49 protein-coding genes and 4 pseudogenes (2 of these 53 cut by a window edge) are annotated in these 57535 nt (G+C 71.8%); 22 read left to right on the top strand and 31 right to left on the bottom strand.

All coding sequences use genetic code 11. The annotated features are described in order from the left end of the window. Nucleotides 1-556: the 3' portion of a hypothetical protein gene (locus AB0I54_RS05560; protein ID WP_363294590.1), read on the top strand. Its footprint begins 254 nt before the window's first position; the window shows 556 of its 810 coding nt (coding positions 255-810); its start codon lies off the left edge, out of view; the stop codon is at nt 554-556. A 58-nt stretch (nt 557-614) separates the two neighbouring features. Here the strand turns inward: AB0I54_RS05560 and AB0I54_RS05555 are convergent, their stop codons facing one another. Then, nucleotides 615-1241, bottom strand: a complete 627-nt coding sequence (locus AB0I54_RS05555; RefSeq protein WP_363294589.1) for a winged helix-turn-helix transcriptional regulator — start codon at nt 1239-1241, stop codon at nt 615-617. 81 nt (nt 1242-1322) lie between these two features. Between AB0I54_RS05555 and AB0I54_RS05550 the strand changes: the two genes are divergently transcribed. The 5 genes and pseudogenes from AB0I54_RS05550 (at nt 1323) to AB0I54_RS05530 (ending at nt 4856) form a co-directional block, all read left to right on the top strand. After that, nucleotides 1323-2531, top strand: a complete 1209-nt coding sequence (locus tag AB0I54_RS05550) for a pyridoxal phosphate-dependent aminotransferase (RefSeq protein WP_363294588.1) — start codon at nt 1323-1325, stop codon at nt 2529-2531. A 103-nt stretch (nt 2532-2634) separates the two neighbouring features. Then, nucleotides 2635-3234 carry a histidine phosphatase family protein gene (locus AB0I54_RS05545; protein ID WP_363294587.1) on the top strand — a complete coding sequence of 200 codons (600 nt, stop codon included), beginning with the start codon at nt 2635-2637 and terminating at the stop codon, nt 3232-3234. A 107-nt stretch (nt 3235-3341) separates the two neighbouring features. Continuing rightward, complete coding sequence (locus AB0I54_RS05540; RefSeq protein WP_363294586.1) at nt 3342-3974, top strand: hypothetical protein; 633 nt, start codon at nt 3342-3344, stop codon at nt 3972-3974. A gap of 55 nt (nt 3975-4029) precedes the next feature. Continuing rightward, a pseudogene (locus AB0I54_RS05535) lies at nt 4030-4113 on the top strand (thioesterase); the annotation flags it as partial. A 131-nt stretch (nt 4114-4244) separates the two neighbouring features. Then, nucleotides 4245-4856, top strand: a complete 612-nt coding sequence (locus tag AB0I54_RS05530; RefSeq protein WP_363294585.1) for an exonuclease — start codon at nt 4245-4247, stop codon at nt 4854-4856. Here the strand turns inward: AB0I54_RS05530 and AB0I54_RS05525 are convergent. The 8 genes from AB0I54_RS05525 to AB0I54_RS05490 form a co-directional block, all read right to left on the bottom strand. Further along, nucleotides 4813-5433 (bottom strand): TMEM175 family protein, encoded by a 621-nt coding sequence (locus tag AB0I54_RS05525; protein ID WP_363294583.1) that lies wholly within the window; start codon nt 5431-5433, stop codon nt 4813-4815. The genes AB0I54_RS05530 and AB0I54_RS05525 overlap by 44 nt on opposite strands. Beyond that, on the bottom strand, nt 5430-6830 hold the full coding sequence (locus AB0I54_RS05520) for a nucleobase:cation symporter-2 family protein (RefSeq protein ID WP_363294582.1): 1401 nt from the start codon (nt 6828-6830) through the stop codon (nt 5430-5432). Before AB0I54_RS05520 ends, AB0I54_RS05525 begins: the two co-directional genes overlap by 4 nt. Before the next feature lie 258 nt (nt 6831-7088). Then, complete coding sequence (locus AB0I54_RS05515; RefSeq protein WP_363294581.1) at nt 7089-8468, bottom strand: 8-oxoguanine deaminase; 1380 nt, start codon at nt 8466-8468, stop codon at nt 7089-7091. Nucleotides 8469-8583: 115 nt separating this feature from the next. Further along, on the bottom strand, nt 8584-9531 hold the full coding sequence (gene pucL, locus AB0I54_RS05510; RefSeq protein WP_363294580.1) for a factor-independent urate hydroxylase: 948 nt from the start codon (nt 9529-9531) through the stop codon (nt 8584-8586). Nucleotides 9532-9538: 7 nt separating this feature from the next. Next, entirely contained in the window at nt 9539-9940 is a 402-nt protein-coding gene (uraH, locus tag AB0I54_RS05505) for a hydroxyisourate hydrolase (protein WP_363294579.1), read from the bottom strand. A 7-nt stretch (nt 9941-9947) separates the two neighbouring features. Next, complete coding sequence (gene uraD, locus AB0I54_RS05500) at nt 9948-10457, bottom strand: 2-oxo-4-hydroxy-4-carboxy-5-ureidoimidazoline decarboxylase (RefSeq protein ID WP_363294578.1); 510 nt, start codon at nt 10455-10457, stop codon at nt 9948-9950. A 120-nt stretch (nt 10458-10577) separates the two neighbouring features. After that, nucleotides 10578-10940 (bottom strand): helix-turn-helix domain-containing protein, encoded by a 363-nt coding sequence (locus AB0I54_RS05495; RefSeq protein WP_363294577.1) that lies wholly within the window; start codon nt 10938-10940, stop codon nt 10578-10580. Further along, nucleotides 10937-11185 (bottom strand): hypothetical protein, encoded by a 249-nt coding sequence (locus tag AB0I54_RS05490; RefSeq protein ID WP_363294576.1) that lies wholly within the window; start codon nt 11183-11185, stop codon nt 10937-10939. The genes AB0I54_RS05495 and AB0I54_RS05490 overlap by 4 nt, the downstream gene beginning before the upstream one ends. Nucleotides 11186-11478: 293 nt before the next feature. On the opposite strand from AB0I54_RS05490, the gene AB0I54_RS05485 reads away from it, so the two are divergent. From AB0I54_RS05485 to AB0I54_RS05470, 4 genes are all read left to right on the top strand, one after another. After that, nucleotides 11479-12318 (top strand): TIM barrel protein, encoded by an 840-nt coding sequence (locus tag AB0I54_RS05485; RefSeq protein ID WP_363294575.1) that lies wholly within the window; start codon nt 11479-11481, stop codon nt 12316-12318. A 32-nt stretch (nt 12319-12350) separates the two neighbouring features. Beyond that, nucleotides 12351-13256, top strand: coding sequence for a 2-hydroxy-3-oxopropionate reductase (locus AB0I54_RS05480; RefSeq protein WP_363294574.1), 906 nt, complete (start codon nt 12351-12353; stop codon nt 13254-13256). Nucleotides 13257-13631: 375 nt separating this feature from the next. Continuing rightward, on the top strand, nt 13632-13868 hold the full coding sequence (locus tag AB0I54_RS05475; RefSeq protein ID WP_363294573.1) for a hypothetical protein: 237 nt from the start codon (nt 13632-13634) through the stop codon (nt 13866-13868). A gap of 4 nt (nt 13869-13872) precedes the next feature. After that, on the top strand, nt 13873-14592 hold the full coding sequence (locus tag AB0I54_RS05470) for a TIGR04222 domain-containing membrane protein (RefSeq protein WP_363294572.1): 720 nt from the start codon (nt 13873-13875) through the stop codon (nt 14590-14592). Nucleotides 14593-14736: 144 nt separating this feature from the next. On the opposite strand, the gene gcl is transcribed toward AB0I54_RS05470, so the two are convergent. Next, nucleotides 14737-16521 carry a glyoxylate carboligase gene (gene gcl / locus AB0I54_RS05465; RefSeq protein WP_363294571.1) on the bottom strand — a complete coding sequence of 595 codons (1785 nt, stop codon included), beginning with the start codon at nt 16519-16521 and terminating at the stop codon, nt 14737-14739. A 199-nt stretch (nt 16522-16720) separates the two neighbouring features. Here gcl and AB0I54_RS05460 point away from each other — a divergent pair. Together AB0I54_RS05460 and AB0I54_RS05455 are read left to right on the top strand one after the other, a co-directional pair. Beyond that, a pseudogene (locus AB0I54_RS05460) lies at nt 16721-16972 on the top strand (hypothetical protein); the annotation flags it as partial. 561 nt (nt 16973-17533) lie between these two features. Then, nucleotides 17534-17911, top strand: a pseudogene (locus tag AB0I54_RS05455) (hypothetical protein); the annotation flags it as partial. 1 nt (nt 17912) lies between these two features. Here the strand turns inward: AB0I54_RS05455 and AB0I54_RS05450 are convergent. Then, on the bottom strand, nt 17913-19529 hold the full coding sequence (locus tag AB0I54_RS05450) for an AMP-binding protein (RefSeq protein WP_363294570.1): 1617 nt from the start codon (nt 19527-19529) through the stop codon (nt 17913-17915). Continuing rightward, nucleotides 19526-21196: an AMP-binding protein gene (locus tag AB0I54_RS05445; protein WP_363294569.1), complete on the bottom strand. Its 1671-nt coding sequence runs from the start codon at nt 21194-21196 to the stop codon at nt 19526-19528. The genes AB0I54_RS05450 and AB0I54_RS05445 overlap by 4 nt, the downstream gene beginning before the upstream one ends. A gap of 126 nt (nt 21197-21322) precedes the next feature. On the opposite strand from AB0I54_RS05445, the gene AB0I54_RS05440 reads away from it, so the two are divergent. From AB0I54_RS05440 to AB0I54_RS05430, 3 genes are all read left to right on the top strand, one after another. Then, nucleotides 21323-22156: a LuxR C-terminal-related transcriptional regulator gene (locus AB0I54_RS05440; protein ID WP_363294568.1), complete on the top strand. Its 834-nt coding sequence runs from the start codon at nt 21323-21325 to the stop codon at nt 22154-22156. A 144-nt stretch (nt 22157-22300) separates the two neighbouring features. Next, nucleotides 22301-25147: an AAA family ATPase gene (locus AB0I54_RS05435; protein ID WP_363294566.1), complete on the top strand. Its 2847-nt coding sequence runs from the start codon at nt 22301-22303 to the stop codon at nt 25145-25147. Nucleotides 25148-25352: 205 nt separating this feature from the next. Then, on the top strand, nt 25353-26144 hold the full coding sequence (locus AB0I54_RS05430) for a serine protease (RefSeq protein ID WP_363294565.1): 792 nt from the start codon (nt 25353-25355) through the stop codon (nt 26142-26144). A gap of 121 nt (nt 26145-26265) precedes the next feature. Here AB0I54_RS05430 and AB0I54_RS05425 read toward each other — a convergent pair whose 3' ends face one another. Beyond that, entirely contained in the window at nt 26266-27399 is a 1134-nt protein-coding gene (locus tag AB0I54_RS05425; RefSeq protein WP_363294563.1) for a winged helix DNA-binding domain-containing protein, read from the bottom strand. A 209-nt stretch (nt 27400-27608) separates the two neighbouring features. Here AB0I54_RS05425 and AB0I54_RS05420 point away from each other — a divergent pair, with 209 nt between their 5' ends. Continuing rightward, nucleotides 27609-28763 carry a magnesium and cobalt transport protein CorA gene (locus tag AB0I54_RS05420; RefSeq protein WP_363294562.1) on the top strand — a complete coding sequence of 385 codons (1155 nt, stop codon included), beginning with the start codon at nt 27609-27611 and terminating at the stop codon, nt 28761-28763. A gap of 33 nt (nt 28764-28796) precedes the next feature. Here AB0I54_RS05420 and AB0I54_RS05415 read toward each other — a convergent pair whose 3' ends face one another. The 8 genes from AB0I54_RS05415 to AB0I54_RS05380 all read right to left on the bottom strand — a co-directional run bounded on the left by AB0I54_RS05415 (nt 28797) and on the right by AB0I54_RS05380 (nt 38168). Further along, nucleotides 28797-30077 carry an ABC transporter substrate-binding protein gene (locus AB0I54_RS05415; protein WP_363294561.1) on the bottom strand — a complete coding sequence of 427 codons (1281 nt, stop codon included), beginning with the start codon at nt 30075-30077 and terminating at the stop codon, nt 28797-28799. Beyond that, the gene (locus AB0I54_RS05410; protein ID WP_363294560.1) at nt 30074-31090 is read right to left on the bottom strand and encodes a hypothetical protein; all 1017 of its coding nucleotides are present in this window, start codon (nt 31088-31090) and stop codon (nt 30074-30076) included. The genes AB0I54_RS05415 and AB0I54_RS05410 overlap by 4 nt, the downstream gene beginning before the upstream one ends. Next, nucleotides 31087-32613, bottom strand: coding sequence for a VWA domain-containing protein (locus AB0I54_RS05405; RefSeq protein ID WP_363294559.1), 1527 nt, complete (start codon nt 32611-32613; stop codon nt 31087-31089). The genes AB0I54_RS05410 and AB0I54_RS05405 overlap by 4 nt, the downstream gene beginning before the upstream one ends. Before the next feature lie 38 nt (nt 32614-32651). Continuing rightward, complete coding sequence (locus tag AB0I54_RS05400; protein WP_363294557.1) at nt 32652-34973, bottom strand: tetratricopeptide repeat protein; 2322 nt, start codon at nt 34971-34973, stop codon at nt 32652-32654. Beyond that, nucleotides 34970-35203, bottom strand: a complete 234-nt coding sequence (locus AB0I54_RS05395; RefSeq protein WP_363294556.1) for a hypothetical protein — start codon at nt 35201-35203, stop codon at nt 34970-34972. Before AB0I54_RS05395 ends, AB0I54_RS05400 begins: the two co-directional genes overlap by 4 nt. Continuing rightward, complete coding sequence (locus AB0I54_RS05390; RefSeq protein ID WP_363294555.1) at nt 35200-36906, bottom strand: serine protease; 1707 nt, start codon at nt 36904-36906, stop codon at nt 35200-35202. The genes AB0I54_RS05395 and AB0I54_RS05390 overlap by 4 nt, the downstream gene beginning before the upstream one ends. Nucleotides 36907-37006: 100 nt before the next feature. Beyond that, entirely contained in the window at nt 37007-37498 is a 492-nt protein-coding gene (locus AB0I54_RS05385; protein ID WP_363294554.1) for a TIGR03668 family PPOX class F420-dependent oxidoreductase, read from the bottom strand. 28 nt (nt 37499-37526) lie between these two features. After that, a complete protein-coding gene (locus tag AB0I54_RS05380; protein ID WP_363294553.1) occupies nt 37527-38168 on the bottom strand; it encodes a phosphoribosyltransferase family protein in 642 nt (213 codons plus the stop codon). Nucleotides 38169-38280: 112 nt separating this feature from the next. Between AB0I54_RS05380 and AB0I54_RS05375 the strand changes: the two are divergent. Beyond that, nucleotides 38281-38525, top strand: a pseudogene (locus tag AB0I54_RS05375) (polysaccharide deacetylase family protein); the annotation flags it as partial. 10 nt (nt 38526-38535) lie between these two features. Here the strand turns inward: AB0I54_RS05375 and AB0I54_RS05370 are convergent. After that, nucleotides 38536-39756 (bottom strand): cytochrome P450, encoded by a 1221-nt coding sequence (locus AB0I54_RS05370; protein WP_363294552.1) that lies wholly within the window; start codon nt 39754-39756, stop codon nt 38536-38538. A 219-nt stretch (nt 39757-39975) separates the two neighbouring features. Between AB0I54_RS05370 and AB0I54_RS05365 the strand changes: the two genes are divergently transcribed. Continuing rightward, entirely contained in the window at nt 39976-40416 is a 441-nt protein-coding gene (locus AB0I54_RS05365) for an SRPBCC family protein (protein ID WP_363294551.1), read from the top strand. Between the two features lie 82 nt (nt 40417-40498). On the opposite strand, the gene AB0I54_RS05360 is transcribed toward AB0I54_RS05365, so the two are convergent. The 5 genes from AB0I54_RS05360 to AB0I54_RS05340 all read right to left on the bottom strand — a co-directional run bounded on the left by AB0I54_RS05360 (nt 40499) and on the right by AB0I54_RS05340 (nt 47215). Further along, nucleotides 40499-41650 (bottom strand): XdhC/CoxI family protein, encoded by a 1152-nt coding sequence (locus AB0I54_RS05360; RefSeq protein WP_363294550.1) that lies wholly within the window; start codon nt 41648-41650, stop codon nt 40499-40501. A gap of 47 nt (nt 41651-41697) precedes the next feature. Beyond that, a complete protein-coding gene (locus AB0I54_RS05355) occupies nt 41698-43155 on the bottom strand; it encodes an NCS2 family permease (RefSeq protein WP_363294549.1) in 1458 nt (485 codons plus the stop codon). A 171-nt stretch (nt 43156-43326) separates the two neighbouring features. Beyond that, nucleotides 43327-45750 (bottom strand): molybdopterin cofactor-binding domain-containing protein, encoded by a 2424-nt coding sequence (locus AB0I54_RS05350; protein ID WP_363294548.1) that lies wholly within the window; start codon nt 45748-45750, stop codon nt 43327-43329. Between the two features lie 2 nt (nt 45751-45752). Then, on the bottom strand, nt 45753-46325 hold the full coding sequence (locus tag AB0I54_RS05345; protein WP_363294546.1) for a (2Fe-2S)-binding protein: 573 nt from the start codon (nt 46323-46325) through the stop codon (nt 45753-45755). Next, nucleotides 46325-47215 carry a xanthine dehydrogenase family protein subunit M gene (locus AB0I54_RS05340; protein ID WP_363294545.1) on the bottom strand — a complete coding sequence of 297 codons (891 nt, stop codon included), beginning with the start codon at nt 47213-47215 and terminating at the stop codon, nt 46325-46327. Before AB0I54_RS05340 ends, AB0I54_RS05345 begins: the two co-directional genes overlap by 1 nt. Before the next feature lie 300 nt (nt 47216-47515). On the opposite strand from AB0I54_RS05340, the gene AB0I54_RS05335 reads away from it, so the two are divergent. The 3 genes from AB0I54_RS05335 (at nt 47516) to AB0I54_RS05325 (ending at nt 50747) form a co-directional block, all read left to right on the top strand. Then, a complete protein-coding gene (locus AB0I54_RS05335; RefSeq protein ID WP_363294544.1) occupies nt 47516-49204 on the top strand; it encodes a PucR family transcriptional regulator ligand-binding domain-containing protein in 1689 nt (562 codons plus the stop codon). A 153-nt stretch (nt 49205-49357) separates the two neighbouring features. Next, on the top strand, nt 49358-50140 hold the full coding sequence (locus AB0I54_RS05330; RefSeq protein WP_363294543.1) for a hypothetical protein: 783 nt from the start codon (nt 49358-49360) through the stop codon (nt 50138-50140). 73 nt (nt 50141-50213) lie between these two features. After that, entirely contained in the window at nt 50214-50747 is a 534-nt protein-coding gene (locus tag AB0I54_RS05325; protein WP_363294542.1) for a DUF2231 domain-containing protein, read from the top strand. 695 nt (nt 50748-51442) lie between these two features. Here the strand turns inward: AB0I54_RS05325 and AB0I54_RS05320 are convergent. Beyond that, nucleotides 51443-52243, bottom strand: coding sequence for a GntR family transcriptional regulator (locus tag AB0I54_RS05320; RefSeq protein ID WP_363294541.1), 801 nt, complete (start codon nt 52241-52243; stop codon nt 51443-51445). A gap of 453 nt (nt 52244-52696) precedes the next feature. Between AB0I54_RS05320 and AB0I54_RS05315 the strand changes: the two genes are divergently transcribed. After that, complete coding sequence (locus AB0I54_RS05315; RefSeq protein WP_363294540.1) at nt 52697-53734, top strand: DUF2637 domain-containing protein; 1038 nt, start codon at nt 52697-52699, stop codon at nt 53732-53734. 289 nt (nt 53735-54023) lie between these two features. Here the strand turns inward: AB0I54_RS05315 and AB0I54_RS05310 are convergent, their stop codons facing one another. The 3 genes from AB0I54_RS05310 to AB0I54_RS05300 all read right to left on the bottom strand — a co-directional run. After that, nucleotides 54024-54512, bottom strand: a complete 489-nt coding sequence (locus AB0I54_RS05310; RefSeq protein ID WP_363294539.1) for an ATP-binding protein — start codon at nt 54510-54512, stop codon at nt 54024-54026. Nucleotides 54513-54858: 346 nt separating this feature from the next. Beyond that, a complete protein-coding gene (locus tag AB0I54_RS05305; RefSeq protein WP_363294538.1) occupies nt 54859-56601 on the bottom strand; it encodes a pyruvate dehydrogenase in 1743 nt (580 codons plus the stop codon). A 115-nt stretch (nt 56602-56716) separates the two neighbouring features. Continuing rightward, nucleotides 56717-57535: the 3' portion of a protein phosphatase 2C domain-containing protein gene (locus AB0I54_RS05300; protein ID WP_363294537.1), read on the bottom strand. It continues 576 nt past the right edge of the window; only the last 819 of its 1395 coding nucleotides appear in the window; its start codon lies beyond the right edge, outside the window; it ends in the stop codon at nt 56717-56719.

The following is a 57535-nucleotide window of genomic DNA, read 5'->3' as shown; positions in this document are numbered from 1 at the left end:
GAAGCTGCCCGAGTCGCACTCCGGGCAGACCTGGCAGCTGGACGTGTACGACGGTCTGCGCCGCCGCCAGTCCTGCCAGTACGGCGCCCAGAGCCGCACCGCCGCCCAGGGCACCGCCTCGGTCGAGCTGGCCTGCGTCCTGCGTACGGTGCGCGCGTGGTCGGAGCCGTGGGCCAACGACCCGCTGCCCGGCACGTACTACATCCGGCTGACGGTGGTGAACCTCGGCTCGGCCGACCTCGGCCAGCCGGTGAGCGCCGAGGTCCGCGTCGACTCCGAGGACATCGGCGGCTCGGCCGCGGTGGACGGCTCGCTGGCCAAGCCGCTGGTCCCCGGGATCGCGGTCAAGTCGGCGGCGGACGACAGCGGTTCGGACTCGTCGAAGTCGGCCGTGCTGTCCGCCATCGAGCCCGACGACGGCTGGTCCTCCGGCTGGTGGACCGACCGCTGGGTGTGGACCGCGATCGGCGGTGTGCTGGCCGCCCTCGCGGGCATCGGCGGGTACGCGCTGACGCGCGGTACGGGACGGCCCTCACGGGTGCCACCGGGCGCCTGAGCAGCCCCGGGGCCCGCCGCGTCCGCGTGGCGGGCCCTGTCCCTTTCAGGTGTCCCCTTCAGGCCTCCCGCAGCGCCTTGGCCAGGGTGCCGTCACCGGTCACGGCGATCCGGCCGTCCCGCACCGCGCGCAGCACGCTCAACTCGCCGCGGGTGACGGCCGTGCAGGTGGCGGAGTCGAGGACGAGCCGGGCGTCGGGCTCGGCGGGGGCCGGCCCGTCGCCGTACACGGCGCCTTCCTCCGCTCCCAGGTACAGATGGAAGTCCCCTTCCTCCACATGGACTTCCACGATCCCCTCGCCCTCCAGCCCGCGGGTCAGCGGCAGCGCGAACCAGTGCGCCCGTACGGCGTCGGTGGGCCGCCGCTCCCCCAGCTCGGCCTCGCCCCATGTGCCCAGCGCCTGCAGCACGGGCAGCAGTTCGCGCCCGCGCCCGGTGAGTTCGTAGACGTAGGCCGCGCCGGGCGGGGGCAGCCGGCGCCGGGTCGCGAGGCCGTCGCGTTCCATGTCCTTCAGCCGTGAGGCGAGTACGTCCGTGCTGACCCCCGGCAGGTCCGCGTGCAGGTCCGTGTAGCGGCGGGGACCGGCGAGCAGCTCCCGGACGATCAGCAGGGTCCAGCGGTCGCCGACCAGGTCGAGCGCGCGGGCTGCGGAGCAGTACTGGTCGTAGCTTCGGCGAGGTGACATGCGGCGCAGTCTAGACGTGTTGTTGGACTTTCCAAGCTCGAACTTGGTAAAACCAAGCATCACGAGTTCCTGGAGGGGCGCATGGAGTTCCGGCAGTCGAACAAGCTCAGCGAGGTCTGTTACGAGATCCGCGGCCCGGTGATCGAGCACGCCAACGCGCTGGAGGAGGCGGGCCACAGCGTGCTGCGCCTGAACACCGGCAACCCGGCGCTCTTCGGCTTCGAGGCGCCGGAGGAGATCCTCCAGGACATGATCCGGATGCTCCCGCAGGCGCACGGCTACACGGACTCGCGCGGCATCCTCTCCGCCCGCCGCGCGGTCGCCCAGCGCTACCAGAGCCTGGGCCTGGAGGTCGGCGTCGACGACGTGTTCCTCGGCAACGGCGTCTCCGAGCTGGTGTCGATGGCCGTCCAGGCGCTGCTGGAGGACGGCGACGAAGTCCTCATCCCCGCACCGGACTTCCCGCTGTGGACGGCCGTGACGACCCTCGCGGGCGGCAAGGCGGTCCACTACGTGTGCGACGAACAGGCCGACTGGAACCCGGACCTGGACGACATCGCCTCGAAGATCACCGATCGCACCAAGGCCGTCGTCATCATCAACCCGAACAACCCCACCGGGGCGGTCTACCCGAAGGAGATCGTCGAGGGCATCCTCGACCTCGCCCGCCGCCACGGCCTGATGGTCTTCGCCGACGAGATCTACGACCAGATCCTGTACGACGACGCCGTCCACCACTCGGCCGCCGCGCTCGCTCCCGACCTGGTCGTCCTCACCTTCTGCGGGCTGTCGAAGACGTACCGGGTGGCGGGCTTCCGCTCCGGGTGGCTGGTCGTCACCGGTCCCAAGCAGCACGCGAAGGACTATCTGGAGGGCCTGACCATGCTGGCCTCCATGCGCCTGTGCGCCAACGCGCCCGCGCAGTACGCCATCCAGGCCGCGCTCGGCGGGCGCCAGTCCATCCGCGAACTCGCCGCTCCGGGCGGCCGGTTGTACGAGCAGCGGAACGTGGCCTGGGAGAAGCTGAACGAGATCCCGGGCGTGTCGTGCGTCAAACCCAAGGGCGCGCTGTACGCCTTCCCGCGTCTCGACCCCAAGGTGCACAAGATCCACGACGACGAGAAGTTCGTCCTCGACCTGCTGCTCCGTGAGAAGATCCAGGTCGTCCAGGGCACCGGCTTCAACTGGCCCGCTCCGGACCACTTCCGCATCCTCACCCTTCCGCACGCGGAGGACCTGGAGGCCGCGATCGGCCGGATCGGACGGTTCCTGAGCGGGTACCGGCAGTAGGAATCGTGCGCCCTGCGGCACGCGGCCGTCTGGCCCAGTCCCGCCTGCGGGCGGCGGGCACGGTGTGAAACGGTGTTGTCAGGCGAGCGGGAAGGGCGCGGACGTGGGTGACCTCTTTCTCGTCCGGCACGGTGAGACCGAGTGGTCGCGGTCCGGACGGCACACCGGCTGGACGGACGTACCCCTCACCGAACACGGGAGGGAGGAGGCGCGCCGGCTGGTGCCGCTGATCCGCTCGCACCACATCGGCGCCGCCTTCGTCAGCCCCCTGCAGCGGGCCCGGGAGACCGCCGAACTCATCGGGATCCCCGACGCCCTGGTCGACACCGACCTGCGCGAATGGGACTACGGCGGCTACGAGGGCGTCACCACGGTCGAGATCCAGCGCACCCGGCCCGACTGGTTCCTGTTCACGGACGGGGTCGCGCCGGGCCCGCCCGAGCACCCCGGGGAGACTCCGGAGCAGGTCGGGGAGCGTGCCGACCGGATGCTCGGCAAGGTGGACGCCGCCCTCGCCAGCACCGAAGGTGTCGTCCTCCTGGTCGCCCACGGCCACTTCCTGCGCGTCCTCACCGCCCGCCGCCTCGGCCTGCGCCCACAGCACGGGGCCCTGTTCCAACTGGCGACGGGCACGCTGTGCCGCCTCGGCACGGAGCACGGGCGGCCGGTGGTGGCGGAGTGGAACGTCCGGCCGCGCACCTGACCCGGACGGCTGCGGCAGCCCGCGACCCCAGCCGGTTGTCAGACCCCGGTCGTACTCTTCGAATGAGCCGTCCACCGGATGGGCCGTCCGCCGGAGAGGAGCACGCCGTGACACGACCGCCGAGCGCCGCGCAGCGGCGTGTCATCGATGCCGCCGATCCGGTCACCGGTCTGCTGCGGGGTACGGAGGCGCAGCTCGCGGCGCTGGTGCGGCACGGGCTCGCCTTCCGGCACCCGCGTCCGCCGCACGACCACTTCCTGACACCGGCGGGACATCGCATACGGGAGGCGGTGCCGGCGGCCGCCGCCGAGCCGGTGGAGCCGTCACCCGCCGACGGGGTCTTCGCGGCTCGCGTCGGCGATCCGCGGGAGTCGGCGTCCGGCTCCGGCCCGGAGCGGGTGCGTCAGGTGCACAGCGCCTGGCAGGGCCTGCTGGAGCTGCGGCGGATGACCAATCCGGACGGCGCCACGGACCGGCCGTGCGGGTGGGAGCGCACGCATCTGGTGCGGGCCGCCGCACTCGCCCTGGAGGCGGCCGGGCACCGCCCCGCGGGGCAGGACGCCGACGGATACCGGGTCCGCGAGACCCCACAGCCCGAGGCGGTCGCCGTCTACGCGCCGGACCACGAGACCCTGAGTGCGTGCGCGGCCACACTGGAAGGCGTCGGCTGGCAGGCGGGCGAGTACACGGAGCCGCGAACGAGGGTGCGTTATCTACTGGCGTCCCCACGCCGGGTGTGAACGGCGTGCCAGGACGGCTGAGGGACGCCGGGGTGTCCCAGGCCCGGATCGCCGGCGGGGCGTGTGCCCGGTGGCGCTTGAGACGACGATTCGCCATCGGCGCGAGCTGCTCGCGGGCGACGAGGTCGACGTGACCTGCGACCTCAGGGCGACCGCCGGGTCCGCGGCGCTGGTGCCGGCAGCGGCGCGCGCGGCCACCGCCTGCCGGGCAGGCTTCTGCCCCTGAATTCGGATGCGGTGGACCGCTCCCGGCTGGGATGCTCCGGTTCCATGTCCGTACGACGTATCAAGCCGAGTCTGTACATCTCCGTCGACATCGAGGCGGACGGGCCGATCCCCGGCCCCTACTCCATGCTGAGCCTGGGCGCCGCCGTCGCCGGTGCGCAGGACGCCGACGGATTCACCGCCGCCGATCCCGAGCAGCGGACCTTCTATCGCGAACTGCGGCCGATCAGTGACGAGTTCGTGCCCGAGGCGCTCGCGGTGAGCGGACTCGACCGGGAGCGGCTGAGGTCCGAGGGGGTGGAACCCGCCCTCGCGCTGGCCGAGTTCTCCGCCTGGGTCCGGGAGGTGAGCACGGGTGCCCAGCCGGTGATGTGCGGCTACCCGGCCTCGTACGACTGGACGTTCCTGTACTGGTATCTGATCCGCTTCACCGGGGCGAGCCCCTTCGGACACTCGGGCTGCCTGGACATGAAGACCCTGTACGCGACGAAGGCCCGCCTTCCGCTGCGGGCCGTCGCCAAGGGGACGATGCCCCGGCATCTGCTGTCACGGCGGCGCCATACGCACCACGCGCTGGACGACGCCGTCGAGCAGGCCGAGTTGCTCGCCAACCTCATGCTGTGGCCGGGTCCCGGGTCGGGACCGGTACCTGATTGAAGCCGTAGTACAGGGCGAGCAGCCCGTGTGCGGCGAGGGTGAGGGGGGCCGAGACGAAGGCCAGGCCGACCGTGACCGGGTAGGCCAGGGAGCCGAGAGCGAAGCGGGCGCGGGTCGAGCGGGCCGCATCGGCGTCGACCCGGGCGTCGAAGAGGTGGCCCGTGCGGGTCAGATGCCACCACAGCGCCTGGAAGGCGGCGGCCATCAGCACCATCACCAGGCTGTAGACCGCCGCCGCCACATGCGAGGCCTTGTCCTCGCGCAGGTACTCCGCGAGCATCGCCGTCGGCCAGGGCACGGCGGCCACCACCATCAGCACCAGCAGGTTCAGGAACATCAGCGTCCGGTCGACACGGGCCACGTAGCTGAACACCTGGTGGTGGTTGACCCACATGATGCCGATGACCAGGAAGCTCACCACATAGGCGGCGTACGACGGCCACTGCGCGCCCAACGCATGCCACAGGCCGCCGTGTTCGCCGACCGCGGGCACCTTGATGTCAAGGATGAGCAGGGTGATGGCGATGGCGAAGACACCGTCGCTGAAGGCCTCGACCCGGCCGGACTCACTCGTCATGGCACACAGGGTGCCCCATCGGCCACCAGTTCCTCACCCGCTTCCATCGGATGCGTCACGTCCCGTGCCTCCTGGTCCTTGCCCAGGTGGTTGAAGACGAGGTTGAGGAGGACGGCGGCCACGCAGCCCGTGGAGATGCCCGAGTCGAGGACGATCTTCGCGGTCTGCGGGAACGCGTGGTAGAAGTCCGGCTCGGTGATGGGGATGAGGCCCACGGCGAGCGAGACCGCGACGATCAGGACGTTGTTGTCCTTCTCCAGGCCGGCCCGGACCAGGGTCTGGATACCGCTCGCGGCGACCGAGCCGAACAGCACCACGCCCGCACCGCCCAGCACGGGCCGCGGTACGACGGCGATGAGCGAGGCGGCCATGGGGCACAGGCCCATCAGGACCAGGAAGCCGCCGCCGGTGGCGACGACGAAGCGGCTGCGGATGCGGGTCATCGCGACCAGGCCGATGTTCTGCGCGAAGGCACTGCACATGAAGCCGTTGAAGAGCGGGCTGAGGGCCGAGCCGAGCGTGTCGGCGCGCAGGCCCGCGGCGATGGTCCGCTCGTCCGCCGGGCGTTCGACGATCTCGCCCAGCGCCAGCATGTCGGCGGTCGATTCGGTCATCGAGACGACCATCACCACACACATGGAGAGGATCGCGGCGAGCTGGAACTGCGGCGCCCCGAAGTGGAACGGGGTCGGGAAGCCGACGACGTCCGCGTGCGTGACCGGGCCGAAGTCCGTGACGCCGAAGGGGATCGCGACGAGCGTCCCGACGACGAGGCCGAGCAGGACGGCGATCTGCTTGACGAAGCCGCGGGTGAAGCGGCGCAGCGCGAGGACGATCAGCAAGGTGATGCCCGCGAGGGTGAGATAGGTCGTCGAACCGTAGTCGTCCGCGGCCGGGTCGGGACCCTGCGCCCAGCCGAAGGCCACCGGGAGCAGCGAGACCCCGATCAGGGTGATGACCGTGCCGGTGACCACCGGCGGGAAGAAGCGGACCGCCTTGCTGAAGAAGGGGGCCACCAGGAAGCCCAGGAGTCCGGCGACGATCACCGCACCGAAGATGACCGGCAGGGCGTCGGACTTGTCCTTGGTCGAGGCGACGATCGCGGTCATGGGGGCGACACCGGCGAAGGTGACCCCGTTGACGAAGGGCAGCCGGGCGCCGATCTTCCAGATGCCGAGGGTCTGCAGAAAGGTGGCGAGGCCGGCGGTGAACAGACACGCGCCGGTGAGGAAGGTGAGTTCGGTGCCGCTCAGGCCTACGACGGCGCCGACGATCAGGGGCGGGGCGACGACGCCCGCGTACATGGCGGCCACGTGCTGCAGCCCGGTGGTCGCCATCTTGAGGGCGGGGAGTTTCTCGTCGACTGGGTGGCGCTGGACATCGGGGTGAGCGGACACGGCGGCTCCTCCGGTCGGTTGACACGTCGACTCTGACGTGGGTTTCAGGGAGGTGGTGCGCGGGCATGGGGGCACCTCCCTGCTCGAGCGCAGCCGAGAGCTTGGGGGAGGGACCGGGACCCGGGTTCTGGGTCGGGACGGGGACCGTCCCGGGGCGCGCGCGTTCACGCACGCCCCGGACGCGGCCGCCATGGACCCCGCTCGGGTCCACGGCTTCCGGCCGGGAGCCGTCCCTCCTGGCCGGAGTCCTTCGGTTGTTCAGCCCTGGGCGGCGATCCGTGCCAGGCGCTGGGCCTCGTCCCGCGTGGAGCGGGCGATGGCGTCCTCGTCGACGTGCAGCAGGCGGCCGTGCTCGACGATCTGCCGGCCGTTCACGAACGAGGCGGTGACCGGTGCCGCCGCGCCGAAGACCAGCGCGGTCACCGGGTCGGCGATGGAGGCGTGGGCGAGGGTGTCCAGCTTCCAGAGCACCAGGTCGGCGAGCTTGCCCGGCTCCAGGGAGCCGGTCTCGGCGGCCCGGCCGAGCACCTGGGCGCCGCCGTAGGTGCCGAGGCGCAGCGCCTGGCGGGCGTTCAGGGCGGCCTCGCGGTGGGCGCCGAGGCGGTTGATGAGCAGCGCGTTGCGCAGCTCGGTGTGGAGTTCGCCGGACTCGTTGGAGGCGGTGCCGTCGACGCCGAGGCCGACCGGGACGCCGGCCGCCAGCATGTCCGGGACTCGGGCGATGCCCGCCGCCAGGCGCGCGTTGGAGGAGGGGCAGTGGGCGACACCCGTCTTCGTACGGGCGAAGGCGGCGATGTCGGAGTCGTTCATATGGACGCAGTGGGCCATCCACACGTCCTCGCCGAGCCAGCCGGTGGACTCGAAGTAGTCGGTGGGGCCCATGCCGAACAGCTCGTGGCAGAACTTCTCCTCCTCGACCGTCTCCGAGCCGTGGGTGTGCAGGCGCACGCCGAGGCGGCGGGCCAGCTCGGCACCTTCACGAAGGAGTTCGGTGGAGACGGAGAACGGCGAGCAGGGGGCGACGGCGACCTGGGTCATCGCCTCGAAGGAGGCGTCGTGGTGTTCCTTGACGGTCTGCTCGGTCGCGGCGAGGGCTCCCTCCAGCGTCTCGACGGCGAAGTCCGGGGGCAGGCCGCCGTCCTTCTCGCTGCGGTCCATGGAGCCGCGGGCGAGGGTGAAGCGGACGCCCGTCTCGCGGGCGGCGCGGATGATGGCGCCGGACAGGTCGCCGGAGCCCTTCGGGAAGACGTAGTGGTGGTCCATGGCGGTGGTCACCCCGCCGCGGGCCATCATCGCCAGCGACCCTTGGGCGGCCGCGTGGACCATCGGCTCGTCGATGCGCGCCCAGGTCGGGTAGAGCGCGACCAGCCAGTTGAAGAGGTTGTGGTCGGTGGCCAGGCCCCGGGTGATCCACTGGTAGAAGTGGTGGTGGGTGTTGATCAGACCGGGGGTCACGAGGTGGCCGGAGGCGTCGATGCGCCGTACGACGTCCTCCAGGCCCTCGGGGGCCTTGCCCGCGCCGAGCGACTCGATGCGATGGCCGGCGATGACGACATGACCGGTGGCGTACTCGGTGTCGTGCGCGTCGACCGTGGCGATCGAACAGTTCTCGATGACGATGCGCTGGGCTGCTGCCATGGTTCGTCCTTTGCGCTGTTTCGAAGGGGGCACGGCAGGACCCTGGGAGTTTGAGTGCCGCGGCCGGGAGCGGGTGGAGCGGGGCTCTCCGGCCGCGGGTGCCGAAAGTGGGTGCTTACAGGTTGGTGAGGTCGACCGGGATCTTCGGCTCGCAGCCGTCCCGCACGACGGTGCCCTCGATGAGGCCGTAGGGGCGGTCGGCGGCGAGGTAGACCTCATTGTCGTTCTTCAGCCCGAAGGGCGTCAGGTCGACGAGGAAGTGGTGCTTGTTCGGCAGCGAGAAGCGGACCTCGTCGATCTCGCCGCGGTTGTCGATGATGCGCGCGCCCATCTGGTACAGCGTCTGCTGCAGCGACAGCGAGTACGTCTCGGCGAAGGCCTGGAGCATGTGCTTCTTCGTCTGCTCGTAGGACTTCTCCCAGTGGGGCATCTCCTGCTCGTCGTCGGTCCAGTTGAACCGCCAGCGGCCGGAGACCTGGGTGGCCAGGATGCGGTCGTGCGCCTCCTGGAGCGTCGTGTACTTGTCCTTGACGTAGCCCCAGAACTCGGAGTCGGTCGAGTTCATCACGACCAGGTCCTTGAGGCCGGAGATGACCTCCCACCGCTCACCGTCGTAGGTGATCTGGGTCAGCCGGGTCTCCTGGCCCTGGCGCACGAAGGAGTGCTTGGCCTCGTCCGCCCCGTTGGACCCGGAGTGGGCGTCGGAGGCCTCGATGCGCTCCCAGGCGTACTCCTCGATGCGGATACGGGCCCGGTGGATCGGCTCCTGGCTGGTCACGAAGTGGCGGGCGAGATGGATGCCGAACTGCTCGGCGGACTCGATGCCGTGCTCCTTGGCGAACGCGTACACCGTGTTCTTGGTGGTGTCCGTCGGCAGGACGTTGGCGTTGGAGCCGGAGTAGTGGACCTCGTCCATGTCGCCGGAGAGCGACACGGAGACGTTGAGGTCCTTGATGTGGTGGGTGGCGCCGTCCCGCGTGATCTTTACGACTCGGTTCTCGGCCTTGCCGTACTGGTTCTGTCCCAGGATCACAGGGCGGGCGGGCCGGGAATTGTCAGTCATGTTTCTGCTAGCTCCCTCGGTAAACGGAGTAGCCGAACGGGTTGAGCAGCAGCGGTACGTGGTAGTGCTCCCCGGGGTTCACTGCGAAGGTGATGGCCACCTCGGGGAAGAACACGGCACCGCTGTCCCGATTCGCGGGGGCGTCCTGCTGCGCATCGGCTTGCTTCTTCACGGATTTTCCGAAGTACGGTTCGACCGCGAAGTCGAGCCGTACGTGGGTCGTCCCCTCCGGCAGGTCCGGAAGGTCCTTGCACCGCCCGTCCGCGTCGGTCGCGGAGCCGCCGAGCGCCTGCCAGGCGGCGTCCCGGCCGCTGCGGGCCGCGAGCCGTACGGCGACGCCCCCGGCGGGGCGGCCGACGCTGGTGTCCAGGATGTGCGTGGACACGGAAGCGGTGGTGCTGGTGCTCATGCTGCTCTCAGTCCTCTTCGACGATGCGGGCGAGCCGGATACGGTTGATCCTGCCCAGCTCGGTGCGGACGATCTCCCGCTCCTGCTCCGGCGAGTTGCCGATCCGCTCCTTGAGCGCGTCGCGCATCTGCTCGCCGGTCCTGCCGGTGGCGCAGATGAGGAAGACATGGCCGAACCTGTCCTGGTAGGCGAGGTTCAGTTCGAGCAGCTCCGCCTTGAGCTCCTCGGAGGCGCCGGCCATGCCGCGCTGCTCCCGGGCGGAGGTCGGGTCGCCGGGCTTGGGGCGGCCGATGGGCGGGTGCCCGGCCATCGCCTCCGCGAGGTCGTCGCGGGTCAGCTCGGCCATGGCGGCGTCGCCGGCTTCGTAGAGGTCGTCGGCGGTGGCGTACGGGCGGGCGGCGAGCAGCCGCCGGACCCATGCCGTGGAGGCGCACGCCTCGTGGAGGACGGCGAAGGCCGCGGGCTCCTCCAGGACGTTGAACCGGGCCAGGCCCGTGGGCGTTGAAGTGGAAGTCACGGGAGCCTCCGTGGCCGCGAACGGCCTTCGTGCTGAACGGGCTGCGAACAGCTAACGCCCTCAGAAACACGGCGTCAACACTTTGTTGAAAATTCCGCGTTACAAGCCCGGCGGGAGCGTTCAGCCCTTTTCGCGGTTCAGGTAGTTGTAGACGGTGAAGCGGCTCACCCCGAGCGCGCTCGCCACGGTCTCCACGCCGTGCCGTACCGAGAAGGCGCCGCGCGCCTCCAGTATCCGTACGACCTCCTGCTTGGCCTTGCGGTCCAGATCGGCCAGGGGCTTGCCCTTCTTGCGCTCCATGGCCGCCAGGATGTGGTCGAGGGAGTCGGCGAGCTGGGGCAGGCGTACGGCGACCGCGTCGACGCCCTCCCAGGCGAGCACGACGTCGTCGGGGCCGGCCTCGTCCGGCGGGAGCAGCTCCCCGCCCATGGCGTCAACGAGCGGCTTCACGGCCGTGATGAAGGGCTCGTCCTTGCCGGTCACTCGCCCTCCCCGATGACATTGACCTGCAGCGAGATCCGGGTGGCGCCGGCCTCCAGGGACTTGCGCAGCAGCGCGTCCACGGCGGTCAGCACCTCGTCGGCGCCGCCCTCCGCGGTGTTGCCGAACGGGCCGACGTCGACCGCGTCCAGCTGCGCCGCCCCGATCACCTCGCGGGCCGCCAGCGCGTGCGCGGGCGCCTCGTCCAGGTCGAAGGGCTCGGTGGTGAACTCAACTTTCAGTCGCACTGTGCCCCCATGGCATCCGCTCCGACCTGCGCGTTCCGCCAGGCCCACGACCGGGGTGGGAACACCCCGCCCGCTGGGTGAGACCTTAACCGACCCACCCACACACCTCGCCCCCGAAAGCACGCCCGAATTCCACCCCCCGCCAGACCCCCTCAAGCATCCTCAACCCCTGCCCACACAGGCGCTGTCTCGTGGGGCCCCTTGACAGGGCTCCCCGGTCGCAGGCAATCTTCCATTAAGCAGAAATGAACTTCCGCAATACGGAATCGCTAACGGAAGGGAGCGCGGCCCCGATGGGATTCGCAGACCAGCGCTTCAACGTCAACCTGTCGATCCTCTTCACGGAACTCCCGCTCCTGGAGCGCCCCGCGGCCGCCGCAGCGGCCGGCTTCTCCGCGGTCGAGCTGTGGTGGCCCTGGGTCGACTCCCCCACCCCCGAGCGGTCCGAGCTCGACGCCCTGAAGCAGGCGATCGAGGACGCGGGCGTACAGCTCACCGGGCTGAACTTCTACGCCGGACAGCTCCCGGGCCCGGACCGCGGCGCCCTGTCGCTCCCGGGCGAGGAGTCGGCGAGGTTCCGCGCCAACATCGACGTGGCCGCCGACTTCGCCGCCTCCCTGGGCTGCAGGGCGCTCAACGCCCTGTACGGCAACCGCGTCGACGGCGTCGACCCGGCCGCGCAGGACGCCCTGGCCCTGGAGAACCTGGCACTGGCGGCCGGGGCCGCCGACCGCATCGGCGCGATCCTGCTCGTCGAGGCGCTCAACCGGCCGGAGTCCCCGCTGTACCCGCTGGTGTCGGCCCCCGCGGCGGTCGGGGTCGTCGACGAGGTCAACGAAGCGACGGGCCTCGGCAACGCGCGCTTCCTGATGGACCTCTACCACCTGTCCATGAACGGCGAGGACCTGCCGTCGGTGATCGAGCGGTACGCCGCGAAGACCGGCCACGTCCAGATCGCCGACAACCCGGGCCGCGGCGCCCCCGGCACGGGGACGCTCCCGCTGGACGAGCTCCTCGACCAGCTGCACAAGGCCGGTTACGAGGGCTGGGTCGGCCTGGAGTACAAGCCGGGCGAGCGCCCGAGCGCCGACGCCTTCGACTGGCTGCCCCACGAGGCACGCGCCGCCCGCTGAATCACCCCCCCGTACCGAGAGGCACCCCCAAGATGAGCAACCCCGCAGATTCCTCCCGCCCGTCGATCGCCTGGATAGGCCTCGGCATCATGGGCTCCCCCATGTCGGAGAACCTGATCAAGGCGGGTTACGACGTCACCGGCTTCACCCTGGAGCAGGACAAGCTGGACCGCCTGGCCGCCGCGGGCGGCACCGCCGCCGGTTCCATCGCCGAGGCCGTCCGGGACGCCGACGTGATCATCACGATGGTGCCCGCGTCCCCGCAGGTCGAGGCGATCTCGTACGGCCCCGACGGCATCCTGGAGAACGCGCGGTCCGGCGCCCTGCTGATCGACATGTCCTCGATCACCCCGCAGACCTCGGTCGACCTGGCCGCGGCCGCCGCACAGAAGGGCATCCGCGTCCTCGACGCCCCCGTCTCCGGTGGTGAGGCCGGCGCCGTCGAGGCCGTGCTGTCGATCATGGTCGGTGGCAGGCAGGCCGACTTCGACGAGGCGAAGCCGGTCTTCGAGGCGCTCGGCAGGACCATCGTGCTGTGCGGCCCGCACGGCTCCGGCCAGACCGTGAAGGCCGCGAACCAGCTGATCGTCGCCGTGAACATCCAGGCGTGCGCCGAAGCCGTGGTCTTCCTGGAGAAGTCGGGCGTGGACCTGACGGCCGCGCTGGACGTCCTCAATGGCGGCCTGGCCGGCTCGACCGTGCTGTCGCGGAAGAAGGACAACTTCCTGAACCGCGACTTCAGGCCGGGCTTCCGTATCGACCTGCACCACAAGGACATGGGCATCGTCACGGACGCCGCCCGCAACGTCGGCGCCGCCCTGCCGGTCGGTGCCGTGGTCGCCCAGCTGGTCGCGAGCCTGCGCGCCCAGGGCGACGGGGGCCTTGACCACTCGGCCCTGCTGCGGGCCGTGGAGCGCCTCTCCGGCGCCCAGGTCTGAGCCCGCTCCCCCAGCTTCCGGGCGGTGCCGCCGCCGACATCTGTCCTGTCGCGCCCAGGCGCCGGCGCCGCCCGGAATCCAACCCCAGGCTCCTCCCACGCCCTTGAGGCAGCAGGGGAGCGTGGTGCACGCCCGCGGCTGCGGGCAGGTGAGGACCGCGGCGGCGAGCGAGCCAGTGCGGTGGTGAAGGATCCGGTACCCCTTCTCGACCTGAGGGAAGGGCGTTGCCGGTCCGTCGCTGCCGCCGCGGTCCCAACCACACCTCACAGACACCGTCCGGCGGCGCGAACGTCCTGTCGCGCCCAGCCTCGCGCCGTCGGACGGCCAAGGCTCCTCGGGGGTGCGGATCCGTCCGCCCCGCAGGAGCCTTTACCCATGACGTATCCACCGACCGAGTTTCCGCACATCGTGGTGCACCCCCCGGCCCTGGACGGCTCCCGGCGGGTGACCGAGGGCGACGTGACCCTCGGCATCGCCTCCCATCTGGACGACGTGGTCGAGATCCTGCGCATGGCCGACCTGGACCGGATCGAGGTCGAGGAGAGCGACCTGATCGAGTGGCAGGGCGGCGGCCCGGACGACTGGCCGGGACTGATGGAGCCTGAGCCATGACGACATGCGTACGGCACCGGGCGTACCCCTGCCTACGGCACCCTCAAATCAACCTCTGAAACACCGCCACGAGGCTTCGACCACCCCCGCCGGCGGGCACATTCCCTCCATGCGGGGCCTGCCGGCACGGTGGCGGCCGGTGCCCGCACGGGGGTGTGTCATGAGCGGTACGCCGACGGGCCGGCTGGAGCCGTACGAGATCGCGTTGATTCGGGGCGGTCCTCGCGCCGCCGTCACGGTCGCGGTGCTGGATCTGCATCTGCGCGGCGCCGTCGGTGCGGGCCGGGCGGGGACGATGCGGACCTCGGGGCCCGTCGGCGGGCCGGGGCTGCCGCCCCTGACCAGGGCCGTGCACGCGGCCCTGTACCGGAGCGCGGGCATGCGGCAGTTGCTGGACCGCCAGGGCGTGCGCTCGGCCCTCGCCGAAGCGCGCGGAAACCTCACGGCCGCCGGGTTGCTGCGCACCTTCCCGCCCGGCCGCCCCCGCGCCGCCCGCCGCGTACTGAAGGACCTGCGCGCACAGCATCCGCTGCCCGCCGTTCGGACCGGCCTGTCGGCACAGGACACCCTGCTCGCGGTCGCCCTGTACGGCAACCAGGCGCTGACCGCACTCGCCCCGCGCTTCGCCCAGGAGGCGGGGCTGACCGGCCGCGGCGGCACCACGGACCACGAGGTACCGCGCTCCTCGTCCGGCGGGGGCGGGTTCACCTGCGGCTCGGCTTGACGGCTCGTTCTGTGCGTTGCCGGGTGCGGGTTGTTCGTGGCTGGTCGCGCAGTTCCCCGCGCCCCTTTTGGTGGTGCTTCGCACCTACAAAAAACAGGCGGCCCGTCCCCCCCGGACGAGCCGCCCCCCTTTTGCTTCCGGTGGTCAGACCTTCAGGGTTTTGATCGACGTGGGTGCGTGGGACGGGTCCGTGGCCAGTTCCTCGAACTCGACCACGGCGGAGATGTCATTGGTGGTCGACATGGAGATGTTGGTGACGCGCTCCAGGATCGCCTCGACGACGACCGGCACCTGGAACTCGGCGGCGAGCTTCTTGGCCTGTTCGAAGGCGGCGCCGAGTTCGTTCGGGTCGGTCACGCGGATCGCCTTGCAGCCGAGGCCCTCGGCGACCTTGACGTGGTCGACGCCGTAGACGCCGAGCTCGGGCGAGTTGATGTTCTCGAATTCCAGCTTGACCTGGAAGTCGATGTCGAACGCCCGCTGCGCCTGGCGGATCAGGCCCAGGTAGGAGTTGTTCACGAGGACGTGGACGTACGGGATCCTGTGCTGGGCGCCGACCGCCAGCTCCTCGATCATGAATTGGAAGTCGTAGTCGCCGGACAGGGCGACGACGGACGCCTCCGGGTCGGCCTTCGCCACACCCAGCGCGGCCGGGACGGTCCAGCCGAGCGGGCCCGCCTGGCCGCAGTTGATCCAGTGCCGGGGCCTGAAGACGTGCAGCATCTGGGCGCCGGCGATCTGCGAGAGGCCGATGGTGGAGACGTACCGGGTCTCCGGTCCGAAGGCCTTGTTCATCTCCTCGTAGACGCGCTGCGGCTTGATCGGGATGTCGTCGAAGTGCGTACGGCGCTGGAGGGTCGCCTTCTTCTCCTGCGCGGCCGCGGCCCAGGAGGACCGGTCGGGCAGCCTGCCCGCCGCCTTCAGCTCCCGCGCCACCTCGACGAAGAGCCCCAGCGCCGCCTTGGCGTCGGAGGCGATGCCGTAGTCGGGCGGGAAGATCCTGCCGATCTGGGTGGGCTCGATGTCGACGTGGACGAACGTCCGGCCGGCCGTGTAGACGTCCAGCTTGCCGGTGTGGCGGTTGGCCCAGCGGTTGCCGATGCCGAGGACGAAGTCGGACTCCAGGAAGGTCGCGTTGCCGTAGCGGTGCGAGGTCTGCAGGCCGACCATGCCCGCGTTCAGCTCGTGGTCGTCGGGGAGGACGCCCCAGCCCATCAGGGTCGGGACCACCGGAGTACCCGTCAGCTCGGCGAACTCGACGAGGAGTTCGGCCGCGTCGGCGTTGATGACACCGCCGCCGGCGACGATCAGCGGGCGCTCGGACGCGTTGAGCAGCGCGATCGCCTTCTCGATCTGCGGGCGGGTCGCGGCGGGCCTGTAGACCGGGAGGGGCTCGTACGTCTCCGGGTCGAACTCGATCTCGGTGAGCTGGACGTCGATCGGCAGGTCGATCAGGACCGGGCCGGGGCGGCCGGAGCGCATGAGGTGGAAGGCCTGCTGGAAGACGCCGGGGACCTGGGCCGCCTCCAGCACGGTGACCGCCATCTTCGTGACCGGCTTGGCGATCGAGGCGATGTCGACGGCCTGGAAGTCCTCCTTGTGGATCACCGCGGTCGGGGCCTGGCCGGTGATGCACAGGATCGGGATCGAGTCGCCGATGGCCGAGTACAGGCCGGTGATCATGTCGGTGCCGGCGGGGCCGGAGGTACCGATGCAGACGCCGATGTTGCCCGGGTGGGTGCGGGTGTAGCCCTCGGCCATGTGCGAGGCGCCCTCGACATGGCGGGCGAGGGTGTGGTCGATGCCGCCCGAGGTCTTGAGCGCCGCGTAGAAGGGGTTGATCGCCGCGCCCGGCACACCGAACGCGGCGGTGGCGCCCTCGCGCTTGAGGATCTCAACTGCCGCGCGGGCAGCGGTCATACGAGCCATCGAGTACTCCTGCTTCGGCTGTCGGATGCGTACTCCCGTCGCGCCCCGCGGTGAGCTTGCTTCCGCATTGCGGAATTTAACTTCTACTATCTGGAATCAATGTAAGTGGGTGCCCAAAGGTCGTCAAGAGTGGGACAAGCGGGGTCCGGCAGGAGCACGATGGGGACCGCTGTCCCGACGCGACGCCTTGGAGTCGGCCATGCCCGAGAGCGTGCCGGTGCGCTGTCCGGCCTGTCGGCGCGAGCACGTCTACACCGCGCCGTCGTATCCCTGCGCGTGCGGCGCGGCGATCGCGCCACCGCTCGACCGCGGGGCCGCGGCGACCGCCGTCACCCATCGCGTCTGGGACCAGGACTGGATCACCGTCCGCTGCCCGTCCTGCGGACGCCACGACGAGTGGCCCCAGCCGGAACTGGGCTGCGGCTGCGGCACGGTCCTGCGCATCCCGGTCACCGGCGGACGCCCCGGCGAGGACAGCTCCGGCAAGGGCATGGACACGTGGGTGGACACGGGTTTCGGTGCAGGTGCGGGGGGAGGCGACGGCTCAGACCGGAGCGCGGGCGCGGGCGCGAGCACGGACTCGGGTACGGCGGCGGGAGCAGACGCGGACCTCGACACTGGCTCGGAGGAAGCGGACGCCGACGCGGGCCAGGGCCCAGGCTCAGCCGGCGGCCCGAGCGGGGACGCGGAGGCAGGGCCGGTCACGGGCGCCGGTGCGGACGCACCTGCGAAGGACGCCCCCGGTCACTCCGGCACGGGCCGCCGCGCACCCCACGGCCACTCCGGCAACGACCGGCACCCGGGCCCCGGCCGCTCGGGCACGGACCCGCACACCGGCCCAGGCCGCCCCGCCACAGACCCGCGCGCAAACCCCAGTCGTCCCGCCACAGACCCCGTCGCAAACCCCGGCCGCCCCGCTGCGGACGTCGGCCGCACCGGCCCCGGATCACCGCCCGCCCCCGGCCGCCGCGGTCCCGGGTCATCCCCCGCGTCCAAATCCCCCCAGCGGCGGCGTCCCTTTCAGCCCATTGCCATTCGTTCCGCACGGGACGCCGTCACCGTCGCCGCGCTCTATCTGCGGTGGCTGGGCTACCGGAACATACGGCGGGCCGATCAGCGGCCGCCGTCCGGTGTGGGGCTCGCCGCCCGTGGGGTCGTGGCCCAGGTGGACCCCACCGTCAGCCCGGCCTCCCTGCGGGACGTGGAGTGCCTGTGGCTGACGGCGATGGTGGAGTCGACCGACTGCGTCTACTTCTCCCTCGCCGGGTACACCGACGACGCCCGTGCCCGCGCCGACTCCCTGGGCATCCCCCTGTTCGTCCTGGACCTCACGGGCACCCCGCAGCCGGCGAACAGCCTCGCCGACGACCTGAACGCCACCGGCGCCTGAGCTACGCGCCGTACTTCTCCCGCAGTTCGACCTTGCGCACCTTCCCGGACACCGTCATCGGGAAGGAGTCGAGGATCTGCAGCCTGCTGGGGACCTTGTAGTGCGCGAGCCGCCCCTCGCAGAAGGCGCGCAGCTCCTCCAGCGTCAGCGGATCGGCCGCGTCGTGCGGGATGACGCAGGCGAGCACCTCCTCGCCGTACTTCTCGTGCGGCACCCCGACCACCTGGACGTCCCTGATCTTCGGGTGGCCGTAGAGGAACTCCTCGATCTCGCGCGGGTAGATGTTCTCGCCACCCCGGATGATCATGTCCTTGATACGGCCGACGATCTCGACGTACCCGTCCTCGCGCATCACCGCCAGGTCACCGGTGTGCATCCAGCGTCCGGGGTCGACGGCCTCGGCGGTCTTCTCGGGCTCGTTCCAGTAGCCGAGCATCACGCTGTAGCCGCGGGTGCACAGCTCGCCCGCGACACCCCGGGGCTGGGTGACGCCGTCCACCGGGTCGATGACCTTGACCTCCAGATGCGGCAGGACACGGCCGACGGTGCCGGTGCGGTGCTCCAGGTCGTCGTCGATCCGCGTCTGCAGGGAGACCGGGGACGTCTCCGTCATGCCGTAGCAGATGGAGACCTCCTCCATGTGCAACTCGGCCACCACGCGCTTCATCACCTCGACCGGGCAGGGCGAACCCGCCATGATCCCGGTGCGCAGCGACGACAGGTCGTACGTCGCGAAGTCGGGGAGGTTCAGCTCCGCGATGAACATGGTCGGGACGCCGTAGAGCGAGGTGCAGCGCTCCTGCTGGACCGCCTCCAGGGTCGCCTTCGGCTCGAAGGACGGCGCCGGGATGACCATGCACGCGCCGTGCGAGGTCGCCGCGAGGTTGCCCATCACCATGCCGAAGCAGTGGTAGAAGGGCACCGGGATGCAGATCCGGTCCTGCTCGCTGTAGGCGATCGACTCACCCACGAAGAAGCCGTTGTTGAGGATGTTGTGGTGGGAGAGGGTGGCCCCCTTGGGGAACCCCGTGGTGCCCGAGGTGTACTGGATGTTGATCGGGTCGTCGCAGGACAGCTCGTGCCCGCGGGTCCTCAGCTCCTCGGCCCGGTCGGGCGTCCCGCGCCGCAGCAGCACCTCCCAGCTCGGGTCGCCGATGTACACGACCTCCCGCAACCGCGGGCAGCTGCCGCGCACTTCCTCGACCATCGCCCGGTAGTCGCTGGTCTTGTGGCTGAGGGAGGCGAACAGCAGGGAGATCCCGGCCTGGTTGAGGACGTACTCGACCTCGTGGGTGCGATAGGCCGGGTTGATGTTGACCATGATCGCGCCGATGCGGGCGGTGGCGTACTGGACCAGTACCCACTCGGCGCAGTTGACCGCCCAGATGCCCACCCGGTCGCCCTTGGCGACCCCGCTCGCCAGCAGGGCGTACGCCAGCGCGTCCACGTCCGCGGAGAACTCGGCGTACGTCCAGCGCCGCCCCGACGGCACGTCGACGAGCGCCTCCCGGTCGGGCCAGGCCGCGACGGCCCGGTCCAGGTTGGCTCCGATGGTGTCCCCGAGCAGGACGGTCCCGCTCGTCCCGTGCGTGTACGACAGCTCCGACGTTCCGCTCACCGGAAGTCCTCCTCGCGGTACTCGTTGCCCGAACCCGCGGCCGTGGCCTCGCGCAGTTCGATCCGGCGGATCTTGCCGGAGACGGTCTTGGGCAGCTCGGCGAACTCCAGCCGGCGGATGCGCTTGTAGGGGGCGAGGATCTCGCGGGAGTGCTCGAAGAGCACCTTGGCGGTGTCGGGTCCGGGCTCCCAGCCCTCGGCGAGCACGATGTACGCCTTGGGCACGGCCAGCCGCAGCTCGTCCGGCGCGGGCACGACGGCCGCCTCGGCCACCGCCTCGTGCTCCAGCAGGGCGCTCTCCAGCTCGAAGGGGCTGATCTTGTAGTCGGAGGCCTTGAAGACGTCGTCCGCGCGGCCCACGTAGGTGATGTAGCCGTCGGCGTCGCGGGAGCCGATGTCGCCGGTGCGGTAGTAGCCGCCGGCCATCGCCTCCGCCGTACGGTCGGCGTCGCCGTGGTAGCCGGCCATCAGGCCCACCGGTCGCACGGACAGGTCGAGCGCGATCTCGCCCTCCTCCACGCCCGGTGCGCCCGACACCGGGTCGAGCAGTTCCACGCGGTAGCCCGGGCTCGGCCGGCCCATCGAGCCGGTCTTCAGCTCCTGGCCGGGGCTGTTGCTGACCTGTACGGCGGTCTCGGTCTGCCCGAAGCCGTCCCGGATGGTGACGCCCCAGGCCCGGCGGACCTGCTCGATGACCTCCGGGTTCAGGGGCTCACCGGCGGCCACCGCCTCGCGGGGCGGGGTGCGCAGCTGGGTGAGGTCGGCCTGGATGAGCATGCGCCAGACGGTCGGCGGGGCGCAGAACGTGGTGACCCCGGCCCGGTCCATCTCGGACAACAGGCGGGCCGCGTCGAAGCGCGTGTAGTTGTGGATGAAGACGGTGGCCTGCGCGTTCCACGGGGCGAAGAGGTTGGACCAGGCGTGCTTGGCCCAGCCGGGCGAGGAGATGTTGAGGTGGACGTCGCCGGGTTTCAGGCCGATCCAGTACATGGTGGCCAGGTGCCCGATCGGGTACGAGGCATGGGTGTGCTCGACCAGCTTGGGGCGGGCGGTGGTGCCCGAGGTGAAGTAGAGCATCAGCGGGTCGTCGGCGAGGGTCTCGCCGTCGGGGGTGAAGTCGGCGGAGGCGGCGTAGGCGTCCTCGTACGGCTGCCAGCCCTCGGGCGCGCCGCCGACGGCGATGCGCGTGTAGTCGCCGGGCACCTCGTCGAACTTGCCGGTGTCGGCCGTGCGGACGAGTACGTGCCGGACCCGGCCGCGCTCGACGCGGTCGCGCAGATCGGCGGGGCCGAGCAGCGGGGTGGCGGGGATGACGACGGCGCGCAGCTTCATCGCGGCCAGCGCGGTCTCCCACAGCTCGGCCTGGTTGCCGAGCATGACGAGGATGCGGTCCTCGGCCCGGACACCGCGCGCCCGCAGCCAGTTGGCGACCCGGTCGGAGCGGTCGGCCAGCTCGGCGAAGGACAGCCGGGTCTCCGCGCCGTCCTCCTCCACGATGTGCAGGGCGCTGCGGTCGTTCCCGTCGGCGATGACGTCGAACCAGTCCAGGGCCCAGTTGAAGTGCTCCGGGCGCGGCCAGGCGAAGCCCTCGTAGGCCGTGGCGTAATCCTCGCGGTGTTCCAGCAGGAAGTCCCGCGCCGTGCGGAAGAGCTCCGTGGCCGTCGTCATCTGTCCTCCTAGGTGCCGGACCATTGCCGGGCGGCTCTCTGGCATCGTGTAATCCGTGATGCAGGTCTCACTACCCCCGAATGGGGGTGTGGGTCGCACGGAAGCCGCGACGAAGGGGTGAAACAGGTGGCAGCAGACCCCGCGGGGGCGGTCGAGATACGAAGTGCGCTGGCCCGGCTCCGGCGCACGACCGGTCTCCCGGTCGCCTTCGGCGGCCTGGTCGAGTCCGGCCGGCTGCAGATACGCATCAGCGAGCTGAGCGGCACCAACACCGCGGCCCTGCGCTCGCTCGCGGTGACCTCGGGCAACGGCCTGGGCGGCAAGGCGGTGGCGCTGGCCCGCCCGTGCGCGGTGACGGACTACTCCTCGTCGCGGCAGATCAGCCACGAGTACGACGCGCCGGTGGCCGCGGAGGGCATCCGCTCGGTGTTCGCCGTGCCGGTGGTGGTACGGCGCCGGGTGCGGGGCGTGATCTACGGCGCCCTGCGCACGGCCCAGCCGCTGGGCGACCGCACGCTGAACTCGGCGGTGGCGGTGGCCCGGGACGTGGAGCAGGCGCTCGTCGTACGGGAGGAGGCGCGCGGGCTGCTGACGGCGGCCCGGGCGGAGCCGGCCGCCGACACGGACGCGAACGCCGCCTGGGAGCAGGTGCGCGAGGCGCACGCGGCGCTGCGTGCCCTGGCGCCCCGGATCGCGGACCCCCAGCTGCGGGAGGAACTCCTCGCCGCCTGCGGTCTGCTGACCGCGTCGAATCCGGCGAGGGGTGTCGTGCTGGCGCCGCGCGAGCTGGACGTCCTGGCCTGTGTGGCCGAGGGCGCGACGAACGCGGCGGTGGCGGAGCGGCTGGGGCTGCGCCCGGAGACGGTCAAGGGCTATCTTCGCTCGGCGATGCGCAAACTGGGCGCCCACACGCGAGGGGAGGCGGTGGCGACGGCACGCCGGTCGGGGCTGCTGCCCTAACCGCAAGGAAGCCTGCCTATTCATCGGTGGGCACCCTGAATTGCCCTGTGCCTACCCTCTGTTATCTCCCTCACCACGCCTTCCGTCCGAATTTCAAGGTTCGTTGCCTAGAATTTGGGCCGGACACGACACACGAGGGGAGCGGTGACCGTGCGACGGGACTTCCAGGAGCCTGCGAGATGCCGCCCCGACCTGGTCATCGGCCGGGAAGAGCCGTTCGGCGCCGCCCGTGAGCAGCTCACCTCGGGCGGCAGTGTGCTCCTGCACGGCCCCGCCGGAATAGGGAAATCGACCGTCCTGCGGGCATTGGCAGCGGAATACGCCGGCGCGGCCCGTACCGTGTTGCGCTGCTCGGCCACCGAGTCCGAATCGCACCTTCCCTTCCTCGCCCTCGCCGACCTCTTCGGTCTGGTCCTCGACCAGGTCTCCGGCCGGCTTCCCGCGGCCCAGCGCACCGCCCTGGAGTCGGCGCTCACCGGCCGCGGCGAATCCACCCTGCAACGCGACGGTCTGGCCCTGCGTCTCGCGGTGCTGTCCGCGCTGCGCGCCCTGGCCGCCGAGGGCACCGTCCTGATCGTCGCCGACGATCTGCAGTGGCTGGATCCGGCCAGCGCGGAGCTGCTCGGCTTCGCCGCCCGCCGCCTCGGCGGCACCCCGGTGCAGCTGCTCTGCGCGGTCCGGACCGAGGGCCAGGAGTACGACCGCCATCTGCGCGCCTCTCCGCCGGACACCGTCGCCGTACGCCTCGACCCGCTCTCCCGCAACCAGGTCTCCGCGCTCCTGGACCACCGCGGCTACACGGGCCTGCCCCGCTCCACGGTCCGCGAGATACACCGCACCAGCGGCGGCAACCCCCTGTTCGCCCTGGAGCTCGGCCGCGCCCTCGCCGAGAACCCCACCCCGCCCAGGCCGGGCGAGCCGCTGCCGGTGCCCACCTCGCTGCGCGCCCTGGTGCTGAGCCGGCTCGACATGCTCTCGGTCGAGGCGCGCCGCACCCTGCTGGTGGCCAGCGCGGGCGCGCGTCCCACCCCGGCGCTGCTGCTCGCGGCCGGCCGGGAGAACGTGGAGGCCGAGTGCGCCCAGGCCGCCGAACTCGGGCTGCTGGCCACGGACCCCGACGGCCCGACCGTGCGCTTCGCGCACCCCCTCATATCGGCCGCCCTCTACGCGGAGGCGCCCGCGCACGAACGGCGTGCCGCGCACGCGGCGCTGTCCACCGCGGCCTCCGACCCGATCGAGCGCGCCCGTCATCTGGCCCTGGCCACCACCGGCACCGATCCGGAGGTGGCCGCCCGGCTCGCCGAGGCGGCCACGCAGGCCCGGGACCGGGGCGCGCCGTCCGTGGCCGCGCAGCTCGGCCTGCTCGCCGCCCGTCACACCCCGGCCGGCACCGTGCCCGGCCCGGACGAGCGCCGGCTCCAGGCCGCCGAGGACGCGATCACCGCCGGCGAGGTCGACCTCGCCCGGGACGTCGCCCGCGAGGTGCTGACCCGGGCGACCGTGCCCGCGGACCGGGTGCGGGCCTGGATCATCGTGATCGACACGGCGGGCCACACCATGACGGAGGTCGACGCCGTCTTCCCGCAGGCCCTGGCCGACGCCGGGGAGGACCCGCGGCTGCTCGCCCTGGTCCACTACCAGCTGGCCTGGCGGGCCCTCATCGTGGAGGGCGACTTCACCGAGGCCCGCGAGGCGGCCGCGCACGCGGCGGAGCTGGCCGAGCGCGGCGCCGACCGACGCACCGAACTGCTGGCCCTGGCCTTCCAGGCCCAGACCGAGACCCTCATGGGCCACCCGGCCGCCCCGGCGACCATCAAGCGCGCGCTGAAGGAGCCCCAGGACCCGAAGGTGGCCTGCCATCACAACGGCGCGGGCAGCGCCCGGTTCCGCTGGCTGGTCATGGGCGACCAGCTGGCCGAGGCCCGGGCGACGGTCACCGCGCTGCTGCGCGAGGTGCGCCGGCGCGGCTCGGTGGAGAGCGAGGTGCACTTCCTGCGCGGCCTCGCCGAGACCGAGCTGCGCGCCGGGCACTGCGGCCGGGCCCTCGACCTGGCCGGCGAGAGCCTCCGGCTGGCCCGGGACTCCGGGATCGGCGAGACCGCCTCCGCGATGCTCACCTCGCTCACCGAGGCCTCCGGCGGGGACGTGGACCGGGCGCTGGCGCTGGCCCGGGAGGCGGTGGAGCACGCCGAGGAGGACGGTGACCAGATGTATCTGTCCCGGGCCCTGGGCGCCCTCGGATACGCCCAGTTGGTGGCCGGGGACCCGGCGGGCACGGTCCGCTCGCTGCGCCGGGTCCGAGAGCTGGAGCGGGGCCTGGGTATCACGGACCCCGCGCGAGGCCGCTGGCACGGCGACCTCGCCGAGGCGCTCGTCCGGATCGGTGAACCGGCCGAGGCGCAGGACGTCATCGACGTCACCCGGGAGCACGCGCTGCGGCTCGGCCGGGAGAGTGTCCTCGCGGTCCTGGACCGGGCCGAGGCCCTGGTGCGTGCGGCGCGTGGTGACCACGAGGCGGCCGAGTCCCAGCTGACGTCCGCTCAGGACCGGCTGGCCAAACTGGGGTACGGCCTGGAGGAGGCGCGTGCCGCCTTCGCCCTGGCCTCGCTGCGGGGCGGGCTGCCCGGGCCTGCCGAGGGGGTGCGCCGCCCCAACTCGGCGTCGTACGACGAGGCCACCCGGCTGTTCCGGCGCTGCCGGGCGCTGCCCTGGCTGCGCCAGGTGGACGCGGCCCTCGCGGCGCCCGAGCCGGAGCCGGCGGCGGCCGCGGCCGCGGCCCTGGGCGGCCTCGACGGGCTGGAGGGGCTGGCCTCGATGGAGCGTCAGGTGGCGGCGCTGGTCATGGAGGGCGCGACCAACCGGGAGATCGCCGCGCGCCTGTTCATCAGTGTGAAGACGGTCGAGGCGACCCTGACCCGGGTGTACCGCAAGCTGGGCATCCGTTCACGCGTGGACATAGTCCGTTTGGCGGCGGGACGGCGCGCGAAGTAGGAAGGCTGCCGGTTAACTGAGCCGGACCGAGGGTTTTCCCTGCCCTACTCCCCTAGGGGGTTCCCTCATTGGGCGGAGGGTGTACCGGCCCATAGCTTAAGGGCGTGCCGCTCGCCCGGGCATACGGGGGCCTGTCCCGAGGCCCCCGTGCTCACACCCCCCACCCGCGCGTTCCCCCCACCGGCCACCCCCACTGAGGAGACTCATGTTCGGGCTCAACCGCGCAAAGAGAACCGCTGCCGTCGTCGCGGCGACCGCCGCGGCCGCGGCGACCGCACTGCTCAGCGCCCCCACCGCTGCAGCGGCTCCACAGCCCATCGTCGGCGGCACGACGACCACCACGACCGCGTACCCGTTCGTCATGCAGATCACGGACGCGTCGGGCAACCAGTTCTGCGGCGGCACCCTGGTGGGCGCCAAGAAGGTGATCACCGCCGCGCACTGCATGGTCGGCGAGAGCACCGGCAACGTCCGCGTCGTGGGCGGCCGGACCTACCTCAACGGGACGAACGGCACGGTCAGCAAGGTCAGCAAGATCTGGGTCAACCCGGACTACACGGACGCCACCAACGGCGACGACGTGGCCGTGCTGACCCTGTCCACCTCGATGCCGTACACGACGGCGTCGTACGTCTCCTCCTCCCAGACGGGTGTGTACGCGGCCGGCACCACGGCCCGCATCCTCGGCTGGGGCACCACCTCGGAGAGCGGCAGCTCCTCCAACCAGCTGCGGACGGCGACCGTGCCGATCGTGGCCGACTCGACCTGCCGCAGCTCCTACGGTTCGGACTTCGTCCAGACCGACATGGTTTGCGCCGGAAACTCGTCCGGTGGCGTAGACACCTGCCAGGGCGACAGCGGCGGTCCCCTGCTCATCGGGGGCGCCCTGGCAGGGATCACTTCCTGGGGAGAGGGGTGCGCGGAGGCCGGTTACCCGGGTGTGTACACCCGGCTGACCACCTTCTCCAACCTGGTGACCACGCAGGTCAACTCGTAACCCAGAACAACTCCTGAGAACCCCTCAGGTAGATACCAGGGGGGCGTTGCGAGCCACCACGAGCGGCCCGCAGCGCCCCCCTTTCCATGCGTTCACGCGGTCGTACGCGGACCGAGGACTCTCACGTTCGTACGACGTTGCCGAAGCGGATGTCGTACGACTCCCCCGGATGCATGACGGCGAGCATCCGCTCCCCCTCCTCGGCCACCTTCTCCCGCCGGCCCTTCGTGAGTGTCCCGAAGGGCTCTATCAGGAGTGCGTCACCGTCCAGTTTCCACACGCCCGCCACGAAGCCGTCGACGAGCAGGGTGCGGTGGGCCTGGTTGCCCTGCCAGGTGCGGCCCCAGTACTCGGGCGGTACGACCCGGGTGCGATCGGCGTGGGACAGGAGGAGGTTGTCGAATTCGGGGAGGAAGCGGGGCGGGGCCGGGGTGTCCGGGTCGGGGCGCGGGGCGTCGGGCAGGTCGAAGAGTTCGACGCCGTTGCCGTCCCGGAAGGTGACCAGCCGCGGGCGGAGGCGCTCGAAGGCCTCGCGGAGCCGGGTGAGTCCGGCCCAGGTCTGCATGTCCTTCACGGACGCCGGTCCGAAGGCGGCGAGGTAGCGCAGGACCGTCGCGTCCGGTGCCGGGGCGGGTTCGGCGGAACGGCCCAGCCAGTGCTCGGCAGTGGTCAGGGCGACCTGCCCGCTCCTGCCCCACAGCCCGCGCGGGGTGACCTGCACGAGCGGGAGCCTGCAGCGGGCGGCGATGGACAGGGACTGGGGGTCGGCGCCCGGCCACTCGGCGAGCAGGGCCTCGCGCAACTGCGCCATGGTCCGCGGCTCGGCCTCGACCAGCTCACGGGCGAGCACGGCGAGACGGTCCAGATCGACACCGGCGAGCCCCTTGCGGAAGGCGTTCAGCTCGCGGTCCCGGGCGGCCTGGACGAGCGGCCGCAGGGTGAGGCAGTCGTCGGCGGTGTGGGTGTGGATGGTGGAGCGCATGGTGACGATGCGGACGACCTCGCGGTCGGCCATGGGCCGGGACAGCGCCTCGGGGGTGAAGCCTTCGAGCCGGGCGGCGAGCGCGTAGTAAGGAGGCTTGACGTTCTGCGCCTGAAGCCCGAGCAGATGCTCCACGGCGCCCCCGACGGACAGCGCCGCACGACTCAGCAGCAACTGCCGGGCAAGGGTCGCACGGTTCAACGCACGGGTGTCGAGGGAGGGCGCGAGGGCCACCTTCGTGATGCTCCGCTTCGTAGTGCTCCGCTTCGTCATGCACCGTACGCTAGTGCCGCTTGCGGACACCTTCTGTCCGCAACCTTCTGATGGGGGACGAGGGTCGCCGTGACCACGGCGGCCGCTGCTACGGCCAGCGCGGCATTCCGGGGCCACGTACGCTTCCGGGCGGCAGGGACCCGAAGCATCCCCCCGTATATCCTGCTGCGTGATCACCCCGACACACGCTCGACCGGGAGGCAGCCGCGATGCATGAGCGACGCGCCGGCTCCGGCGAGAAGAACCACCGCAAGTCCGTCTGGCGTCGCGCGTTGAACCAGCCGCCGGCCGCCGTACCACCCGCACCCCCGGCGCGAGCCCCGGGCGGGGAGGCCGTCGAGCCCATCAGCATCGTCCAGGCGGCCCTGTACCGCGACGGGGTGCGCGTCTCCTCCCCGGCCACGCTCACCGAGACCTACCGCGAACTGCGCAAGCAGCCCTCCGGCATGGCGTGGATCGGGCTCGCCCGCCCCACCGAGGGTGAACTCCTCTCCCTGGCCGCCGAGTTCGATCTGCACCCGCTCGCGGTCGAGGACGCGATGGAGGCGCACCAGCGCCCCAAGCTGGAACGGTACGGCGACACGCTGTTCGTCGTCCTGCGTGCCGCCCGGTATCTCGACGCGCCGGAGGAGGTCGACTTCGGCGAACTGCACGTCTTCGTGGGGCCGGACTTCGTCATCACGGTCCGGCACGGCGCCGCTCCCGACCTCTCGGCGGTCCGCGGCCGTATGGAGGACTCCCCCGACCTGCTCAAACTCGGCCCGGAGGCGGTGCTGTACGCGATCCTCGACGCGGTCGTCGACGGCTACGCGCCCGTCGTCTCGGGGGTCCAGAACGACATCGACGAGATCGAGACCGAGGTGTTCCGCGGCGCCCCCGAGGTCTCCCGCCGTATCTACGAACTCTCCCGCGAGATGGTCGAGTTCCAGCGCGCCACCCGCCCGCTTGTCGGCATGCTGCACGGTCTGATGGCCGGTTTCGCCAAGTACGAGACCGACGAGGAGCTCCAGCGCTACCTCCGCGACGTCGCCGACCACGTCACCCACATCAGCGAGCGCGTGGACGGCTTCCGCCAGGCCCTCACGGAGATCCTCACCGTGAACGCGACCCTGGTGAGCCAGCAGCAGAACGCGGAGATGCGGGCGCTGGCGGAGGCCGGATTCGAGCAGAACGAGGAGGTCAAGAAGATCTCGGCATGGGCCGCGATCCTCTTCGCCCCCACCCTCGTCGGAACGATCTACGGCATGAACTTCCGCGAGATGCCGGAGCTGCACTGGGCCCTCGGATACCCCTTCGCCGTCGGTCTGATGGGGGTCGTCTGCGTCACCTTGTATCTGATCTTCAAGCGCAAGGACTGGCTGTAGCTCCGGCGGCCGGACGCGGTGCGCCCATCGCGCTCAGTCCGCCGGCGGGACCCGGTCGCAGACCGAGGGGAGCCAGGTCAGGCCCGGCTTGCGGCCGAGGGTGTCGAGGGACTTCAGCAGGGACCCGAGGTCGCCGGGGCGGGCCAGGAACTCGATGGTCGCCTGGGCGAAGGCGTCGCGCACCGTGGGCGGCATGGCGTCGGAGGCGTCGAAGCAGTGCACCGCCCGCCGGTCGAGGAGGGTGGTGGCGAGCGAGTGGCGGTACGCGGTCACCGGCTCGTACGTCTCCAGCGGCACCTTGGCGTCCACGGAGAAGCCGGACTCCTTGGCGCTCCAGGCCCGCTGCGCCTCGGCGGAGGCGAGGTAGCCGATCAGCCTCTTCGCCTGCGGGGTCGCGTGCAGGAGGGCGACCAGGTCGCCGGAGACCTCCCATGCCTCCGAGTCGCCCTTGCCGAGGAGCCGGGAGGAGGCCACGTACTGACCGTCGACCCGCTTCCACGAGTCGGAGGAGTTGCGGATGAACGAGGCCTGGTGCTCCAGGCTGCACTGCCGCGGATCCTTGGTGACGAACGCGGAGGCGTCCTGGTAGTCGGTCAGCAGGGCGCGCCGGACCAGGTCGTCCGGCTTCCGGCCCGCTCCGACCATGGTCCCCCACTTCTTCCAGGCGTTGCGGACCGCGTCGGAGTCCCAGGGGATCTCGCCCCGCGCCCATTTCTGGTACGTCTGCCAGCCCGACTGCTGGAGGAGGATGTCCTCGATCCAGTCGGTGCCGGGCCAGCCGCTGGTCGCTCCGGAGCCCATCCCCAGGCACCACTGGCCCGGCTGCCGGGCGGCGTCCCGGACCTGCTGCCCGGTCATGCCGCCGGGGTGCCAGACGATGCTCTTCAGGTCGGCCTTGAGCGGGAACCAGTACACATGGCCGTCGATCGGGGTGGCCCAGGACTCGCTGAAGTCCCCCTTGGGGATGAGCCCTTCGAGGGCCTTCAGCTGGTTCTGGCGGACGTACGCGGCGAGTTCACCGGGCCCGGTGAGCACCACCACGTCTGGCGGGGTGCCCGCCTCCACGTCGGAGCTGAGCACCTGGCTCTCGGCGGAGCTGCCCTGGTAGTCGACGCGGATGTGGTACTTGCTCTCGAAGGGGGCGATCACCGCCTCCTCGAAGTTCCTCTGGTCCTCGCCCGTCCAGTTGGCCAGCAGGGTGACGGTCGGCTCCCGGCCGTAGACGCGGACGCCCACGACGACGAGGGCCGCCAGCAGGGCCAGACAGCTCGCCACGACCGTGACCGTGCGGACGGTCGACCGGGGCGCGCTCACCGCGGCCTGAACCGGTAGTCGTTGATGTGCTGTCGCAGGCCGGTCTCGGCCAGCATCATGAGCAGGCCCCCTCCGATCACGATCCATACGGCCGCCGCCGCGCGGAAGCCGGTGTGTGCCAGGTTCGCGGCGGTCTGCCGCCCCGCCTCGGTGATGGCGGACGGCTCGGACAGCTGCCCGTGGAGCAGCCCGCGGGTGTCCGACATGCCCTCGTGCGTCCACAGGGTGAACAGCGTCAGGGTCACGACCCCCACGACCAGCAGGGCGCCGGCCGCGAGCAGTTCGCGGTTGTACTTGCGCCGGAACCGGCGGCGCAGATAGACCTGCGTCTCCAGCAGGGCCGCCGCCAGGGCGAGGACCAGGAGCACGACGACGCTCCAGCCGAGCCACAGCGTCCAGCCGAAGCTCGTCTGCCGTTTCATCACGCCCTGCTGGTCCTTCTGCAGCTGATCCAGCCGGGTCCTTATGCCCGAGTGCCTGTCCTCCAGGACGCTGCTCGCATACCTGAGGTAGGCGTCGCGCAGCACGCCCGCGGGTTCGAGCTGCGCCTTCTGGACCATGCCGTGGTACACGGTGATCAGATCGGCGACCGTCTGCAGGGCCTGCCGGCCCGCCGGCCCGCCCACGTCGTCGGCGGCCGCGACGGCCAGACTGCGGGCGGCGACGGAGATCTGCTTCTGGAACTCGCTGGTGGACGGTGGGGTGGCCGTGGCCTCCTGCTGGGCCCGGGCGAGCGCGTACCGCGCGGTGTCGACGGCGAGGACGCCCGGCACGCTGGAGGTGCGCAGCGGGTCGGCGTCGCCGTGCACCCCCTCGTAGGAGACGAAGAGGCAGACGGTCAGCACGGCGGTGAGTCCCAGCAGCAGCCGGCGGCGCAGGGACAGGTCGTGGGCGGTCGTGCTGGCGCCGTGCGGCGGGCGGTGCCGGCCGCCGAGGACCCGCTCCACAAGGCGGGGCAGGGAGCCGGGCGCGGCAGATGCTCTCGTGTCCCGGGGCGGGGTGCCGGTGCTCATACGGACTCCCCGAGCCGTCTGCCGCAGTCGCCGCCGCAGTACAGGGAGCCCGCCGGGCCGAGCCACTTGCAGTCCGGGCACTCCACGAGCTCCTCGCCGCCCTCACCGGACGCGCCAGGGGTGTCAGGTCCGGCCGGGGGCTGCTGCGCGGCGGCCGCCGGGTCCGGTGGGGTGGTCATGGCGCTGGAGAGGATCAGATGCTGCCAGTCGACGTCCTTGAGCCCGTCGCGCACGCCGACCCGGCCCCCGGGCTCCTGCCCCTCGTCCGTGATCTGCCGCAGGGCGCGCAGCAGTTGGGGGTCGTCGAGCTCCCGCGCCAGTGCCCAGGCCCGGCCGAGTTCGGCGTCCGCCTCCGTCCGGCCGTCCACGCCGCGCAGCCACGCCCGGTACGCCCGGGCCACGGCCGCGCCGGACTGCTCGTACAGCTGGTGGCGCCGGACTCCCGGGTGCTGCCGGGAGGCGTCGGCGGGATTGTCGGTCCAGTGCACCAGGACCGGTTGCGGCGCGGGCAGCCCCACGGTGCGGCCGAAGTCGGGGACGAGCAGTTCCACGGCGGCGAGCTGGAGGTCCTCGCCGAGGTCCCGGCCGGACGGGTCGGCGGTGAGGACGACCTGGTAGTGCCGGACCTCGTCGCCCCAGCCCCGGGTGACGTACTCGGCTCCGCGCTCGCCCGATCCGGTGCTGACGGTGAGGAGTTCCTGTTCGGCCGGCACGACCTGCTTGACCTGCCGGATCACCGTGCCCGGGGTGGGGACGAGCCGGATGCGCAGCTCGGGGACGGCCGTGCCGAGCAGGCCGTTGACCAACTCCTCGTAGGCGGCGGGTAGTTCCGATTCATGGCGGACCGCGGCCGCCCGTCCGTGCAGTCGCCGGGCGATGCGCAGCAGTACGTCGGCGTCCCAGCCGTCGCCGATGCCCCAGGCGTCGCAGATGAACCGGCCGTCACAGGCGTCGAGCGCGGTGTCCAGCCGCATGGCGGCGCGGTCGTCGTGTTCGTTGCGGCCGTCGGTGAGCAGCAGGACGTGCTTGATGGGGGCGTCCTGTCCGTTGAGCAGCCGGCGGGCGAGGTCGAGCCAGGTGCCGATGGCGGTGCCGCCGTCGGCGTCCAGGACGCGTACGGCGTACTCGGCGGCCTCGCGCTGCCGCGGGTCGGCGACGGCCATCGCCTCGGCGCCGGGGGCGGGGTGGACCACGGTCGCGTCGAAGCGGCCGGACAGCACGGCGAAGGCGGTGCGGTCGGGCAGCAGTCGTACGGCCGCCACCGTGGCGTCCTTCGCGGCGCGCAGTTTCGTGTCGGGGTGGAGCATCGACCTGGAGGTGTCGATGATCAGCACCTCGGCGAGTGCGGCCCCCGAGCCGCCGGGCCGTCCCGGCAGCGGTCCGGCCCCGGTGTGGGTGACCCCGATCTCCAGGATGGCGTGCATCTCCTGGTCCCTGGGCGGTCCGGCGGCCGTCGGAACGGCGGACAGGTACTTGTTCTGGCCGACCGCCAGCGTCACCTCGATGCCACCGGCCTCGCTCATCGCTGTGTTCCCCTTCGACGGCTCGTCATTACGTCTGTTCAGAAGGTGGTCATGGGCCGGACGGCGTTGGCCAGGTCGAGCAGGCGTCCGTGTTCGTCGGCGGTGCGGGCCTGGCCGGCCAGGTGCCGGAAGGACTGTTCGAGGAGTGCGCGCAGCGTGTCCTCGTCACCGGACCCGAGCACGGCCCCGGTGGGGAAGTCCGGCCCCCACCCTTGCGGCGGGCGCCGGCCGAGGGCGTTGTCCCGCACCTCGGCGACCAGCCGGGCCCGGGACTCGCCGTCGGCCGCTCCGCCGTCCAGGCGCAGCTCGGGCAGTCGCCGGACCGCGTCCCGCAGGTCGGCCACGGACGGCGCCCTGCCGTCCAGGGTGCCGGTGCGGATGCGCACCGCGGCGATGCGGGCCGCGTCGTGGTGGCGGGAGGTCGAGGGGACGTGGTCGAGGACCCGTACCGCCTCGTCCCTCCGGCCGGAGGCGAGATGGCCGCGGGCCAGCCCGAAGGCGGCCGCTGCGTGGGCGGAGTCCCGCTGCCAGACGGCCTCGTGGAACTTCATGGCCCGGGCGGTCCGGGGATCGCGCTGCCCCTGGGTGTCCCGCTGCGCCTGGGTACCCCCCTGCGCCTGGGACTCGCGCAGCCGCTCCGCGCAGTAGCCGAGGGCGAGCTTGGGGACGTATTCGCCGGGCAGGGCCCGGTACACCGCCTCGAAGCAGCTGCCGGCGTGGCTCACCTCGTCCTTGCTCAGGTGCAGGACGCCGCGGTGCCAGGCGATCCGCCAGTCGTACTTGGCGTCCTGCGCGCCGAGTTGGGCCTCGGCCTCGTGCAGCCAGCTCTCTGCGTCGCTCTGACTGCCGCTCCTCAGATAGGCGCGGCACAGCCACAGCGCGGTCTCGGGGGTGCCCAGCCGTGACTCGCGGCGCCACTGTTCGGCGACGCGGTCCGGGGCGTCCGGCGGGAAGGTGTCGAGCAGGAGGGCGGCGCCGTCGGCGGGGTCCGGGACGGGCTGGGGCAGGGCGGCGGCCACCTCGTGGGCGGGCGGCGGGCTGATGTCCAGTTCGCCGGGGCGGGCCTCGGGGCGGGCCGTCCAGTGGGCCAGGGAGGGGATCGCGCCGAGCCCGGCATCGAGGGAGGCGTCAGTGGGGCGGAACCGGGTGGAGCTCTCGGGGAGCTGTTCGCCGAACCGCAGCGAGCGGAACTCCCGCAGCACTTCCCACAGTTGGCGGGACATCTCGGCCGCCGAGCGGAACCGGGCACGGGGTTCGGCGTGCGTCGCCCGGTCGATCAGGCGCCGGAAGGAGTCGGGGGCGAGGCCGCGGGCCGGTTCCGCGCTGCGGGCCAGGGCCTGCAGCGTCATGCCGACGGTGTAGAGGTCGCTGTCGACGTGCCAGCCGCGCTTCTCGATCTCCTGCTGCGGCGGGGCGAAGGTGCTCGTGTACACATAGGCGGAGGTGCGGTCGCCGATCGCGCGCACCGCGCCGAGGTCGATGACCTTGATGCCACGCCCGAAGTGGATGACGTTGGCGGGCTTCATGTCGCAGTAGAGCAGCCCGCGTTCGTGCATGTACTGGAGCGCGCCGAGGATCTTGCAGCCGTAGGTGAGCACATGGTCGAGGCGGGGGCGGCCCTTGAAGAGCCGTTCCGCGTCCTCGTCGTCGAAGAGGTGCTGCAGGGAGCGGCCGCCGATGTAGTCCATGACCAGATAGCCGGTGGGCGACTGGCCGGGCACCTCGTGTTCGGCGTAGGTGATGATGCGGACGATGTCGGGGTGGTGCAGAGCGGTGAGCGAACGGCGCTCCTCGACGGCGTTGCGGCGGGCGAGCGCGTCATGGACGTTGATCAGTCCCTTGAGCACCACGCGGTGCCCTTCGGCGCGGGTGTCCTCGGCGAGGTAGATCCAGCCGAGGCCGCCGCGGGCGAGACAGCCGAGGATCCGGTAGTGGCCGGCGACGATCTGGCCGGGGTGGAGCTGGGGCAGGAAGGAGTAGGGCGTGCCGCAGCGCGGGCAGCGGCCGGAGGACCGGGCGGGCTGTCCGCCGTAGCCGACGCCGATCATCATCGTGCACCCGTCGGCGCCGCAGCGGCGTCCGCCGGTGGGAGGTCTGGGCTCCTCGACGACGGGGTGCGCGGGGACGGGTACGTCGGGCAGGACGACGAGTCCGTGCTGGTCGAGGTCGCCGACCCCGGCGACGGCATGGACCGGGGCGTGGCCGGGCGGCTCGGGGCCCGCCTGCCCCGGCTCACCGGCATCGCTCGGCACCGGCTGCGGCGGCAACTCACCGATGAGCCCCGGCCTGCGCCCGCACGTGTCGCAGAAACCGGTGACCATGAGACGGCCCGCGCAACCCGCGTGGGTGCATGACGTCACGCTGCGCCCTCCCTGCCGAAGTCGTCGGTGCAGTACGCCTGCGGATGCCCGGAGCAGTACGGCGCGGGGACCAGTCCGCGCCGGTCGAGGCCGCCGACCCCGGCGACGGCATGGACCGGCGCATGGCCGAGCGGCTCGGGGCCCGACCGCCCCGGCCTGCGCCCGCACGTGTCGCAGAAACCGGTGACCATGAGACGGCCCGCGCAACCGGCGTGGGTGCATGACGTCACGTTGTGCCCTCCTCGTACGCCTGCGGGTGCCCGGAGCAGTACGCGACGAACCGCCCGGCCGCCTGCTCCGCCGCGTCGACGTCGCACGGGGCCTCGCGCAGCAGTGCCGAGGCGGTGTCATACAGCTCGTACGCCATGAGGTTGCGCTCGGCCTGCGCGGGGTCGGCCCTGCCCTTGGACAGCTCCCACACCGAGGCGACCCGGCCACGCAGTTCGTCGCGGCGCGCGATGCGGGCGTCGAGCAGTGCGGCCGCCCGCTCCAGCCGCCGGGTCCGGCGCGCGGCCGCGGCCTCGTAGACGAAGAGGTCGTCGGCCCGCGAAGGTTCCGTCTCGCGGTCGGCGGCCTCGGCCAGTTGCCCGCGCAGCAGGCGGGTGAGCGGGATGCCGCGCCGGGCCCGGTCGATCAGGCGCGCGGTGTCGGGATCCCCGCCGGGCAGTACCCGGCCGAGGCGCTCGTCGAGGGCCGGTCCGAGCCGGTCCACGATCCGGTCGAGGTCCGCGCGCAGCCGGGCCCAGCGTTCGGCCAGCGGCCGGTGTACGAGCGTGTCCGCGGCCTGCGTGGCGCGGTCGTTCGGGGCGCGGAACACCAGGAGCAGTCTCGCTCCCTGTTCGGCGAGCCGCTCCAGCATCCCGAGCAGCGGGTCGGGTTCGGCCGCCTCGTCGACGCCGACGAGGACGGCGGCGAGCGTGATGCCCATCGCCACGATCTGCTCGGGCAGCGGGACGGCGGTGTCCCTGGGGGTGCCGAGCCGCTCCGCTATCCGGTCCATGACCTGAGCGACCGTCAGTCCCTTGACCACGAGGGCGAGGTCGTGCCCGCCGGGCGGCGGGACGGTCTCACGCGGATCGTCGGCGAAACGGCTGGTGTTGTCACGGGTGCGCAGTTCGCGGTCGGCCAGGGTGACCGCGCGTCTCAGGGTCCAGGCGCGGCGGCCGCGCACCGGGACGACGGTGACGAGCACCGGCCAGCCCTCACCGCGGAACCAGGTGGCCAGTTCGGTGGCGAAGGGCACGTCCAGTTCGCCGGTGCTCTCCTTGGGGTGCAGCCTCGGGTCGACGGCGGACGGGCCGACCGTCCAGGCGGCGACCTGCGGAAGATGGCGCAGGATGGTCTCGGTGGGGCTCATGTTGGTGAACGCGGATCCCTGTCCCACGTCGACGCTGAGCACGATGCCGATGAGCTCGCCGGTCGCGTAGTCGACCACTCCCCCGCCGCTGAACCCGGGTCCCGCCAGTTCGCCCGGGGTCTCGGGGCGAAGCTGCACCTGACTGTCCCGGCCGCGCCCGCCGACCAGGGTGGCGCTGTGCCATCTGCCCCCGTCGTCGCCCTCCGGGAAGCCGTACATGCCCACGCCCTCGCGCGAGGCCGCGAGCCGGCACAGCCGGGTGGTCTGCCGGGTGGGGCGTGGTTCGGCCAGCCGCAGCAGGGCCAGGTCTCCGGTGCGGTCGCCGAAGGAGTCCTCCTGCTGCGGCACGTACTCGTCAGGGCTGACCGTGGCGGCGACCGCCGGTACGCCCGGCACGCCGACGAAGTGGACGACGTACCGTTCGCCCGGGCTGACCACATGGGCTCCGGTGAGCACCCGGTCGGGCCCGAGCAGCACGCCGGCACCCACGACCGGCCCTCCGGCCTGCTGAATCCGTGCGACCCAACGCGGAGTCTCCATCCGCGACTTGACGGCTCGTTCCCCCGTGCGCGTCATATCTTCCGAGGTTACTCCCCGTACCCGTCCGGTACCACTGGGATGCGCTGGGACTTGACAGACGGGGGTTGTCCGGGGCAACGGGCGGTGCTGGGCACGGCTACGCAGGGGCCGTGGCCGCGCGCCAGCCGGTCCAGTGCAGGACGGTCACGGCGATCACCGGGCCGGTCGGCGGGTGGTCGCGGTACTGGGGGTATTTGTCGCGGAGCAGCGCGAGGGCGGCGGTGTACGCGGCCCGGTCGGGTGCGTCGCTCATATCCGGTGCGTCGCGTATATCCGGTGCGCCGGGCGCGTCGGGCGCGATGACGCGGGCCTCGCCGTCGGCGCGGACCCACCACAGGCGGTCCCAGTCCTCGTCGTACAGGTCCGCCAGCAGAGACACGGACGGATGGCCGGCGATGTTGCGCAGCCGCTTCAGCCGGGTCGTGGTCTTCGGCTTGTGGTCGATGGCGGTCACGATCCCGTCGGTGCCGTGCGCGGCGAAGACGACCGGCACCAGATGGGGGCGCCCGTCCGCGTCCACGGTCGCCAGCCGCGCCACCCGGGCCGCGGTGAACCTCCGCCGCGCCTCGTCCGCCGTCATGTCCGGCACCGTCCCACCTCCGCCGCCGACGCGGCCGTCAGTACCCGTCCAGCGCGTCGAGCACGTCGTCGTCCGTCAGTTGTCCGAAGTCGTCGTACCACTGGCCGACGGCCGAGAAGCCGTAGGGCTGGTGCAGACAGACCACGTCGTCCGCCTCTTCGCCCAGCAGGGCGAGCGAGTCCGGCGCGCCGACGGGGACGGCCAGGACGACCCGTGCGGGGCCCCTGCGCCGTACGTGGCGCAGCGCGGCGCGCGCGGTCGAGCCGGTGGCCAGTCCGTCGTCGACGACGATCACCGTGTGTCCCCGCAGGTCCGGCGGCGGGCGCCCCTTGCGGTAGCGCCGCTCACGGCGGTGCAGTTCCTGCCGCTCCCGCTCGACCGTCGGGGCGAGGGACTCCTCGGTCAGGCCCAGGCCGTCCAGGGTGTCCGCGTCGTAGAGCGGGGGGTCGTCGCCGGCGATCGCGCCGACGCCGAACTCCGCGTGGTGCGGGGCGCCGATCTTGCGTACGAGGAGCACGTCGAGCGGTGCTTCGAGCACCCGGGCGACCTCCGCGGCGACCGCGACGCCGCCTCTGGGGAGGGCCAGCACGACGGGTTCCGGCAGGGCGCCCTCGTCCCGCAGGTCTCGGAGCCGTTCGGCGAGTTCGCGTCCGGCCTGCTTTCGGTCCTGGAAGCGCATGGGTCGTCCTCTCGCTGGAGGTCGGTCCTCGTCTTCCATGGTGATACGGGCAACCGCACAGATCTATGCACACCGTCTATACCCGCTATGTATAGTCCGGCATGCCTCGGAGAAGCAGATACGTGAGGAGCTGGAGCGGCCCGACGACGCGATAGAGCGCCTCACCGGGCACCGGCCGACGCTGATCACCAAGCGGGTCCTCGCGCAGGCGTCCCTCTGCACGACATCTACCAGGGGACCGTGCCCGCCGTACCCGGCATCATCGACGCCCTGAAGGAGCGCGGGTACGTGTTCGTCACCGTGCCACAGCTGCTCGCGCCCGGGAAGGCCGAGCCGGGGAAGGTGTACCGGCCGTAGGCCGCGCGCCTCACCAGGTCAGATGGAGCTCGCACGGAGAGCGGTGGATCAGCGTGGGCCGCATGGTGACGGGGTGCCCGTCGGCCCGCCGCAGTCCGGGCAGTCGGCACGTCAACTCCTCCAGGGTGATGCGCAGTTGCTCGCGGGCCAGCTGTGCGCCGGGGCAGGCGTGCGCGCCGAAGCCGAAGGCGAGATGGCGGCCGGGGGTGCGGGTGATGTCGAAGTCGTCGGGGCGGGAATGGCACGAGCCGTCCCGGTTGGCCGCGCCGAACGCGACGAACACCCCTGCCCCGGCCGGGAGTTCGGTGCCCGCGAGGGTGACCGGGCGGGTGGTGATCCGGCGGAAGCCCTGGAGCGGGCCGTCGTGGCGCAGCGCCTCCTCGACCGCCGCCGGAATCCCTTCGGGCTGCGCACACAGCAGCTCCCACTGGGACCGGTGCCGCATCAGGTGCAGGACGGTGGTGCCGATCAGCGCGGTCGTGGTGAGGTGCCCGGCGATCAGCAGGTTCTGCAGATGGGCGACGGTCTCGTGCCGCTGGTCCAGGGTGAGTTCGTGCTGACCGGGGCCGGCCACCGAGGCGACGATCTCCGTGCAGAGGTCCTCGCGCGGCCGCGCGTACCGGTCGCGGGCACAGCGGTCGAGGACGTGCTGCATCGCCACCACGTCCTGGGCGGCGGCCAGTTGCTCCGCCTCCTCAAGGGGCCGGAACAGCAGTTCCTCGGCGCGGTGTCCGCCGTGCACGACCACGGGTACGTCGGCGGGGTCGAGGCCGACGATCCGCCCGATGACCTCACCGGGCAGCCGCCTGGCATAGCCGGACATCAGCTCCACGTGCCCGTCCTTGACGAAGTCGTCGACGAGGGCGGCGGCACGCTCGGCGGCGTACGGCACCTGCGCGGCGACCCGGGCCGGTGAGAGCGCGCGGACGAGCGGTGCCCGTAACCGCTGGTGGCGCTCGCCGTCCGAGGTGACCACCACCGGCCGCCCGCCGAACCCACCGCCGAGGGCGACGAGCGCGGCGGGCGAGGGGAGCACGTCCGGCCTGAGCGCGTTCGCCGACGAGAAGTCCTCGGTACGACGCAGCACTTCGCGTACGTCGGCGTCCCTGGCCACCAGCCACGCGTCGAGCTCGGCGACACGGGTGAGTCCCTCGGCCGTCCGGGCCCTCGCGTAGTACGGATAGGGGTCGCGCATCAACTCGTCGAGCCTGCGGTGCTGTTCGCGGTCCACGACGCCCTCCCGAACGCTGGTACGGGGACGCGCCTCATGGTGCCGCACGGCTGTACGGCGCGACAGGGGACGTACGGCGGCCGGCCGGTGGCCTCGCCCGAGCAATGCGGTGTCCCGCCGCTCCGACCAGCGTACGCCCGCTTACGAAGCCCTCGTTGGCGCAACTGCCCGAGGTGACTCGGGTCCCCTTTCGGACAACCGCTTCCCTAAGATCGTTGCGTGGTCACCTTCCAGCTCGAACGCACGGCACCGCTGCCGATCGACGAGGCGTGGCGCCGGCTCACGGAGTGGCCCCGGCACGCCGATGTGGTCCCGCTGACGCGGATCACCGTGGTCACCGATCCGCCGACCCGGGAGGGCACGCGCTTCGTGGCCCGTACCGGAATCGGTCCGCTCTCCTTGGCCGACCCGATGGAGGTCACCGCCTGGCACCCGCCGCACGACGGCGAGCCGGGCCTGTGCCGACTGGTCAAGCACGGACGGGTGGTGCTCGGCTGGGCCGAGTTGGAGGTACATCCGGGACCGGGCGGCCGTACCCGCGTGGTGTGGCGGGAGGAACTACGCCTCCGCGGCCTCCCGCACCTCTTCGACCCCCTCCTGGACCGCACGGCCCGGGCCATGTTCGGCAGGGCGCTGAACAGGCTGCTCAGGAAGGCGTGAACGGCCTGCCGGCGAGGGACCCACCCAACGGGTCGGCCGGAACGGCCACGTGGCCGTGCTCGCCGGTCTCGGCCACGGCCCCTCAGGCCACCGATCCGATCCGGCCCGCCGGTACGGACGTCGTGTCGTGGTGGATCGGTGTGTGCGCGCCCGTGAGGGACGCGCCGGTGCCGCCGCGGCGGCCTGCGACGATTTCCGAGGCGATCGACAGGGCCGTCTCCTCGGGGGTGCGGGCTCCCAGGTCGAGGCCGATGGGGGACCTGAGTCGTGCCAACTCCAGTTCGGTGACGCCGACTTCGCGCAGGCGCTCATTGCGGTCCAGGTGGGTGCGGCGGGAGCCCATCGCGCCGACGTAGGCCACGGGCAGCCGCAGGGCGAGCCGCAGCAGCGGAACGTCGAACTTGGCGTCGTGGGTGAGCACGCACAGGACGGTACGGCCGTCGACGTCCGTGCGCTCCAGGTACGTGTGCGGCCACTCGACGACGATCTCGTCGGCGTCGGGGAAACGGGTCCGGGTGGCGAACACCGGCCGGGCATCGCACACCGTCACGTGGTAGCCCAGGAACTTGCCGATGCGGACCAGCGCCGAGGCGAAGTCGATCGCGCCGAAGACGATCATCCGGGGCGGCGGGACCGACGACTCGACCAGCACGGTGAGCGGGGCGCCGCAGCGGGAGCCCTGCTCGCCGATCTCCAGGGTGCCGGTGCGGCCCGCGTCCAGGAAGGCGCCGGCCTCGGCGGCGACGGTGCGGTCCAGTTCGGGATGGGCGCCGAAGCCGCCCTCGTACGAGCCGTCGGGGCGGACGAGCAGGGCCCGGCCCCGCAGCTCCGCCGGGCCCGACACGATCCGCGCGACCGCCGCGGCCTCCCCGCGCGCGGCGGCGGCCAGCGCGGCCGCGACCACCGGACGGGCGGGGTCGGCCGCCCGTAGCGGTGTGACGAGGATGTCGATGATGCCGCCGCAGGTGAGGCCGACGGCGAAGGCGTCCTCGTCGCTGTAGCCGAAGCGCTCCAGGACGGTTTCGCCGTCCCGCAGCGCCTGTTGGCACAGTTCGTAGACGGCTCCCTCCACACAGCCGCCGGAGACCGAGCCGATCGCCGTGCCGTCGGTGTCCACCGCGAGGGCGGCACCCGGCTGGCGCGGGGCGCTGCCGCCGACCGCCACCACGGTGGCCACGGCGAAGTCGCGTCCCCGCTCGGCCCACCGGTCGAGCTCCTCGGCGATGTCCAGCATCTCTCGGTCTCCTGACGACGGTTGTGTGGAGGGTCTTTCGGGAGCGGCTAGTGCACGCCGAGCCAGCTCTCAATGGGATTGAGGGCGAAATAGACCAGGAAGATCCCTGTCAGGCCCCACATGAACGCCCCGATCTCCCGGGCCTTGCCCTGAGCGGTCTTGATGGCGACGTAGGAGATGACGCCGGCGGCCACGCCCGCGGTGATGGAGTATGTGAACGGCATCACGACGACCGTCAGGAACACCGGGATCGCGATGGCCCGGTCGCCCCAGTCCACATGCCGCGCGTTCATCAGCATCATCGCGCCGATGACGACCAGGGCGGCGGAGGCGACCTCCTGCGGGACGATCGCGGTGAGCGGGGTGAAGAAGAGGCAGGCCGCGAAGAACAGTCCGGTGACGACCGAGGCGAGGCCCGTGCGGGCGCCCTCGCCCACGCCGGTGGCCGACTCGATGAACACGGTCTGGCCGGAGCCGCCCGCGACACCGCCGATCGCACCGCCCGCGCCGTCGATGAACAGCGCCTTGGACAGGCCCGGCATCCGGCCCTTGTCGTCGGCCAGTCCGGCCTCGGTGCCGACGCCGATGATGGTGGCCATCGCGTCGAAGAAACCGGCGAGCACGAGCGTGAAGACGATCATCCCCACGGTCATCGCGCCGACCTTGCCCCAGCCGCCGAACTCGACGTGCCCGAAGAGCGAGAAGTCCGGCATCGAGACCGCGCTGCCGTGCAGTTCGGGGGCACCGGCGGCCCACTGCTCGGGGTCGATGACTCCGGCCGCGTTGAGGATCGCGGCGACGATCGTGCCGCCGACGATGCCGATGAGGATGGCGCCGGGGATGCCCCGGGCCTGGAGCATGAAGATCAGGAGCAGGGTGCCCGCGAAGAGGAGGACGGGCCAGCCGGCCAGTTCACCGGCGGGGCCGAGGGTGACGGGGGTCGCCTTGCCCTGGTGCACGAAGCCGGACTTGTAGAAGCCGATGAGGGCGATGAACAGACCGATGCCCATGGTGATGCCGTGCTTGAGCGCGAGCGGAATCGCGTTCATGATCATCTCGCGCAGGCCGGTGACGACGAGCAGCATGATGACCACGCCGTACATCACGCACATGCCCATGGCCTGCGGCCAGGTCATCTGCGGGGCGACCTGTGAGGAAAGGACACCGGAGACGGAGAGGCCGGCGGCGAGGGCGAGCGGCACCTTGCCGGCGAATCCCATCAGCAGTGTGGTGAAGGCCGCCGCGAACGCGGTCGCGGTGATGAGGGCCTTCTGGCCGAGCGTGTCCCCCGCCGCGTCCTTGCCGGACAGGATCAGGGGGTTGAGCAGGAGGATGTACGCCATCGCCATGAAGGTGGTGACGCCGCCGCGCACTTCGCGTGCGACGGATGATCCTCTCGCGGATATGTGGAAGTACCGGTCGAGCCACGACCTGCCGGCCGGGTTGCGGGTTCCCGCACCCGCGTCCTCGGCGGTGGTCGTCGGCTCCAGAGACTGCTGGGTCATGTGGGCCTACTCCCAAGGTTCATAGGGGCACCCGCGGCAACCGCCTGGGCGGCTGCGGGATTTGGGATGGTGCTTCGGCCGCACGACCCGGGGGACGGCCCGAGACGAACGATCTGAATACTCCGGGCGGCGCGGAGTGCGTGACGTTCCGTGCACCGCCCGGAGGGTCTGTCATGCCGTTCCGGTGAGGTGTTCCGGCCGGACCGGCGTCCTGTTCAGCTCCAGGCCCGTCGCGTTGCGGATGGCCGCGAGGACGGCGGGAGTCGAGGACAGGGTGGGGGCCTCGCCGATGCCACGGAGCCCGTACGGGGCGTGGTCGTCGGCGAGTTCGAGCACATCGACGGGGATGGTCGGCGTGTCGAGAATCGTGGGGATGAGGTAGTCCGTGAAGGAGGGGTTCCTGACCTTCGCCGTCTTCGGGTCGACGATGATCTCCTCCATCACCGCCACGCCCAGGCCCTGGGTGGTGCCGCCCTGGATCTGGCCGATGACGGAGAGCGGGTTGAGCGCCTTGCCGACGTCCTGGGCGCAGGCCAGCTCGATCACCTTGACCAGGCCCAGTTCGGTGTCGACCTCGACGACGGCCCGGTGCGCGGCGAAGCTGTACTGGACATGGCCGTTGCCCTGGCCGGTGCGCAGGTCGAAGGGCTCGGTCGCGCGGTGCCGCCACTCGGCCTCGATCTCGACGGCCTCGTCTTCCAGCACGTCCACCAGGTCGGCGAGGACCTCGCCGGCGTCGGTGACGACCTTGCCGCCTTCGAGCAGCAGCTCCGCCGTCGCCCAAGCGGGGTGGTACGTACCGAACTTGCGGCGCCCGATCTCCAGCACCCGCTCGCGCACCAGCTCGCAGGAGTTCTTCACGGCGCCGCCGGTGACGTACGTCTGCCGGGAGGCCGAGGTCGAACCCGCCGAACCCACCTGGGTGTCGGCCGGGTGGATGGTCACCCGGGCGACGCCCAGCTCGGTTCGGGCGATCTGCGCGTGGACGGTGACACCGCCCTGGCCGACCTCCGCCATGGCCGTGTGCACGGTGGCCACGGGCTCGCCCGCGATGACCTCCATGCGGACCTTGGCGGTGGAGTAGTCGTCGAACCCCTCGGAGAAGCCGACGTTCTTGATGCCGACCGCGTAGCCGATGCCGCGTACGACGCCTTCGCCGTGCGTGGTGTTGGACAGTCCGCCGGGCAGCTGCCGTACGTCGGCGCCCTCGCTGCTCTCCCACTGGCGCTCCGGCGGCAGCGGCATCGCCTTGACGCGGCGCAGGAGTTCGGCGACCGGGGCCGGGGAGTCGACGGGCTGGCCCGTCGGCATGATGGTCCCCTGCTCCATCGCGTTCAGCTGCCGCAGCTCCACCGGGTCCATGCCGAGCTTCTTCGCAAGCTTGTCCATCTGCGCCTCGTAGGCGAAGCACGCCTGGACCGCGCCGAAGCCGCGCATGGCGCCGCACGGCGGGTTGTTGGTGTAGAGGGCGATCGCCTCGATCTCGACGTCGTCGACGACGTACGGCCCGATGCCGAGGGAGGCGGCGTTGCCGACGACGGCCGGGGAGGCGGAGGCGTACGCGCCGCCGTCCAGGACGATGCGGCACTTCACATGCGTCAGCTTGCCGTCCCGCGTGGCCCCGTGCTCGTAGTACAGCTTGGCCGGGTGGCGGTGGACGTGTCCGAAGAAGGACTCGAACCGGTTGTAGACGATCTTGACCGGCTTGCCGGTGCGCAGGGCCAGCAGGCAGGCGTGGATCTGCATCGACAGGTCCTCGCGGCCGCCGAACGCGCCGCCGACGCCCGCCAGCGTCATACGCACCTTGTCCTCGGGCAGGCCGAGCACGGGCGCGATCTGGCGCAGGTCGGAGTGCAGCCACTGGGTGGCGATGTAGAGGTGGACGCCGCCGTCCTCCTCCGGCACGGCGAGCCCCGACTCGGGGCCGAGGAAGGCCTGGTCCTGCATGCCGAAGGTGTACTCGCCCTCGACGATCACGTCCGCCCGCTCGCGGGCCGCCGTCACGTCGCCGCGGACGATCGGCTGGCGGTGGACGATGTTCGGATGCGGGACGTGCCCGGCGTGGTGGTCGTCGCGGCCCTCGTGGACGAGGATCGCGTCCGGCGCGGTCGCCGAGGCCTCGTCGGTGATGACCGGCAGGTCGCGGTACTCCACCTTGATCTTGGCGGCGGCGCGGCGCGCGGTCTCGGGATGGTCGGCGGCGACGATCGCGACCGGCTCGCCGTGGTGGCGTACCTTGCCGTGGGCCAGGACGGGGGTGTCCTGGATCTCCAGGCCGTAGTTCTTCACGTCGGTCGGCAGGTCGTCGTACGTCATGACGGCGTAGACGCCGGGGGTCGCGAGGGCCTCGCCCGTGTCGATCGAGACGATCTCGGCGTGGGCGACCGTGGAGCGCAGGATCTGGCCCCAGAGCATGTCCTCGTGCCACATGTCGGACGAGTACGCGAACTCGCCGGTGACCTTGAGGGTGCCGTCCGGGCGGAGCGTGGACTCGCCGATGCCGCCCTTGGTGTGGGAGCCCTGGGTGATTTTGGTGGGAGTGCCGATGGGGGCACCACCCTGCTCGAACGCAGTTGAGAGCTTGGGGGAAGGCATGCTCAGACAGCCTCTCCCTGCCGGGCGGCCGCCAGGCGGACCGCGTCCATGATCTTCTCGTAGCCCGTGCAGCGGCACAGGTTGCCCGACAGGGCCTCGCGGATGTCCGCGTCGGTCGGGTTGGGGTTGTTCTCCAGCATCTCGTCGGCGGCGACGAGCAGACCCGGGGTGCAGAAGCCGCACTGGACGGCTCCGGCGTCGATGAACGCCTGCTGGATCGGGGAGAGTTCGGTGCCCTCGCCGGTCTGGGAGTCGGAGGGCTCGGCTTCCCACAGCTGGGCGTCCTGCAGCGACGTACCGCAGGCGCCCGTCCCGCAGGAGCGCTGCTTGGCGTAGTCCGCGAGCCCCTCGACGGTGACGACCTCGCGGCCCTCGACTTGGCCGGCGGCGACGAGGCAGGAACACACCGGCACGCCGTCCAGGCGGACCGTGCAGGAGCCGCACTCACCCTGCTCGCAGGCGTTCTTGGAGCCGGGGAGCCCGAGGCGCTCGCGCAGGACGTAGAGCAGGGACTCGCCCTCCCAGACGTCGTCGGCTTCCTGCGGGCGTCCGTTGACAGTGAAGTTGACGCGCATTACGCGGCTCCCTCCGTGATGCGGCGGGCGCCGCGGTACGACTCCCAGGTCCAGGTGAGCGTCCTGCGGGCCATGACGCCGACCGCGTGGCGGCGGTAGCTCGCGGTGCCCCGGACGTCGTCGATCGGGTTGCAGGCGGCGGAGCACAGGTCCGCGAACTGCTTGGCGACCGACGGGGTGATGATCTTTCCGTTGTCCCAGAAGCCGCCCTCTTCGAGTGCCGCGTTCAGGAAGTCCTCGGCGGTCTTCGCCCGGACCGGGGTGGGCGCGGCCGAACCGATGCCGGTGCGGACCGTGCGGGTCTCGGGGTGCAGGGCGAGACCGAAGGCGCACACGGCGATGACCATGGCGTTGCGGGTGCCGACCTTGGAGTACTGCTGCGGGCCGTCCGCCTTCTTGATGTGGACGGCGCGGATCAGCTCGTCGGGGGCGAGCGCGTTGCGCTTCACGCCGGTGTAGAAGTCGTCGATCGGGATCAGCCGCGTGCCGCGCACCGACTCGGCCTCGACCTCGGCGCCCGCCGCCAGCAGGGCAGGGTGGGCGTCGCCGGCCGGGGAGGCGGTGCCGAGGTTGCCGCCGACGCCGCCGCGGTTGCGGATCTGCGGGGAGGCGACCGTGTGCGAGGCGAGGGCCAGGCCCGGCAGTTCGGCGCGCAGGTTCTCCATGATCCGGGTGTACGGCACGGAGGCGCCCAGCCGCACGCTCGCCTCGCCCACCTCCCACTCGTAGAGGTCGCCGATGCGGTTGAGGTCGAGGAGGTACTCGGGCCGCCTGTGGTCGAAATTGATCTCGACCATCACATCGGTGCCACCCGCAATCGGCACAGCGGAGGGGTGCTCGGCCTTCGCGGCGAGCGCCTCCTCCCAGCTGGCGGGGCGAAGGAAGTCCATGACCGGCTCTCTTCTTCGTCTCGGGGTCGTACGGAATGAGCCAGATCGTGTGCGGCGGGCCCGGCTCGTTCATGTGCTGTTCACGCTGAGTGGGCTCAGTACACAGCGCTGTGGTCCGGGGGGTCAGTCACGGAAACCATGAAGGAGTTGGCTGGCCAGCACGGGCATCTTGTAGATTCGTATGAATGGAGGCCATCAGAAACCTCTTCGTTTTCCTCTGGAAACACCACCGGGCCCCCGCCCCACTGAACCCTTCAAGATTCATCGTAGTTTTCGAGACAAAGAACGGCGGCGACGAGAATGCGGCTGCGCGCACTGCTGGACACCGATGCGCTGGGCCTGCGGCTGCTCGGCGGCGAGGACGAGCTCGACCGCGCCGTGCGTGGGGTGATGACCACCGATCTGCGCGACCCCAGCCGGTATCTCTCGGGCGGGGAGCTGGTGCTGACGGGGCTGGCCTGGCGCCGGGACGCGGAGGACTCCGAGCCGTTCGTACGGATCCTGGTGCAGGCGGGGGTGGCCGCGCTGGCCGCCGGTGAGGCCGAGCTCGGGGATGTGCCGGACGACCTGGTGCTGGCCTGCGCGCGGCACCGGATGCCGTTGTTCGCCGTGCATGAGTCGGTTGCGTTCGCAACGATTACCGAGCATGTGGTCCGGCAGGTCTCGGGCGAGCGGGCCGGTGATCTGGCGGCCGTGGTCGACCGGCACCGCCGGATGATGACCTCGGGCCCGGCGGGCGGCGGCCCGGACGTGGTCCTGGACCTCCTCGGCTCCGACCTGGACCTGCGGGCCTGGGTGCTCTCCCCCACCGGGCGGCTGATCGCGGGCTCGAAGGTCGCGGGCCCGGCCCTGCCCCCGGAGACCTGCGCCAGGCTCGCCGCCGAGCATCTGTCCGCCGTGCGCACCGGCCGTCGCGGACCGCACCGGGTGCTGCTGGGCTCGGCGCCCGCGCCCGTGTCGACGTACTCGCTGTTCCCGATCCGCAGCAGCGGCCGCTCCCCGCAGGGGGCCCGGGACGTGCGCGAGACGGTGCTGTCGGACTGGCTGCTCGCCGTGGAGGCGGATGCCGGGGAGTGGCCCGAGGAGCGCCTGGACCTGCTCCAGGGCGTCACCCAGCTGATCGCGGTCGAGCGGGACCGGCGGGACGCGTCGCGCACGGTGCGGCGGCGGCTCGCGCAGGAGGTCCTCGAACTGGTGCAGACGGGCGCCGCGCCCGCCGAGATCGCCGCGCGTCTGCGGGTGGCCGCGCCGGTGCTGCTGCCCGGCCTCGGCACGGCCCCGCACTGGCAGGTGGTCGTGGCGCGGGTCGAGTGGGACGAGGCCGAGGTCGAAGGGGGCCCGGTCGCCCAGTCGCTGCTGGAGGAGATCCTGGTCGACCCCCTCGCCACCGGACCCGAGCCCTCCGACCGGATCGCCGTCGCCCACACCGGTGATGAGGCCGTCGCGCTGGTCCCGCTGCCGGCCGTCTCGTCCGAGCACGACGGCTCGGAGACCGGGATCCTCGCCGACGAACTCCTGGAGACCGTACGGGACCCGCTGTCAGCGGGCCTGGGCGAGGACGGGCGGGTCACGCTGGGCGTCAGCGCGGCCGTGCACTCGGCGGAGGGGCTGCGGGGCGCGCTGGAGGAGGCACGGCATGCGCGGCGGGTGGCCGCGGCGCGCCCCGGACACGTGTGCGCGGCGGGCCACCAGGAGCTGGCCTCGCACGTGCTGCTGCTGCCGTTCGTGCCGGACGACGTCCGCCGGGCCTTCACCGCCCGCCTCCTGGATCCGCTGCGCGACTACGACCGCCGCCACCGCGCCGAGCTGATCCCGACGCTGGAGGCGTTCCTGGACTGCGACGGCTCCTGGACCCGCTGCGCCACCCGCCTTCACCTGCACGTCAACACGCTGCGCTATCGCATGGGGAGGATCGAGCAGTTGACGGGACGGGACCTGTCCCGGCTGGAGGACAAGCTCGATTTCTTCCTGGCGTTGCGGATGAGCTGAGGTCGCCCGGGCGGGCGACGGCGATGCGCCAACTGGTGGCGTGATCCCACGACTTTGTGAAATTATTCACCCACCCTCTTGGCCAGGCCAGTCGATTGGTGCTGGAATGCGGCCACCACTCAACAGCTCGATGGCGCGCTCGGGGAGGGCAACGTGGCGCATACCGCCATGTCTGGTAACGGAACGACCGCTGGCGACGATCCTCTCCAGACCGCGGTATGGCGGCTGCGCTCGCGGGCCTGCTGGGCCGACGCGGCCGCGCTGCTCCCGCCGGACGGCGCGGCGGCCACGCTGCAACGGGCCGGGCTGCTGGTCGAGCGATGTCTCTACACCGAGCGGGGCTGGGCGGAGGCCGAGGACGCGCTGCGTACGGCCGAGGCGCAGGCCCGCAGCGACGAGGAGCGGGGCGCGGCTGCTTGTGAACGCGGGCAACTTGCGTACGCGGCCACGATCCACGGGGTGCGGGACCGGGCCGACGAGGCGCGGGCGGCGCTGGGGCGGGCGGCAGCGCTGCTGCCTCCGGGGGTGCCGGGCCGGGCCCTGCTGGACTTCCGGCGCGGTCTGCTCGCCGAGAACCTGGCCCGTTCCCCGCAGGCGGCGCTGGCCGCGTACCGGCGCGCCCACGCGGCCGCCGCCGCGCACTCCGACCCGCTGCTGCTGTCCTTCACCTGGCGCCACCTCGCCGGACTGGCACTGCGCGAGGGCGAGTTGGCGGAGGCGAGGCACGGCTTCGCCGAATCCCTGCGCATCCGGGAGGAGTTGGGCTATCTGGTGGGTACGGCACCGGCCCTGGCCTCGCTGGCCGACGCGGAGTCGGAGCCGGAGGCGTCCCGGCTGCGGGAGGAGGCCCGCCGGCTGTTCCGCCTGCTCGGCGGCGTACCGACCTGGCTGGCCCGCCAGCTGGCCCCGCCGGCTCCGGGGGCGGCCACGGCCTGAGCGCGGACCCAGAGGGAACTGAGAGGTTCCTGTGCCAGGCTGGCGCGCCCGACCCCCTCACAGGAGTACCCCGATGAGCCTCGTCAATGGCCTGCCCGCACATGTCCTGCTCGTCCATTTCGTCGTCGTGCTCGTTCCGCTGACCGCGCTGGCCCTGGTGGTCTGCGCCGTGTGGCCGAAGGCCGCGCGGCGACTGGGCCCGCTGCTGCCCCTGCTCGCCTTCGTCGCGCTGGTGAGCGTGCCGCTGACCACTCAGGCCGGAGAGTGGCTGGAGGGGCACGTCGACGGCAACGCCCTGGTCCGCCGGCACGCCGAGCTGGGCGACGGGCTGCTGCCCTGGGCCGCGGGTCTGTTCGTCCTGGCGGCGGCGGTCTGGTGGGCGGGCCGCCGCCAGTCCACGCCGGACGCCGCGCAGCCCGGATCCCCCACGACGGCACGCCGCTACGCCCTCCCCCTGCGGATCACGTTCGCCGTACTGTCCCTGGCCGTGGCCTCGGGCGCGGTCCTGGACGTGTACCGCATCGGCGACTCCGGCGCGAAGGCCGCCTGGCACGACGGCTTCTCGAAGACGGCAAGCAACACGGGATCCGAGGACGACGGCTCCTGACCCCTTCGGGGCCCGCGCGCCGCGCGGGCTCCGACAGCGCACCCACCCCGCGGACCGGACGGCCCGACACCCCGCACCGGTACGCCCTGCCCCACATCACCAGCCCCGACACAAAGCCCGCCGCAGATCCAAAGGCAAGGCCCCTGAGCACACCGCTCAGCCCGCGCCAAACGCAGGCCAGGCCGCATCGGCGACTCCGGCACGACGGCCCCTCGAAGACCACAAGCGCTACAGGGCCGAAGGCAAGGTCCCTGACCCCCTCCGGGCCCCCGGTACAGCCGCGTCAGGCCCGCAGGTGTCCAGGCGGCGCAGTGTGGCGCTCAGGCCAAGCGGAGGCCGACCGGCCAGGACGGCCCCTCGAAGACCACAAGCACCACGGGACCGAAGGCGAGGTTTCTGACCCCCTCCGGGCCCCCTCTACAGGCCCCCTCCACAGGCCCCCGCCCCGCGCACCGCCCGCCGGGGCCGCGCGGACCCCAGCAGACTCCTCCGGCCGCGCCGAAGAACGGGCCAGGCCGGATCGGCCGGCACCGCGCGCCGGTACGCCAGCCCCCGCATCGGCGACTCCGGCACGACGGCCCCTCGAAGACCACAAGCGCTACAGGGCCGAAGGCAAGGTCCCTGACGCCCTCCGGGGCCCCGGTACAGCCGCGTCGGGACCGCAGACGTCCGCGTAGCGCAGTGCCGCGGGGCGTTCAGGTCGCGCCTGCGAAGTGTTCGCCCACCAGGGCGCGTACTACGTCCAGGTCCCGGGCGATCAGGGCCTCCAGCAGTGCCGTGTGTTCCGCCGCGTCGGCGATCAGGTCGGCGTGGCCCGGGCGCGGGGGGCCACCGACCAGGGGCCACTGGGAGCGGCGGTGCAGGTCCTCGGCGATCCGGACGAGCTGTTCGTTGCCGGAGAGGGCCAGGAGCGCGCTGTGGAAGGTGCGGTCGGACTCGGCGTACGTGGCGCGGCAGCCGGAGGTCGCGGCGCGCGTGGTGTCCTCGGCGAGGGGCCGTAGCTCGGCCCAGCGTGCGGCGGGCACCGTACGGGCGAGCCGCAGCATCACCGGCACCTCGATCAGCGCGCGGATCTCGACCAGCTCGGCCAGCTCCCGGGTGCCCCGCTCGACGACCCGGAACCCACGGTTCGGCACGACCTCGACCGCGCCCTCCAGCGCGAGCTGCTGCATGGCTTCCCGCACGGGCGTCGCGGAGACCCCGAACCGGTCACCGAGCGCGGGCGCCGAGTACACCTCGCCCGGCTTCAGCTCCCCCGTCACGAGCGCGGAGCGCAGCGCGTCGAGGATCTGGCCGCGCACGGACGAGCGCTGCACGACCACGCGCGGCTGCGGAATCGGCCGCTCACTGTGCGTGTGCTCGCCGCGGGCCCCCGGCGTCGAGGTGTCGCGCTCGCGTGCCACGTCCGCGGCGCGCGGCTGCGCGGGCACCCGCGCCGCGTCCGCCGGACGATCAGGAATCCCCGTTACGGCGGAGCCGTGTGCGCCCTGCTTCACGGGGGTCCTCCTCCGGGTTGTCGGCACTTGGGCTATTAACGGCGGGTTGTTACTCACCCGTCAAGCACCTTAGGCGCACAACGCGTCAGTTCAAATTCCGAACGAAGTGAGTAAGGTAAGGCTTGGCTTGCTTCTTCATCCGTCTCGATCTCTGACCGGTGGTCACGGCACGGCTCGGCGTCCACTAGGATCAGCGGCAACCGGGACACCCCCACGGAGACAGGCAGTTCACAACTTCCTCACTTTTCCCAGGAACTTTCCGTGGCCCCACCCGTACGGGTAGTCTTATTCGAACTCAACTCCCGCCCCTCAAGCGGCAGTTCGAGCAGAACGCCGCCCTGGGCATCCCCTTGCACTTCGTTGGCGGCCTCTTGCCCCGAAACCCCCTGAGGGACGTTGGGATTGGGCCACTATGGCGGGCGATACGCCCTATCCCAATGCAAGGGACCCCAGATGAGAGACATATCGCTGAACTGGCTGCTTCCGGGCGGCGTACTGCTCCTGGGCATGCTGGCGGCGGTTGCGGTGCTTGCGCGCGGTAAGCGCTCCTCGGGGAAGGACGCGAACGCGGACGACTCGTGGGAGCGCAGCGAGGAGCGCCGTCGGCGCAAGGAGGCCATATACGGCACCGCCTCCTATGTCCTTCTGTTCTGCTGTGCGGCGGTTGCCGCTGCACTCTCCTTCCACGGCCTGGTCGGCTTCGGCCAGCAGAACCTCGGCCTCACCGACGGCTGGGAGTACCTGGTGCCGTTCGGCCTCGACGGCGCGGCCATGTTCTGCTCCGTCCTCGCGGTGCGCGAGGCCAGCCACGGTGACGCGGCCCTCGGCTCCCGGATCCTCGTATGGACGTTCGCGGGCGCCGCGGCCTGGTTCAACTGGGTGCACGCACCCCGGGGCATCGGCCACGACGGCGCCCCCCAGTTCTTCTCCGGCATGTCACTGTCGGCCGCCGTGCTCTTCGACCGCGCGCTGAAGCAGACCCGCCGGGCCGCGCTGCGTGAGCAGGGCCTGGTGCCCCGTCCGCTGCCGCAGATCCGTATCGTCCGCTGGCTGCGGGCCCCCCGCGAGACCTACAAGGCCTGGTCGCTGATGCTCCTGGAGGGCGTGCGCAGCCTGGACGAGGCGGTCGAGGAGGTGCGCGAGGACCAGCGTCAGAAGGAGCAGACGCGGCTGCGCCGCCGCGAGCAGCAGCGGGTCGAGCGTGCCCAGCTCAAGGCGATCAGCCGCGGGCACCGCGGTTTCGTCGGCCGCCACGCCGGCCGGCAGATGGAGGTGCACGAGGTGGAACGCGGCTCCTCCCAGGTCACCGCGGAGCCTGCCATATCCGCGCCGGAAGCGCTGCCCGTACGCTCTCGGCCCTCCCTTCAGCCGGTCCGCAAAGGGTCTGACCCGATCGCGGTCGACCTGACCGCGGAGGACGACACCATGGCGCTGCCGCGGCTCGACTCCCTGGAGCGCAAGCTCAAGGACCTTGAGCAGCAGTTCGGCTAGTGCCTGTCCGGCGGATCAGGCCGGCTCCAGGCAACGGTGCCTCATCAGCGCAGGTGAGCGGGGCATGGTGCGTCCAGCTGCAAGGCGGAGGAGGGCGTCGACGCGGAGCGTCGGCAACCGACGACAACGCCTGGGGGTCCCCCCCTGCTCGAAGAGCTTGGGGGAGGGCGTGCCATGCCCCGCGACTCCGGCATGATCCGCCGGACAGGCCCTACTCCGGCCGGGGCCGGACACCACTCGGGACGGGGGTGTGACCTTCAGGGTCACGCCCCCGTCCCGTTGCCGTGGCTCACGCGGCCTCCGCGCCGAGTTCGAACCACACCGACTTCCCCACCCCGTGCGCCCTTACGCCCCACGCGTCCGCGAGGGACTGCACCAGCACCAGCCCCCTGCCGTGCGTGCCCTCGTCGGCCTTCGGTGCGCACATCCTCGGCCTGCGGGCGACGAAGTCCCGCACCTCCACCCGCAGTCCACGCGGGCCGAGGACGGCTGTCAGGACGGCGTCGCGGTCGGTGTGGACGAGGGCGTTGGTGACAAGTTCGCTGGTGAGCAGTTCGGCGATCTCGGAGCGGCCCGGCTTTCCCCAGTGCCTCAGGAGCTCGCGCAGTGCCCTGCGTGCCTCGGGCACCTCCCGCAGGTCCGCGCGGCCCAGCCGGCGCCTGAGCTGCGGTGCGTGCGTCTGCTCCACGACGTTGATGTTGACGGTCTCTTCCCCCACTGCCTTCGCCGAGGAGGCCCCGATCGCCACGGGACCGCCCCCTCGTGCCTGCCTCTTCATGACCCCCGCCCGCACGCTGTTGCCGGTACCCCTCCTGATCGAACACCTTCACGGGGATCCATGCCCCGTGCGTCCGGGGGCAGTCATGTCGAAAAGTCAACAACCAGCTCTTCGGCCACGGTTGGAGGGGACTTCAGGGCAGGCTCCAGTGCCCCCGCGTCCAGGTTCCGGACCTGGGGTCCGCAGTACGCCGCCACGGGTGCCCCGTCAAGGGCCTAACGGTTCCGTTCTGCCGATCCGGCCGCCGCCATGGCGGAGACCGGGCACGCGATACGCCGCAGGGACGATTCTGCGGGGCCGGTGAAACTGGCCGGAATCAAACGGTCCCCACAGCCTGAGCATCCCGTCAGGGCCGGGGCACGTTCCGCAGGTTGGACCGGGCCATCTGCACCATGCGCCCCACCCCGCCGTCCAGCACCATCTTCGACGCGGACAGGGCGAACCCCTTGACCATCTCGGCCTTGATCTTGGGCGGGATGGACAGGGCGTTGGGGTCGGTGACGACGTCGACGAGGGCCGGCCCGGGGTGCTTGAGGGCGTCCCTCAGGGAACCGGCGAGCTGCTTGGGCTTCTCGACCCGGATCCCGAAGGCACCGCAGGCACGGGCCACGGCGGCGAAGTCCGGGTTGGTGGTGGCCGTCCCGTACGAGGGCAGCCCGGCGACCAGCATCTCCAACTCGACCATGCTCAGGGAGGAGTTGTTGAACAGTACGACCTTCACCGGCAGGTCGTACTGCACCAGGGTCAGGAAGTCGCCCATCAGCATGGAGAACCCGCCGTCCCCGGACATCGACACGACCTGCCGGCCCCGGTCGGTGAACTGCGCCCCGATCGCCATCGGCAGCGCGTTCGCCATCGAGCCGTGCGAGAACGAACCGATGACCCGGCGGCGGCCGTTGGGCGAGATGTAGCGGGCGGCCCAGACGTTGCACATCCCGGTGTCCACGGTGAACACCGCGTCCTCGGCCGCGAGTTCATCGAGTACGGAGGCCACGTACTCGGGATGGATCGGGACGTGCTTCTCCACCTTGCGGGTGTAGGCCTTGACCACGCCCTCCAGCGCGTCCGCGTGCTTCTTCAGCATCCGGTCGAGGAAGCGCCGGTCGTCCTTGGGCCGCACCCGCGGGGTGAGACAGCGCAGCGTCTCGCGCACATCGCCCCACACGGCGAGGTCGAGCCGGGAGCGGCGGCCGAGCACCTCGGGCCGCACGTCGACCTGGACGATGGCGACGTCGTCGGGCAGGAACGCGTTGTACGGGAAGTCGGTGCCGAGCAGGATCAGCAGATCGCACTCGTGGGTGGCCTCGTAGGCGGCGCCGTAGCCGAGCAGACCGCTCATGCCGACGTCGTACGGGTTGTCGTACTGGATCCACTCCTTGCCGCGCAGCGCGTGGCCCACCGGGGACTTGATCTTCCCCGCGAACTCCATCACCTCGGGGTGCGCGCCCGCCGTGCCGCTGCCGCAGAACAGGGTGACCCTCTCGGCCCTGTCGATCATCTCGACGAGCCGGTCGATCTCGGCGTCGCCCGGGCGCACCGAGGGCCGGGAGGTGACCAGGGCAGCCTCGGCTGTCTTGTCCGGGGCGGGTTCGTCGGCGATGTCGCCGGGCAGGGACACCACGCTCACGCCGCGCTGCCCGACCGCGTGCTGGATGGCGGACTGCAGCAGCCGGGGCATCTGTTTGGGGCTGGAGATCAGCTCGCAGTAGTGACTGCACTCGCCGAACAGCCGGTCGGGGTGGGTCTCCTGGAAGTAGCCGAGGCCGATCTCGCTGGACGGGATCTGCGAGGCGAGGGCGAGCACCGGGGCCATGGAGCGGTGGGCGTCGTACAGGCCGTTGATGAGGTGCAGATTGCCCGGGCCGCAGGAGCCGGCGCAGGCCGCCAGCTTCCCGGTGATCTGCGCTTCCGCGCCCGCCGCGAAGGCGGCCGTCTCCTCGTGCCGTACGTGGATCCAGTCGATGGCGGAGTTGCGGCGGACGGCGTCGACGACCGGGTTGAGGCTGTCGCCGACGACGCCGTACATGCGGCGTACGCCGGCGCGGACGAGGATGTCGACGAACTGCTCGGCGACGTTCTGCTTGGCCATGGCTCTCGCGTGCCCCTTCGTCTCCGGAGTGACCGTCAGGTGCCATCGGGTGCGATCGGGTGCCCTCCGGTGCCGTCCGGTCTCTGCGAGATCCATGAATTCACAGGGTGCGCGGTTACGCCTCCCAGACGGCGGCCACCGTACGGTCGTCGGCGTACCCCTTCACCCGCACCTGGGTGTCCGCGAGGAACGCGGCCAGACCGGGTGGGGTGCCACGGGACCAGCGCCGGGCCAGGTAGGCGCAGAGGGCGGGCTCGCCGCGCAGCGGGTCGGCGAGCCCTCCGCTGCACATCAGCAGGGCATCGCCCGGACGGGCGACGGAGGCACGGAAGCGGAAGGGTTCGCGGGGTGGTTCGGGGGCCGGCTCGTACGGACTCGGGGGCGTCGGGATGCCCAGGTCCATGGTGAGCCGGTCGCCCTGCGGGGTCTCGGACGGCAGCGAGCCGAAGCCGACCACCGCCTCACCGGTGGTGTCGTCGGCCGTGACCCGCGGCTCGATGTCCTGCCACTCCCCGCTCCGCAGCCGGAACAGCCCGCCTTCGCCGATCCCGAAGAACACGCGTGTACGGCACTCCGGGTGGGCGGGCAGCAGCAGACAGCGCAAGGTCGCCGAGTACTCCTCCGGGTCGATGCCCTGCTCGGCGGCGCTGGCGCGGAGCTTGCCGAGGCTGCGGTCGGTGAGCCGGTGCAGGCCGGACTTCAGGTCACCGCGCCGGGCGGCCCGGATGTCCTCGCCGAGCCGCTGCTGGCTGCGTCCGACGGCCCGCCCGATCAACTGACAGGCCTCGGCCGCCGCCCGGTGCGCCCCCGGCGTGGCCCGCGCGCCGGTCGCCAGGGCCACGAGGATCAGCGCCTGCTCCCCCGACCCGAACCGCGCGGTGAGCAACGAGTCGCGGCGCGGCTCCCCGCGGTACCGCGCGGAATCCCCCCGCAC

Source organism: Streptomyces sp. NPDC050625 (assembly GCF_040654755.1).
Classification (GTDB): domain Bacteria; phylum Actinomycetota; class Actinomycetes; order Streptomycetales; family Streptomycetaceae; genus Streptomyces.
This window is presented reverse-complemented; position numbering and strand designations above follow the sequence as displayed.

Coding starts and splice junctions, on each gene's coding strand:
- AB0I54_RS05420 (WP_363294562.1), top strand. CDS start 27,609: ATGCATGAGCGACGCGCCGGCTCCGGCGAGAAGAACCACCGCAAGTCC.
- AB0I54_RS05485 (WP_363294575.1), top strand. CDS start 11,479: ATGGGATTCGCAGACCAGCGCTTCAACGTCAACCTGTCGATCCTCTTC.
- AB0I54_RS05475 (WP_363294573.1), top strand. CDS start 13,632: ATGACGTATCCACCGACCGAGTTTCCGCACATCGTGGTGCACCCCCCG.
- AB0I54_RS05315 (WP_363294540.1), top strand. CDS start 52,697: ATGAGAGACATATCGCTGAACTGGCTGCTTCCGGGCGGCGTACTGCTC.
- AB0I54_RS05555 (WP_363294589.1), bottom strand. CDS start 1,241: ATGTCACCTCGCCGAAGCTACGACCAGTACTGCTCCGCAGCCCGCGCG.
- AB0I54_RS05340 (WP_363294545.1), bottom strand. CDS start 47,215: ATGGACTTCCTTCGCCCCGCCAGCTGGGAGGAGGCGCTCGCCGCGAAG.
- AB0I54_RS05425 (WP_363294563.1), bottom strand. CDS start 27,399: ATGACGAAGCGGAGCACTACGAAGCGGAGCATCACGAAGGTGGCCCTC.
- AB0I54_RS05480 (WP_363294574.1), top strand. CDS start 12,351: ATGAGCAACCCCGCAGATTCCTCCCGCCCGTCGATCGCCTGGATAGGC.
- AB0I54_RS05305 (WP_363294538.1), bottom strand. CDS start 56,601: ATGGCCAAGCAGAACGTCGCCGAGCAGTTCGTCGACATCCTCGTCCGC.
- AB0I54_RS05380 (WP_363294553.1), bottom strand. CDS start 38,168: ATGCGCTTCCAGGACCGAAAGCAGGCCGGACGCGAACTCGCCGAACGG.
- AB0I54_RS05355 (WP_363294549.1), bottom strand. CDS start 43,155: ATGACCCAGCAGTCTCTGGAGCCGACGACCACCGCCGAGGACGCGGGT.
- AB0I54_RS05430 (WP_363294565.1), top strand. CDS start 25,353: ATGTTCGGGCTCAACCGCGCAAAGAGAACCGCTGCCGTCGTCGCGGCG.
- gcl (WP_363294571.1), bottom strand. CDS start 16,521: ATGGCTCGTATGACCGCTGCCCGCGCGGCAGTTGAGATCCTCAAGCGC.
- AB0I54_RS05335 (WP_363294544.1), top strand. CDS start 47,516: ATGCGGCTGCGCGCACTGCTGGACACCGATGCGCTGGGCCTGCGGCTG.
- AB0I54_RS05360 (WP_363294550.1), bottom strand. CDS start 41,650: ATGCTGGACATCGCCGAGGAGCTCGACCGGTGGGCCGAGCGGGGACGC.
- uraH (WP_363294579.1), bottom strand. CDS start 9,940: ATGAGCACCAGCACCACCGCTTCCGTGTCCACGCACATCCTGGACACC.
- AB0I54_RS05310 (WP_363294539.1), bottom strand. CDS start 54,512: ATGAAGAGGCAGGCACGAGGGGGCGGTCCCGTGGCGATCGGGGCCTCC.
- AB0I54_RS05550 (WP_363294588.1), top strand. CDS start 1,323: ATGGAGTTCCGGCAGTCGAACAAGCTCAGCGAGGTCTGTTACGAGATC.
- AB0I54_RS05530 (WP_363294585.1), top strand. CDS start 4,245: ATGTCCGTACGACGTATCAAGCCGAGTCTGTACATCTCCGTCGACATC.
- AB0I54_RS05410 (WP_363294560.1), bottom strand. CDS start 31,090: ATGAGCACCGGCACCCCGCCCCGGGACACGAGAGCATCTGCCGCGCCC.
- AB0I54_RS05345 (WP_363294546.1), bottom strand. CDS start 46,325: ATGCGCGTCAACTTCACTGTCAACGGACGCCCGCAGGAAGCCGACGAC.
- AB0I54_RS05445 (WP_363294569.1), bottom strand. CDS start 21,196: ATGACGACGGCCACGGAGCTCTTCCGCACGGCGCGGGACTTCCTGCTG.
- AB0I54_RS05405 (WP_363294559.1), bottom strand. CDS start 32,613: ATGAGCGAGGCCGGTGGCATCGAGGTGACGCTGGCGGTCGGCCAGAAC.
- AB0I54_RS05515 (WP_363294581.1), bottom strand. CDS start 8,468: ATGGCAGCAGCCCAGCGCATCGTCATCGAGAACTGTTCGATCGCCACG.
- pucL (WP_363294580.1), bottom strand. CDS start 9,531: ATGACTGACAATTCCCGGCCCGCCCGCCCTGTGATCCTGGGACAGAAC.
- AB0I54_RS05325 (WP_363294542.1), top strand. CDS start 50,214: ATGAGCCTCGTCAATGGCCTGCCCGCACATGTCCTGCTCGTCCATTTC.
- AB0I54_RS05350 (WP_363294548.1), bottom strand. CDS start 45,750: ATGCCTTCCCCCAAGCTCTCAACTGCGTTCGAGCAGGGTGGTGCCCCC.
- AB0I54_RS05390 (WP_363294555.1), bottom strand. CDS start 36,906: ATGACGCGCACGGGGGAACGAGCCGTCAAGTCGCGGATGGAGACTCCG.
- AB0I54_RS05470 (WP_363294572.1), top strand. CDS start 13,873: ATGCGTACGGCACCGGGCGTACCCCTGCCTACGGCACCCTCAAATCAA.
- AB0I54_RS05525 (WP_363294583.1), bottom strand. CDS start 5,433: ATGACGAGTGAGTCCGGCCGGGTCGAGGCCTTCAGCGACGGTGTCTTC.